This window comes from Paenibacillus sp. FSL H8-0259 (assembly GCF_037963255.1).
Taxonomy (GTDB): domain Bacteria; phylum Bacillota; class Bacilli; order Paenibacillales; family Paenibacillaceae; genus Paenibacillus_AQ; species Paenibacillus_AQ phytohabitans.
In genome coordinates this window covers 6,225,223-6,282,893 of sequence record NZ_CP150147.1, presented here as the reverse complement: position 1 = coordinate 6,282,893, position 57,671 = coordinate 6,225,223, and the positions used below count along the sequence as shown (strand labels likewise).

At 51.8% G+C, this 57,671-nt stretch carries 52 protein-coding genes and 1 other RNA gene (2 of these 53 only partly in view); 47 read left to right on the top strand and 6 right to left on the bottom strand.

The genetic code is table 11. The annotated features are described in order from the left end of the window. The 6 genes from dnaG to rnpB form a co-directional block, all read left to right on the top strand. Positions 1 to 28, top strand: partial view of a DNA primase gene (gene dnaG / locus NSU01_RS27050; protein WP_039304434.1) — the final stretch only. The gene continues 1,793 nt to the left of window position 1, outside the view; 28 of the gene's 1,821 nt are visible here — the last part of the coding sequence; its start codon lies beyond the left edge, outside the window; its stop codon occupies positions 26 to 28. A gap of 40 nt (positions 29 to 68) precedes the next feature. After that, positions 69 to 1,202, top strand: coding sequence for an RNA polymerase sigma factor RpoD (gene rpoD, locus NSU01_RS27045; RefSeq protein WP_039304147.1), 1,134 nt, complete (start codon positions 69 to 71; stop codon positions 1,200 to 1,202). 160 nt (positions 1,203 to 1,362) lie between these two features. Further along, positions 1,363 to 2,187 carry a hypothetical protein gene (locus NSU01_RS27040; protein WP_076244084.1) on the top strand — a complete coding sequence of 275 codons (825 nt, stop codon included), beginning with the start codon at positions 1,363 to 1,365 and terminating at the stop codon, positions 2,185 to 2,187. After that, positions 2,184 to 2,972 carry a class I SAM-dependent methyltransferase gene (locus NSU01_RS27035; RefSeq protein ID WP_076244081.1) on the top strand — a complete coding sequence of 263 codons (789 nt, stop codon included), beginning with the start codon at positions 2,184 to 2,186 and terminating at the stop codon, positions 2,970 to 2,972. Before NSU01_RS27040 ends, NSU01_RS27035 begins: the two co-directional genes overlap by 4 nt. Beyond that, on the top strand, positions 2,948 to 4,063 hold the full coding sequence (locus NSU01_RS27030) for a Nif3-like dinuclear metal center hexameric protein (RefSeq protein WP_042139420.1): 1,116 nt from the start codon (positions 2,948 to 2,950) through the stop codon (positions 4,061 to 4,063). Before NSU01_RS27035 ends, NSU01_RS27030 begins: the two co-directional genes overlap by 25 nt. A gap of 72 nt (positions 4,064 to 4,135) precedes the next feature. Next, an RNA gene (gene rnpB, locus NSU01_RS27025) (RNase P RNA component class A) lies at positions 4,136 to 4,552 on the top strand. A gap of 114 nt (positions 4,553 to 4,666) precedes the next feature. Here rnpB and NSU01_RS27020 read toward each other — a convergent pair. Beyond that, positions 4,667 to 5,881, bottom strand: coding sequence for a PLP-dependent aminotransferase family protein (locus NSU01_RS27020; RefSeq protein ID WP_076244078.1), 1,215 nt, complete (start codon positions 5,879 to 5,881; stop codon positions 4,667 to 4,669). Between the two features lie 95 nt (positions 5,882 to 5,976). Between NSU01_RS27020 and NSU01_RS27015 the strand changes: the two genes are divergently transcribed. Next, on the top strand, positions 5,977 to 7,419 hold the full coding sequence (locus NSU01_RS27015) for a PLP-dependent aminotransferase family protein (RefSeq protein WP_076244075.1): 1,443 nt from the start codon (positions 5,977 to 5,979) through the stop codon (positions 7,417 to 7,419). A 37-nt stretch (positions 7,420 to 7,456) separates the two neighbouring features. Here the strand turns inward: NSU01_RS27015 and NSU01_RS27010 are convergent, their stop codons facing one another. Further along, a complete protein-coding gene (locus NSU01_RS27010; RefSeq protein ID WP_076244072.1) occupies positions 7,457 to 9,334 on the bottom strand; it encodes a S8 family peptidase in 1,878 nt (625 codons plus the stop codon). Positions 9,335 to 9,615: 281 nt separating this feature from the next. On the opposite strand from NSU01_RS27010, the gene NSU01_RS27005 reads away from it, so the two are divergent. From NSU01_RS27005 to thiI, 6 genes are all read left to right on the top strand, one after another. Beyond that, positions 9,616 to 10,113: a YpuI family protein gene (locus NSU01_RS27005; protein WP_042139416.1), complete on the top strand. Its 498-nt coding sequence runs from the start codon at positions 9,616 to 9,618 to the stop codon at positions 10,111 to 10,113. 174 nt (positions 10,114 to 10,287) lie between these two features. Beyond that, positions 10,288 to 10,512 carry a DUF1540 domain-containing protein gene (locus NSU01_RS27000; RefSeq protein ID WP_144026083.1) on the top strand — a complete coding sequence of 75 codons (225 nt, stop codon included), beginning with the start codon at positions 10,288 to 10,290 and terminating at the stop codon, positions 10,510 to 10,512. Positions 10,513 to 10,523: 11 nt separating this feature from the next. Beyond that, the gene (locus tag NSU01_RS26995) at positions 10,524 to 10,925 is read left to right on the top strand and encodes a hypothetical protein (protein WP_076244070.1); all 402 of its coding nucleotides are present in this window, start codon (positions 10,524 to 10,526) and stop codon (positions 10,923 to 10,925) included. 191 nt (positions 10,926 to 11,116) lie between these two features. Next, positions 11,117 to 11,830: a lytic transglycosylase domain-containing protein gene (locus NSU01_RS26990; RefSeq protein ID WP_042139411.1), complete on the top strand. Its 714-nt coding sequence runs from the start codon at positions 11,117 to 11,119 to the stop codon at positions 11,828 to 11,830. A gap of 205 nt (positions 11,831 to 12,035) precedes the next feature. Then, complete coding sequence (locus NSU01_RS26985) at positions 12,036 to 13,187, top strand: cysteine desulfurase family protein (RefSeq protein WP_042139410.1); 1,152 nt, start codon at positions 12,036 to 12,038, stop codon at positions 13,185 to 13,187. A 3-nt stretch (positions 13,188 to 13,190) separates the two neighbouring features. Then, positions 13,191 to 14,486: a tRNA uracil 4-sulfurtransferase ThiI gene (gene thiI / locus NSU01_RS26980; RefSeq protein ID WP_052422051.1), complete on the top strand. Its 1,296-nt coding sequence runs from the start codon at positions 13,191 to 13,193 to the stop codon at positions 14,484 to 14,486. 81 nt (positions 14,487 to 14,567) lie between these two features. Here the strand turns inward: thiI and NSU01_RS26975 are convergent, their stop codons facing one another. Beyond that, positions 14,568 to 15,269 carry a TerC family protein gene (locus tag NSU01_RS26975; protein WP_039304177.1) on the bottom strand — a complete coding sequence of 234 codons (702 nt, stop codon included), beginning with the start codon at positions 15,267 to 15,269 and terminating at the stop codon, positions 14,568 to 14,570. Between the two features lie 189 nt (positions 15,270 to 15,458). Between NSU01_RS26975 and NSU01_RS26970 the strand changes: the two genes are divergently transcribed. The 6 genes from NSU01_RS26970 (at position 15,459) to NSU01_RS26945 (ending at position 21,106) form a co-directional block, all read left to right on the top strand. Further along, positions 15,459 to 16,118 (top strand): TerC family protein, encoded by a 660-nt coding sequence (locus NSU01_RS26970; RefSeq protein ID WP_042139408.1) that lies wholly within the window; start codon positions 15,459 to 15,461, stop codon positions 16,116 to 16,118. A gap of 170 nt (positions 16,119 to 16,288) precedes the next feature. Further along, a complete protein-coding gene (locus tag NSU01_RS26965) occupies positions 16,289 to 16,801 on the top strand; it encodes a hypothetical protein (RefSeq protein WP_076244067.1) in 513 nt (170 codons plus the stop codon). 255 nt (positions 16,802 to 17,056) lie between these two features. Beyond that, complete coding sequence (gene typA / locus NSU01_RS26960) at positions 17,057 to 18,901, top strand: translational GTPase TypA (protein ID WP_039304185.1); 1,845 nt, start codon at positions 17,057 to 17,059, stop codon at positions 18,899 to 18,901. Positions 18,902 to 19,061: 160 nt separating this feature from the next. Beyond that, positions 19,062 to 19,358 (top strand): YlaH-like family protein, encoded by a 297-nt coding sequence (locus tag NSU01_RS26955; RefSeq protein ID WP_042139406.1) that lies wholly within the window; start codon positions 19,062 to 19,064, stop codon positions 19,356 to 19,358. Positions 19,359 to 19,440: 82 nt separating this feature from the next. Next, positions 19,441 to 20,562 (top strand): LCP family protein, encoded by a 1,122-nt coding sequence (locus NSU01_RS26950; protein ID WP_076244064.1) that lies wholly within the window; start codon positions 19,441 to 19,443, stop codon positions 20,560 to 20,562. A gap of 91 nt (positions 20,563 to 20,653) precedes the next feature. Beyond that, positions 20,654 to 21,106 (top strand): pyridoxamine 5'-phosphate oxidase family protein, encoded by a 453-nt coding sequence (locus NSU01_RS26945; protein ID WP_042139404.1) that lies wholly within the window; start codon positions 20,654 to 20,656, stop codon positions 21,104 to 21,106. A gap of 61 nt (positions 21,107 to 21,167) precedes the next feature. On the opposite strand, the gene NSU01_RS26940 is transcribed toward NSU01_RS26945, so the two are convergent. Further along, complete coding sequence (locus NSU01_RS26940; RefSeq protein ID WP_076244062.1) at positions 21,168 to 21,740, bottom strand: YhcN/YlaJ family sporulation lipoprotein; 573 nt, start codon at positions 21,738 to 21,740, stop codon at positions 21,168 to 21,170. 105 nt (positions 21,741 to 21,845) lie between these two features. Between NSU01_RS26940 and NSU01_RS26935 the strand changes: the two genes are divergently transcribed. Further along, positions 21,846 to 23,177 (top strand): PhoH family protein, encoded by a 1,332-nt coding sequence (locus NSU01_RS26935; RefSeq protein ID WP_039304201.1) that lies wholly within the window; start codon positions 21,846 to 21,848, stop codon positions 23,175 to 23,177. 485 nt (positions 23,178 to 23,662) lie between these two features. Then, positions 23,663 to 24,895 (top strand): extracellular solute-binding protein, encoded by a 1,233-nt coding sequence (locus NSU01_RS26930; protein WP_076244057.1) that lies wholly within the window; start codon positions 23,663 to 23,665, stop codon positions 24,893 to 24,895. Here the strand turns inward: NSU01_RS26930 and NSU01_RS26925 are convergent. Both NSU01_RS26925 and NSU01_RS26920 read right to left on the bottom strand, forming a co-directional pair. Beyond that, positions 24,887 to 26,017 (bottom strand): hypothetical protein, encoded by a 1,131-nt coding sequence (locus tag NSU01_RS26925; RefSeq protein ID WP_076244047.1) that lies wholly within the window; start codon positions 26,015 to 26,017, stop codon positions 24,887 to 24,889. The two genes, NSU01_RS26930 and NSU01_RS26925, sit on opposite strands and share 9 nt — an antisense overlap. A gap of 206 nt (positions 26,018 to 26,223) precedes the next feature. Continuing rightward, positions 26,224 to 26,460, bottom strand: a complete 237-nt coding sequence (locus tag NSU01_RS26920) for a DUF2626 domain-containing protein (RefSeq protein WP_039304209.1) — start codon at positions 26,458 to 26,460, stop codon at positions 26,224 to 26,226. Between the two features lie 347 nt (positions 26,461 to 26,807). On the opposite strand from NSU01_RS26920, the gene NSU01_RS26915 reads away from it, so the two are divergent. The 26 genes from NSU01_RS26915 to NSU01_RS26790 all read left to right on the top strand — a co-directional run. Then, on the top strand, positions 26,808 to 27,455 hold the full coding sequence (locus NSU01_RS26915; protein WP_039304213.1) for an RsfA family transcriptional regulator: 648 nt from the start codon (positions 26,808 to 26,810) through the stop codon (positions 27,453 to 27,455). Positions 27,456 to 27,587: 132 nt separating this feature from the next. After that, positions 27,588 to 28,568: a 2-dehydropantoate 2-reductase gene (locus NSU01_RS26910; protein ID WP_076244045.1), complete on the top strand. Its 981-nt coding sequence runs from the start codon at positions 27,588 to 27,590 to the stop codon at positions 28,566 to 28,568. A 33-nt stretch (positions 28,569 to 28,601) separates the two neighbouring features. Continuing rightward, complete coding sequence (locus NSU01_RS26905; protein ID WP_305954203.1) at positions 28,602 to 28,961, top strand: DUF3397 domain-containing protein; 360 nt, start codon at positions 28,602 to 28,604, stop codon at positions 28,959 to 28,961. Between the two features lie 150 nt (positions 28,962 to 29,111). Then, positions 29,112 to 30,836, top strand: a complete 1,725-nt coding sequence (locus NSU01_RS26900) for a peptide ABC transporter substrate-binding protein (protein WP_042139399.1) — start codon at positions 29,112 to 29,114, stop codon at positions 30,834 to 30,836. Positions 30,837 to 31,063: 227 nt separating this feature from the next. Beyond that, positions 31,064 to 31,996 (top strand): ABC transporter permease, encoded by a 933-nt coding sequence (locus tag NSU01_RS26895; RefSeq protein ID WP_039304450.1) that lies wholly within the window; start codon positions 31,064 to 31,066, stop codon positions 31,994 to 31,996. Between the two features lie 3 nt (positions 31,997 to 31,999). Continuing rightward, on the top strand, positions 32,000 to 32,947 hold the full coding sequence (locus NSU01_RS26890) for an ABC transporter permease (RefSeq protein WP_042139397.1): 948 nt from the start codon (positions 32,000 to 32,002) through the stop codon (positions 32,945 to 32,947). Positions 32,948 to 32,961: 14 nt separating this feature from the next. After that, a complete protein-coding gene (locus NSU01_RS26885) occupies positions 32,962 to 33,957 on the top strand; it encodes an ABC transporter ATP-binding protein (protein WP_042141541.1) in 996 nt (331 codons plus the stop codon). Beyond that, on the top strand, positions 33,954 to 34,874 hold the full coding sequence (locus tag NSU01_RS26880) for an ATP-binding cassette domain-containing protein (RefSeq protein ID WP_042139395.1): 921 nt from the start codon (positions 33,954 to 33,956) through the stop codon (positions 34,872 to 34,874). The genes NSU01_RS26885 and NSU01_RS26880 overlap by 4 nt, the downstream gene beginning before the upstream one ends. A gap of 187 nt (positions 34,875 to 35,061) precedes the next feature. Beyond that, complete coding sequence (gene bshC / locus NSU01_RS26875) at positions 35,062 to 36,693, top strand: bacillithiol biosynthesis cysteine-adding enzyme BshC (RefSeq protein ID WP_076244041.1); 1,632 nt, start codon at positions 35,062 to 35,064, stop codon at positions 36,691 to 36,693. Positions 36,694 to 36,717: 24 nt separating this feature from the next. Next, entirely contained in the window at positions 36,718 to 37,989 is a 1,272-nt protein-coding gene (locus tag NSU01_RS26870; RefSeq protein WP_042139393.1) for an adenosylhomocysteinase, read from the top strand. A 203-nt stretch (positions 37,990 to 38,192) separates the two neighbouring features. Further along, positions 38,193 to 38,630: a division/cell wall cluster transcriptional repressor MraZ gene (mraZ, locus tag NSU01_RS26865; protein WP_039304237.1), complete on the top strand. Its 438-nt coding sequence runs from the start codon at positions 38,193 to 38,195 to the stop codon at positions 38,628 to 38,630. A gap of 38 nt (positions 38,631 to 38,668) precedes the next feature. Continuing rightward, positions 38,669 to 39,622, top strand: a complete 954-nt coding sequence (gene rsmH / locus NSU01_RS26860) for a 16S rRNA (cytosine(1402)-N(4))-methyltransferase RsmH (protein WP_076244040.1) — start codon at positions 38,669 to 38,671, stop codon at positions 39,620 to 39,622. A gap of 23 nt (positions 39,623 to 39,645) precedes the next feature. Next, positions 39,646 to 40,041 (top strand): hypothetical protein, encoded by a 396-nt coding sequence (locus NSU01_RS26855; RefSeq protein WP_042139392.1) that lies wholly within the window; start codon positions 39,646 to 39,648, stop codon positions 40,039 to 40,041. Between the two features lie 142 nt (positions 40,042 to 40,183). Next, entirely contained in the window at positions 40,184 to 42,328 is a 2,145-nt protein-coding gene (locus NSU01_RS26850; RefSeq protein ID WP_231575207.1) for a PASTA domain-containing penicillin-binding protein, read from the top strand. A 92-nt stretch (positions 42,329 to 42,420) separates the two neighbouring features. Further along, positions 42,421 to 44,346: a stage V sporulation protein D gene (locus NSU01_RS26845; RefSeq protein WP_042139390.1), complete on the top strand. Its 1,926-nt coding sequence runs from the start codon at positions 42,421 to 42,423 to the stop codon at positions 44,344 to 44,346. 36 nt (positions 44,347 to 44,382) lie between these two features. Next, entirely contained in the window at positions 44,383 to 45,870 is a 1,488-nt protein-coding gene (locus NSU01_RS26840; protein ID WP_076244039.1) for a UDP-N-acetylmuramoyl-L-alanyl-D-glutamate--2,6-diaminopimelate ligase, read from the top strand. After that, positions 45,867 to 47,279: a UDP-N-acetylmuramoyl-tripeptide--D-alanyl-D-alanine ligase gene (gene murF / locus NSU01_RS26835; RefSeq protein ID WP_076244038.1), complete on the top strand. Its 1,413-nt coding sequence runs from the start codon at positions 45,867 to 45,869 to the stop codon at positions 47,277 to 47,279. The genes NSU01_RS26840 and murF overlap by 4 nt, the downstream gene beginning before the upstream one ends. Positions 47,280 to 47,295: 16 nt before the next feature. Continuing rightward, positions 47,296 to 48,261 (top strand): phospho-N-acetylmuramoyl-pentapeptide-transferase, encoded by a 966-nt coding sequence (mraY, locus tag NSU01_RS26830; protein WP_039304257.1) that lies wholly within the window; start codon positions 47,296 to 47,298, stop codon positions 48,259 to 48,261. 3 nt (positions 48,262 to 48,264) lie between these two features. Further along, on the top strand, positions 48,265 to 49,686 hold the full coding sequence (gene murD / locus NSU01_RS26825) for a UDP-N-acetylmuramoyl-L-alanine--D-glutamate ligase (protein ID WP_076244036.1): 1,422 nt from the start codon (positions 48,265 to 48,267) through the stop codon (positions 49,684 to 49,686). 49 nt (positions 49,687 to 49,735) lie between these two features. Then, positions 49,736 to 50,833: a stage V sporulation protein E gene (gene spoVE / locus NSU01_RS26820; RefSeq protein WP_039304260.1), complete on the top strand. Its 1,098-nt coding sequence runs from the start codon at positions 49,736 to 49,738 to the stop codon at positions 50,831 to 50,833. 5 nt (positions 50,834 to 50,838) lie between these two features. After that, entirely contained in the window at positions 50,839 to 51,954 is a 1,116-nt protein-coding gene (gene murG / locus NSU01_RS26815; protein WP_076244035.1) for an undecaprenyldiphospho-muramoylpentapeptide beta-N-acetylglucosaminyltransferase, read from the top strand. Between the two features lie 186 nt (positions 51,955 to 52,140). Beyond that, on the top strand, positions 52,141 to 53,424 hold the full coding sequence (gene murA / locus NSU01_RS26810; RefSeq protein WP_042139384.1) for a UDP-N-acetylglucosamine 1-carboxyvinyltransferase: 1,284 nt from the start codon (positions 52,141 to 52,143) through the stop codon (positions 53,422 to 53,424). Between the two features lie 66 nt (positions 53,425 to 53,490). Beyond that, a complete protein-coding gene (locus tag NSU01_RS26805) occupies positions 53,491 to 54,255 on the top strand; it encodes an FtsQ-type POTRA domain-containing protein (RefSeq protein ID WP_076244034.1) in 765 nt (254 codons plus the stop codon). Positions 54,256 to 54,594: 339 nt separating this feature from the next. Beyond that, positions 54,595 to 55,857 (top strand): cell division protein FtsA, encoded by a 1,263-nt coding sequence (gene ftsA / locus NSU01_RS26800; RefSeq protein ID WP_039304274.1) that lies wholly within the window; start codon positions 54,595 to 54,597, stop codon positions 55,855 to 55,857. A gap of 64 nt (positions 55,858 to 55,921) precedes the next feature. Further along, positions 55,922 to 57,037 (top strand): cell division protein FtsZ, encoded by a 1,116-nt coding sequence (gene ftsZ, locus NSU01_RS26795; RefSeq protein WP_076244033.1) that lies wholly within the window; start codon positions 55,922 to 55,924, stop codon positions 57,035 to 57,037. Positions 57,038 to 57,165: 128 nt separating this feature from the next. After that, positions 57,166 to 57,671: the 5' portion of an Rpn family recombination-promoting nuclease/putative transposase gene (locus NSU01_RS26790; protein WP_076244031.1), read on the top strand. It continues 355 nt past the right edge of the window; only the first 506 of its 861 coding nucleotides appear in the window; it begins with the start codon at positions 57,166 to 57,168; the stop codon falls past the right edge of the window.

The following is a 57,671-nucleotide window of genomic DNA, read 5'->3' as shown; positions in this document are numbered from 1 at the left end:
TGAAATTTTAGCCCTAGAGAGACAATGAGACATTGACAGGATGTACCTAGGGAGGAGGGAGTCGAATTATGGCGAACGATCAGCATACTGAACTGGAAGCGGAATTTACTCTGGATCAGGTTAAGGACCAGCTTATTGACCATGGTAAGAAAAGATCATCATTGAACTACAAAGATATTATGGAGAAATTATCGCCGTTTGATCAAGACCCCGAGCAGATGGAGGAATTCTACGAGCAGCTGAGCGATCTGGGGATCGAAGTTGTGAATGAGAATGATGAAGAGGTCAACAGCCTCCGGCCAAGTGAGGATAATGAGGACAAAGACAGTGATGATTTCAGCTTCGACGATGATCTGTCGCTGCCTCCGGGCATCAAGATCAACGACCCCGTCCGGATGTATCTGAAGGAAATCGGGCGTGTTCCGCTGTTATCGGCTGACGATGAAGTGGAACTGGCAATGAGAATCAAGAATGGTGACGAGGAAGCGAAGCGGAGACTTGCTGAAGCGAACCTGCGGCTCGTAGTCAGTATCGCCAAACGTTATGTCGGACGCGGCATGCTGTTCCTGGACTTGATTCAGGAAGGCAACATGGGTCTGATCAAGGCCGTTGAGAAATTTGACCACAATAAAGGCTTCAAATTCAGTACCTATGCTACCTGGTGGATTCGTCAGGCGATTACCCGCGCGATTGCCGACCAGGCACGTACGATCCGTATTCCTGTGCACATGGTGGAAACCATCAACAAATTGATCCGGGTCTCCCGCCAATTGCTGCAGGAGCTGGGACGTGAGCCTTCGCCGGAAGAGATAGCGGCTGAGATGGAACTGACCGTTGAGAAGGTTCGGGAAATCATGAAGATTGCCCAAGAGCCGGTATCACTGGAAACACCAATCGGTGAGGAAGATGATTCGCATCTGGGAGATTTCATTGAGGATCAGGAGGCGCTTGCGCCTGCGGATGCAGCGGCTTATGAGCTGCTGAAGGAACAGCTGGAGGATGTGCTGGACACGCTCACCGAGCGTGAAGAGAACGTGCTTCGCCTGCGCTTCGGACTGGATGACGGACGGACGAGAACCCTCGAAGAAGTGGGTAAGGTGTTCGGTGTTACCCGCGAGCGTATCCGCCAGATTGAAGCCAAAGCACTGCGCAAGCTGCGTCACCCGAGCCGCAGTAAGCGGTTGAAGGATTTCCTCGAATAGACGTATAAGGCCGGACCTTCTGCTGCACGGTGGCAGGAGGTCCTTTGTGTATATTCTGGGGGTCCCCGCAAAGTACCTGAGTCATCATCGAAGCTAAAGCCCCACTGTGTGGGGGTTATGTAACAGGTCAGAGGCAGGATCTGGAAAGAGGGATGAGCCGTTGAATTTGGAGAAACGTGACACTATTTTAAGAGAAATTCAGTACTGGAGAAGAAGCAAGCTGCTGCCGGAGCAATATTGTGACTTCCTGACCAACCTGTATGATGATCAAGCAGAAATTAAGGATAGCAATCCGGTGTCGCTGCGGAATCTCCAACAGGGAAGCATCAAAATATGGCTGTTTGGTTTTGGAATAATTTCCTTGATTTTCTTGATTAGTCTTTATTTTAGCGTTTTTCCCTGGCCTTTGCAACTTGCCACGGCGCTCTGTGTATTAATTGTATGTTATGGCTATTCTGCTATTTATCAGGACCGCAACAAGATGATCAGTCTGGTGCTGGCAGGAATCGGCAGCGTGTTAACCCTTGGGTTCGGGCTATGGTTAATTGCTCTGCATGATCTGGATCCGGACTTTTGGAGACCTTTGCTGATTGCAGCCTGCGGTCTTCTATGGTGTGTACTTGGCTTCTTTTTGCGTATCGGACTCCTTCATTTTTGCGGTTTTGCCTTTTGGGCCCTGCTGTACGCGGGATTCTTCGGCCAGGCGAGGCCGGATGCTTCCATTCTCATGCTGGAACTGCTCTGGCTTCCGCTCTGTGTGCTGATGATCTGGCTCAGCTGGCTTTTGTATCACCGGGTTAGCGGGGTCTCGGGTGTGTACCTGGGCGTCGGCGTTTCACTCTGGCTGATGCCGGAAATCGATGCGCTGTGGCTCAGATCGGGATTCCCGGAATGGACTTCGCTTGTATTAATACTGAAGATCGCTGTTGGCTTAGCGCTGCTGTTCATCTTCAGAAAAAAATGGATAACGTGGGTGGCCTCATGAATAACGTAAACAACGTAAAATTATCAGACCGGCTTCAGCGATTGCTGGAGCAGGTGCCGGAAGGAAGCAGGCTTGCTGATATTGGTTCAGATCACGCCTTGCTGCCTGTTGCTGCAGTGATGAGCGGGCGTGTGCCGTCGGCAATTGCCGGGGAAGTGAACCTGGGACCGTATGAAGCAGCAGGCAGAGGTGTAGCCGAAGCAGGCCTCAGCAAGCAGATTGCTGTACGGCGTGGAGACGGACTGGAAGTGCTGGAGCCGGGGGAAGCAGACTGCATCACAATTGCCGGCATGGGCGGATCGCTAATCGCTGCTATTCTTGAACGCGGCCGGCAACTGGGGAAGCTGGCAGGGGTGAAGACACTTGCGCTGCAGCCCAATGTGGGCGAGGATATTCTGCGCCGCTGGCTGCTTGGTAACGGCTGGGTGCTGATCTCGGAGCATATTTTGGAGGAAGACGGCAAAACTTATGAGATCCTGACAGCGGTCCCTGAAGGCACTGAAGCTGGCCGGACGAATGAACAGCTGTACCGGGAACAAACGCTCGCCGGCGGCAAGTTGGCCCTTGATCAGGGTCTGCTGCTGCAGATGGGCCCTTGGCTGCTGCAAGCGCCGAATGAAGTGTTCATGGCGAAGTGGCAGGGGGAAATCTCTAAGCTGGAAGGTATCCTGACCTCATTATCGCGTTCGGAGCTGGAGGCGGCAGAAGAGAAGCGCAGTAAGATCAGTGCACAGATCAAGCGGATAGCGGAGGTGCTGGAATGTTTGCCAAAGGACAGACTGTAATAGGATATATGGAGCAGCTTGCACCGAAGCATCTGGCGGAGGAATGGGATAATGTCGGGCTTCAACTGGGCAGTCTGCAGAAAGAGATCACAGGCGTGCTGGTCGCGCTGGATGTTAACGACAGTGTCGTGGACGAAGCGATTGCCCAGGGCTGCAATCTGATCATCGCACATCACGCGATTATTTTCCGGCCGGTCAAAGGCATTCTTACAGATACTCCCATGGGCCGGCTGTATGAGAAGCTGATCAAAAACGACATTGCCGTCTATATCAGCCATACCAATCTGGATGTGGCGGAAGGCGGAATGAACGACTGGATGGCGGAAGCGCTGGGGATTGAGAACGGTGCACCGATCAAGGATATTCATACGGAGCAATTGTCCAAGCTCGTTGTATTTGTGCCGAAGGATCACCATCAGAAGGTGCTGGATGCGATTCTGAATGCCGGTGCGGGCTGGATCGGCAATTACAGCCATTGCAGCTTCAACATTGAGGGCTATGGCACCTTCATTCCGCAGGAAGGGACAGACCCTTATATCGGCAAGCAAGGCAAGCTGGAGCGGGCTGAAGAGATCCGCATTGAGACCATTGTGCCGCATCCGATCCGGAACAAAGTTGTGCAGGCGATGCTGAAGGCTCATCCGTATGAAGAGGTGGCTTATGATCTCTATTCCATGGACCTCAAGGGCCGCAGCCTCGGCCTCGGAAGAGTGGGTAAGCTTAAGGAGCCGACCACGCTGGGAGAGTTCGTGGAGACCGTTAAGAGCGGTCTGGATGTCGGCCATGTGCGGGTTGTCGGCGATCTGAACCGTCCTATCCGCAAGGCAGCTGTGATGGGCGGGTCCGGTGCCAAGTATTACAGCAGTGCCATCTTCAAAGGAGCGGATGTGCTGGTGACCGGTGATATCGATTACCATACGGCTCAGGATGCACACCTGGCAGGCATCGCACTGATCGATCCCGGGCATAACGCGGAGAAGATCATGAAGGAGAAAGTAGCGGAATTTCTTGCCGGTAAGCTGACGGAGCATAAGTGCAGTACTGTGGTGCATGCCTCCAAGCTGAACACCGAGCCTTTTAATTTCCTCTAAGCTTGCTGGGCTGCAATTATTTACACTTGTGTCCGCTGGTCCAAGTCTGTATAATATACAATGTTGTTCCGGAAAGTTTGACAGACAATCGCCGGTGTGCGTGAGAACGCCGCGGGAGGAAAGTCCGGGCTCCATAAGGCAGGATGCTGGATAACGTCCAGTCGGCGCGAGCCGAAGGATAGTGCCACAGAAATGGACCGCCGATGGCTGCTTTCGGGCAGCACAGGCAAGGATGGAACCGAGGTGTAAGAGACCCCGAGGAACGCTGGTGACTTCGTTCCTGGTAAACCCCATCTGGAGCAAGACCTAATGAGACGCAGCGTCTTCCCTAACCGGAAGAAGCAGCCTTCGCCTGAGGCGTGTCTAGGTTGGTCGCTGGAGCTGTGCAGTAATGTATGGCCTAGATAGATGATTGTCGCTTATGGTGGGAGGGTAGTTCCCGTTTGAACCACAACGAGCACAGAACCCGGCTTACGGCAAACTTTCCTAACTGACAACGAATAAGCACTGTGCGGTAACTCAATACACATACAGACATTAAGACGGCGGCCTCCTCAGGGGGCCGCCTTTTGTATACAGTTACAGGTAACATCCGGGGGAAGGCTACATAGGAAGCAAACGCTCCTCATACCGGGACATGGCTGTCTCCAGCCGCTGCACCGCAAGCGGCAGCAGCTCCGGCCGCGTATGGGTGAAGTTGAGGCGCATCGCATTCTTCAGCGGCCGGGCGGAGTAGAATACCTCGCCGGGAACGAAGGCGACGCCCTGCTCTACGGCAAGCGGCAGCAGCTCTGCGGTATTGATGCGGCCGGGCAGGGTCAGCCACAGGAACATGCCGCCGCGCGGCTCAAGGAAGCTGGCCCCTTCCCAGTTCCGCGAGGAGAGCTCAGCCGAGAGCAGCTTCATCCGTGACTGATATTCACGGGAGATCACTCGGATATGGCCCTCAAGGTCAAAACTCTGCAGAAGCTCATGCAGAGCGCGCTGATCAATGGCGCTGGAATGCAGATCGGCAGCCTGCTTGGCTTTGGCAACGACACGAATCAGTTCCAGGGGCCCGGTGATCCAGCCGGTGCGCAGTCCGGGTGCAACGATTTTGGAGAACGTACCAGTGTAGACCACACAGGAATCCCCGTCCATACTTCTGTCAATGGCGGCGAGCGCAGGCGGATATGCTCCCGGTGTCTCGTCGAAGGCAATCTCGCCGTACGGATTGTCCTCCAATATCAGCACACCGTATTTCCTGCATAGCCCTACAACTTGTTCACGGCGTTCTTTGCTCCAGGTCGCACCTGAGGGATTGTTGAACGTAGGGACGGCATACAGGAGCTTAGGCCGGTGCGTACGGAGCTGTTCTTCGAGATGCTCAGGCAGCATGCCATGTTCATCACTGTCCACTACGCGGATGTCTGCACGGTACGAGCCCAGCACCTGCAGGGCAGCCAAGTAAGTCGGGGCTTCCACCAGTACGGCATCACCCGGATCAATAAGTATTCTGCAGAGCAGATCTATAGCCTGCTGGGAACCGGTGGTGAGGAGCATTTCCTGTGCGGACACCGGAATGCCCTGCTGTCCCAATCTTGCAGCGACCGCTTCACGCAGCGGAAGGTATCCTTCGGTTAAGCCGTATTGCAGCGCTGAAACATCACTGGAGAGTACACGGCTATAGGCATCGCGGACAGCCTCTACAGGGAACAGCTCCTCAGCAGGCAGGCCGCCAGCCAGCGAGATAATATCTTTGCCCTGCGTAATTTTGAGAATGTCACGGACAGCTGAGGACCCCAGGTGGTTCGTCATCTCAGCATAATTGATCTTCATGGTTCATGCTCCCCGCTAATCTGAATTTTGTTGTATCATAACGGTATAGCAGTATAACAGTAAAGCGCTAAATATAACAGTCAGGGGGAAACGGGATGCATATTGATTTACTCCGCAGCGGCACTAAATCTCTGCCGCAGCAGATCAGTGAGACAATCGCCCAGCGGATCACTTCCGGACTGCTCCAGCCGGGGAGTAAGCTGCCTTCCGTAAGAGGTCTGGCCTCCTCCTTGAAGGTAAGCCAGGTAACTGTCAGCAAGGCTTATGCTGATCTGGAAACCCGCGGCCATATTGTCTGCAGCCAGGGCAAGGGCTGTTATGTAGCGGAGCGGCAGCGGAATTTGCCCGATACTTCAGCCGGATGGCAGGACAGTTATGACGACTACCTGCCGCGGGCACAGCTGTGGCGCAACTTCAATTATTCGGAAGTGAAGTATCCCTTCCATCTGGCAGCAATACACAGCAGCCTCCTTCCGCTTGAACCGATTGGCGCCACTATGGCGGCTCTGGTACAAGAAGAGCCGGAGCTGATGGCCTCCTACGGGAATTTCCAGGGGGATCAGGAGCTGCGGGAGGTGATGCGCAGGCATCTGCAGAGCCGGGGCATAGCGATTGGGTCCAATGACTTAATGATTACCAGCGGTTCGCAGCAGGGAATCGATCTGGTGGCCCGGACCTTTGTCGGTCCCGGGGACACCGTCTATCTGGAGGCACCCAGCTATACGGGGGCCATTGATGTTTTTGCCGGACGGGGGGCAGAGATGATCTTCGTTCCGATGGATGAGCAAGGGATGCGGGTGGACAGGCTTACTGCAATGTGTGACCGCAGACCGCCGAAGCTCATCTATACGAACCCTACCTTTCAGAATCCCAGCGGCGCTACGATGAGCATAACAAGAAGACAGCGGCTGCTGGAGCTTGCCCGCAGTTACCGCTGTCTCATTGTGGAGGATGATCCGTTCAGTGATTTGTATTTCCATCAGCCGCCCCCGCCGTCGATCAAATCGATGGATGGCGCCGGGCATGTAGTCTACATGAAGAGCTTCAGCAAAGTGCTCGCCCCCGGCTGCCGGATCGCCTGCGTTGCCGCTGAAGGCAATATCCTGTCCAGGCTGATTGCGGCCAAGTCGTCGAGTGACCTGGGCAGTCCGCTGCTGACCCAGCGCGCGGTATTGCCGTTCATCGACCGCAGGTATGAGGCTTACGCGGCGAAGCTGCGGACCGCCCTGCGCCTTCGCAAGGAAGCGGCGGCGATGCTTCTGAAGCAGTATGCCCCGGCCGGAGTCAGCTGGACGCTGCCTGAGGGCGGCCTGAACCTATGGCTGCAGCTGCCCGAATCCCCCGGGATTGACAAGCTGCACGCGCTGGCTGATCAGGAAGGGATATCCTTCCTGCCTGGAGATGTCTGCTATGCCGGAGATACGCCTTCCCGCCATATCCGGCTCTGTTATTCGCAGCTTACGCAAGAAGACATGGAGCGCGGGCTCAGACAGTTCCTGCACCTGCTGGACCGGCATCTGCATTCAATCCGCCAATAAGCCTTCCCGCGTCAAGCCAAGCGGACAAGCGTCTAACTCATTGCATGGATTTCAGCTGTTTACCGACATGCTGGGGGAATAACTGCAGGGGAACCTGACCTCCGCCGGCAGCCTGCAGTGTCTTGTAGATATCTACCTGACCCCAGCCATAGTATTTATCATGTCCGGCATCACCCAGATCCACCGCATTTGAGGTCAGCAGCTCGGTTACTTCCTTATTGGTCAGTTCGGGGTTCAGCGAGCGTACCAGCCCGGCGAGCGCTGCCACATGAGGGCTGGCCATCGAGGTTCCGGATAATGCCGCATACTGATTATCAGGATAGGTGCTGGCGATACTCTCCCCGGGTGCAGCCACATCGATATAATCCCCGTAATTGGAGAAAGACGCTCTTCCTCCGGTGGAATTGGTTGCGGCCACGGCAATTACCTCCTCATAGGCGGCAGGGTAGCCCGGCCGTTCGGTATTGTCATTGCCGGAAGCGGAGACAATGACAACGTCGCGGTCATAGGCATATTTGATGGCATCATGCAGGAACTGGGAGTCGGCATAATTGCCCAGGCTGAGATTAATCACTTTGGCGCCATGGTCGGCAGCCCAGATAATGCCTTCGGCAACGGAATAAGTGGTGCCAGCCCCGGAGTTGTCGAGCGCTTTTACCGGAAGGATCTTGTTATACCAGCTGATGCCGGCCACACCTTCCTCATTATTGGTCAATGCTCCGATAATGCCTGAGACATGCGTGCCATGCCCGACATCATCATCCGGCGCTCCACCGTTAGTTATCGCATTATATCCGGCCAGCAGCTGGCCCTGCAGATCGGGATGGTCCGCCTGAACTCCGGTATCCACCACGGCTACAACGACTTCCTTGCTGCCTTTGGACAGATTCCAGCCCAGCTCTGTTTCAATGGCCGGCAGATTCCACTGATAGGTGGAGAAGAGCAGATCATTAGGCGTTATAACATTGGCTCCTGTATTTTCGCTCACTGTATCATTGGTTAAATACATATAGTGAGGCTCGGAATATTGCGGGTGCCATTTATAAGCGAAGTAGGTTTTGAGCTGGGAATAGTTCATCTTCTCTGAGCGGAAAATATAGGCATACCCCAGCTTACGCGGCTCCTTGCACTGAATATCTGCGGCAATGGTCTGGAGCTGGCCTGCTGTAGGATGCCCGCTCCGGAACCGGACGACGATCTCGTTCTCGTAGTAGTGGCTGGCATTCTCGTTGTCATGGCCTGTCTTGACAGTGAGGTCCTTCAGCGTATCGGCATGAACGGATTCTACGCGGTACTTGCCTTCCTTAGGATAAGGGATCAGACGGAGATTCTTTAGCTGGTGCTGGGCTACCCGGTCAAGGATCTTCTGATTGATCAGGGCAATGACACCGAGCTGGCACTCCTGGTCACGCTGTGCCACGAAATAATATTTCTTGCTGCCGATTACAAAAGACGGGGACTCATAGGCTTGATGCCCCTTGATGGCCGACTTGGCTGTGTTCAGGTATTTGAGCAGCTGCTTGTTCTCCTGGTCCGTTCCTTCCGGAAGAGAGGATTTATAGGTAGTTGTCTTCTGCGTGCGGAAATCAATCAGCATCAGCATGGTGATATGACCGTGTCCCTGCTGTAAGTTCCTGGCATATGCTGAGATATCCTCAGGCGAAGCGCCGTGGGTATCCGAGAGCATAGTTCTAAGATGTTTGCTTACATCCACGCGGTTCAGGCGGTCAGTAGCACTCACATCCTGTACCAGGGCTGTTTTCTTGATGGTTTTCTCCTGAGAGGGATTCGGCACAGAGGCTTGTCTGAGGGTACCGTTTATGGCGCTGTCTTCCGGCCGCAGGGCAAAAGTAAGCAGCACCACCGTCAGCGCAGCAGTGACCAGACCGGCGACGGTTAAATTTTTTCGTGACATGGTTTCCGCTCCTTCCTGGCATTGTAATACCCGTTAGGTTTAGAAGAGAGGGCCGGTTTTATGCATCGGAGAAAAGGATACCGCCGTACAGGGTTTTATGTTAATATCAGAAAATAAGCGCTTTCCGGGGCTTGTATCCGGTCTGCCGGACCGGGATGACTCTCCTCGCCTGCGGTGGGTGGAGACCGGTGAAGTTTTGTGATACTATCAAGATAGAACTACTCGAAATGATTATGTCGTAACGACTACAAAGCAAGGACTAATAAGGGGGAGCAATCGCCATGTCAGCAGCTAATGTGCAGAAATTGTGTGAATCGACGAGAGAAAAACTTAAATCCGTAATCGGAAAAATGGAACTGTTCCTGAACGAGCATGCGCTTCCGCAACTGGTTGCCGAAGAGGATGAAGAAACACTGCATTTCTATCAAGGGTTCTTGTCCGATCTCCGCCATCTGCTGGTGTTCTCGGAGATGTCTTATGAGAAGCTTGGGGTTGCTCTGCGCCGCGCCACTTTTGATGAAGCCTTCGCGCAAAAAGCGCTATATAATGTATATCATTTTGGAGTGAACAACTTCTTCTATCCTAAGAATGAAAGCTACTCCGAAGATGGACGCTATGCCTACACAGGTCAGGATGCGATCCGTTTCCGCAAGAAGCCGGTTCGTCCGGCGCGCGATATTATTATGGAGATTACCAAGGTCTATGAAGAGCTGCGTGATGATCTGGCTTATTATGAGAACGATTATTTAACGGAGAAACGGATGCAGAATCAGGTGTAATACCGGAGCTGCCGGTTTCAGGCAAAGGACCGGGTTTGTCATGAGCAACATGACAGCCCGGTCTTTTTTGCGTGCACATTTGGGTGTACATATGAACGGCTCCCTTTCATCAGCTGGAAACCATTCAGCCGCATAGCAGTAAAGCGGAGAGGACATAATGAAGCCGAGGTGATCATTATGACAAACGCAAAACCGCTTGTGAGATGCAGTGTGAGCAACTGTCATTATTGGGGAGAACAGAACCTGTGCCGTGCCGAAGAAATTGTTATTGAAATTGACAAGCATGCAGGCAGCCATTTCAAGGAAGAATATGCTGAAGAGCTGACGGCAAATAATCATCATGACCATGCCGGAACTTCATCCGCAACCTGTTGTCTGACGTTCAAGCCGAACGCCTAGAGGAGGCCCTTATGGACAATCAGAATGATGAACCCAAAGTGGACCGTTCGGAACGCAGGAAGATTATTTTGCGTCCGCGCAGAGTGGATTATCCCCGCCGGGACAGAAGTCATAACGAGGAATATGCTGCTGAAATCAGTCCGCTTCCCGTGCAGGTCCATAGTACCTCCAACAGGGAAACAGAACGTACAACCGGCAGTGTAAAGGAAAGCGATGAACGGACAATCGGTTATATTGGCCTCGGATTTGGTGTGGTTTCTTTATTTATCTGGTCAATAATTATGGGGCCTATTGCTGCAGTGCTCGGGTATTATGCCTATGCCAGGGGGCAAAAAACTGCTGGCGCCTGGTCCATGGGACTGGGAATTGTCTCTACCTTAAGTTATTTTGTCTTAATTCCTTTTGCCCGTTAGAGTAAGCTGCATGCAGAAATTTGATTTCAAAACAGGCTTTCAGACCTAACTATACGGGTCTGAGGTCTGTTTTTTCTGTTTGGCATATAGTAATTACTGCAAATAAATTGTAAAATAAAGCCGTATTTCAAATTTAAATAGAATGCTTTATTTTATTTATATAGATTTATTATGAAAGAGGGAATGGGAGCATGGCAATCGACCCCGCTGCAGCAAGCGGAACCGGGCAACTGAAATGGGTTGATCTGAGGAGTTCAAGCATGAAGGGCGGAAGCGGCAAGGTTTCATCCGGAGTAACAGGTTCTTCGGCAGCGGAATTCGCGGCTTTACTACAGCAGGCGGCCCTGCAATCCGCAACCGGCGGCAGCAGCGGAAGCACTTTAACCTCACTCACGGATGCTTCTTCACTAAGTAATCTGCTCTGGCAGCAGCTTGGTGGAACAGCTGAAACGTATGACGGCATTTCCGGGGAAATAACGCACACGGTGCCGACAGATTACGAAGAGCTGATCCAGACGGCCAGCGCGAAATATGGCGTTCCTGTTGATTTGATCAAGGCTGTAATTGATACGGAATCCTCGTTTAATCCTAATGTTGTTTCTTCTGCAGGGGCCAAAGGGCTGATGCAATTAATGGATGGAACGGCGAACGGTCTGGGTGTCTCCGATCCCTTTGACCCGGCCCAGAGCATTGACGGAGGCGTACGCTACCTTTCTTACCAGCTCAAACGTTACAATGGCGAGGAGAATATGGCACTGGCCGCTTATAATGCCGGACCAGGCCGCGTTAATAAGCTTGGCGTCAGCAACGATGCCGAACTGATGGCTAATCTCTCAGAGCTTCCGAAGGAAACTCAGGCCTATATTGCCAAAATAGAACGCGCCCGCGCGCAATACGCGTTATAATATAAAGGATCAAACGGAATCTGCATCCAGCCGCTCCGGCGGCAGCAGCCCGTTTGATCCTTTTTGCAACATATAAATAAAGAATGAATTTTGCTATACTTATTCTTTCTTGCTGAAAGGCTACCATCCAATAAAGGACGGCGTAGCTGTATATGCTTGGCAGAATGGGAATGCTGAAACGATAAGCAAAGGAGAACGCCGATATATGCTGTATTGGGATTATGCCGCTGCTGCTCCGCCGTATGAGGAGGTAGTGCAGACTATGGAACAAGTCATGAGGCAGCACTTTGCCAATCCCTCATCTCTGCACCGTGCGGGGGCGGAGGCGGACAAGCTGATCAAGCGTGCGCGGGAAGTGTGTGCGGCAGCGCTTGGCGTGCAGCCGCAGGAGATAGTGTTTACCTCTGGAGCTACTGAGAGCAATAACCTGGCAATCAAAGGGGCGGCGCTGCAATATCAGGGCAGAGGCCGACATATAATAACTACCGAGCTGGAGCATCCTTCAGTCTATGAGAGCTGTCTTCAGCTGCAGCAGCTTGGCTGGGAGATTACCTTTATTGCACCGGACAGCTCCGGAGTCGTCGAACCCTCGCGGGTTGCAGCTGCGGTCCGGCCGGATACCGTACTGGTCAGTGTAATGCATGTGAATAATGAGATTGGCACGGTGCAGCCGCTGCGTGAGATCGGACGGCAGGTCAAGGCGGTGAACCGCCGGACACTGTTTCATGTCGATGGGGTGCAGGGCTATGGCAAGCTGGAGACCCGGCTGAAGGAATGGCAGGCGGATCTGTACAGCTTGTCAGCGCACAAAATCCGCGGCCCGCGCGGAACAGGAATCCTGTATGTACGGGAAGGCGTAACCTTGTTCCCTCTGCTTACCGGAGGTTCACAGGAGATGGGCAACCGCGCCGGAACAGAGAATGTGCCGAATATTGTAGCCACAGCTAAGGCGGTGCGCATGAGCGGCGAACGGCGGCAGGAATTCACCCGCCGGATTACGCCGCTAAAAAAACAGCTGGAGGATTATATATCCGGAATTCCGGAGCTTGTGCTGAACAGCAGCGGAGATGGGGCGCCTCATATTGTCCATTTCTCTTACCCCGGAATGAAGGGGGAGGTTATGGCCAGGAAGCTGGAGGAACTGGGAATGGCTGTTGCCACCCGCTCCGCCTGTTCGTCACGGCTGGCCGAACCGAGCCGGGTGCTGCTGTCCATCGGGAGAGACCGGGCTGCTGCGCTTGGCGGCATCCGTATCAGTCTGGGTGACAGCCATACGAAGCAGGAGGTGCAGCAGCTGGAGCAGGCGCTGCTTGCCGCTGTCCAGTCTTTGAAGATTGCTGAAGGAGGCGTGAAATAACAAATGACAATTATAGAGTCAGACCACGGAGCAAACGCTGCGGGGATTGGAAGCAGCATTGAATATGCGGATATGCTTCTGCTGCGCTTTGGAGAATTTATCTTAAAAGGAAAAAACCGCAGCCGGTTCGAAAAAACAGTGCTCCGTCATGTGAAGGAGATGGTTAAACCCTATCCCGGTGTGGTGCTCAGCAAAGAATTCGGGCGGATATATGTCGAACTGAACGGTGAGCCGGCGGGAGAGTTAACGGATGCACTGAAGAATGTATTCGGCATTGCTTCAATTAGCCCGGTGAAGGTGTCCCGGTCGGAATTTGAAGAGATTCTTGCAGCCAGCAGGACATTCCTGAATATTATTGCCCCGGCAGCAGGAACGACCTTCAAGGTTAGCGCCCGCCGGGTATGGAAGGGATTTCCATATGGCTCCATTGAGATGGGCAAGCTTATTGCCACTCCTCTGCTGCAGGGATATCCCGGGCTGCTTGTGGATGTGAAATCTCCGCAGATGGAGCTGAGAATTGAGATTCGTGAAGGGCATACCTATATTTTCTGCGAGAATATTGCCGGTGTCGGCGGGTTCCCGCTCGGTACGAACGGCAAAGCAATGCTGCTGCTGTCCGGCGGCATTGACAGCCCGGTTGCGGGCTGGTCATCCATGCGCAGAGGACTTGAAGTGGAATGTGTCCATTTCTACAGCTACCCGTATACCAGCGAGCTTGCCCGTCAGAAGGTTGTAGATCTGACGCGGGTACTGTCGCGTTATGCCGGAGTGATCAAGCTCCACCTGGTTCCGTTCACGGAGGTCCAGACCTCCTTTACCGGAATTGGCCAGGATAATCTGATTATTACACTAATGCGCCGGGCCATGCTGCGGATTGCCACCGCTCTCGCTGAACGCGAAGGGGCGCTGGCCCTGATCACCGGTGACAGTCTGGGGCAGGTCGCCAGCCAGACGCTGCCAAGCATGAATGTCATTGGCCGTGCCACTGAGCTGCCGCTGCTGCGTCCGCTGGTGATGATGGATAAGAGTGAGATTGTCGGAATCTCCCAGAGTATCGGCACCTATGACTTGTCCATCCTTCCTTATGAAGATTGCTGTACGCTGTTCGTGCCCAAGTCGCCGACGACGAATCCGAACATGCGGATTGTGGACAAGATTGAAGCCACGCTGCCCGGGTACCAGACACTCCTGGAAGCGGCGGTTGCCGGAACAGAGACGGTATCGATTACACCATACGGTGATGAGAAGCCGAGCGATGTGATCCCTGTACAGGCAGGTTTACAGGAAGAATGGTTCTAGAATAGCTGAAGAAGAGGTGCCCTGCAGCCGGTAATACTGGTTGGCCGGGGCACCTCTTTCTGATATATGGCGATATATGCATTACCGGGTAGAATTGCCGCTATGCGGAATTCTGCCCTGTGCGCGGTGGCGCTGCCAGAGGCCGGCGGCAAGGATGCCTGCAATCACCAGAGCAATAAACAGATAGTGGAGCAGCGGCTGCTGTTCGAAGAAGGGGGCAATCCGCTTCTCACTGGTAATCATACTTGCGGCCGTGAACCCAAGCACGGCTGAGCCGATATAGATAATCCAGGAATATCTGTTGATCAGCTTGATGAACAGCGTGCTGCCCCAGACCACAATCGGCACACTGATCAGCAGCCCGAGCACCACAAGCGTAATATTGTGTTTGGCTGCCCCGGCGATCGCGATAACATTATCCAGCCCCATCGCCGCATCTGCGACAATGATCGTCCGTACGGCCGACCACAGTGTTCCTCCGGCCTGTATGTCCGTGTCCTCCGTATTCCCCCCTGTCAGCAGCCTGTAGGCGATCATAATAAGCAGCAGTCCGCCGAATAGCAGCAGCCAGGGCACTTTGAGCAGCCACACGACAAGGATCGTCGCGATAATCCGCAGTACCACGGCGCCCCCTGTGCCCAGCAGAATTGCCTTCTTCTGCGAACTTCCCTGCAGGTTCCGCGCGGCCAGGCCGATCACTATGGCATTATCACCGGCCAGAATCAGATCGAGGAAGACAATATTCAGCAGGGATAGTATGAAATCCGTAACGGATGGATTCAATAGGGGTCACTCCTCGAATTTGTTTGGAAGATATACGGGCTTTTTTGACATACGGCAGGCAGGCTATAATTTTGTATACGCTGGAACAGCCCCGCTCATGCGTAGTTTCTAAAAAAGCAGGACAGGATGCATAGCTTGTCACCCTGAGGCATACATGTATTTACATGGAGTTCAGGGAGGTTGAAAAGAATGGATTCTTTATTACTGCTGGGTGAAATACTGATGATCAATCTGGTGCTGAGCGGAGACAACGCGATGGTCATTGCGATGGCCAGCAAGAATCTCCCGGAGAAGCACCGCAGGCAAGCGGTATGGTGGGGAGCTGCAGGGGCAGTGGGTCTGCGCTGCATCCTGACTTTTGCCGCAGTGCTGCTGCTCAAAATTCCTTATATTGAAGCCGGAGGCGCGATACTGCTGCTCTGGATCTCCTTTAAGCTGCTGCTGGAGGAGGAGGGGGAACTTAAGATTGAGGGGAGCTCCAGTGTATGGAAGTCGGTACGCACCATTCTGCTCGCCGATTTCATCATGAGTCTGGACAATGTGCTGGCGATTGCAGGCTTGGCCAAAGGAGATCTGGCACTCATCGTAATCGGGATTGCCATCAGCATTCCGATTGTGGTCTGGGGAAGCGGCATCATCGTGGGCTGGCTGCACCGTTTCCCGGTGCTGGTCTTCATCGGAGCCTATATTCTGGCGTATACGGCCGGTAATATGCTGCTGCAGGATGCTAAATTTGGTGCGGTCATTTCCTTCATGCTGCCTACATTCCACTCCATGCTGCCGATGGTGCTGGGGATTCTTGTCGTAGTAACAGGTATGCTTAAGCGGAGGATGGTATCTGCAGGATAAGAAGCGGCAATACTAGAGGCTGTGCCAAAAGCTGGAAAGCTTTGGTGCAGCTTTTTTGTGCAATTCCCCCGAATACACGAAGAATGATGGTGTTTTAATTATTTTTCAGATAAAATATAAAATGACGAGGGTCAGAGAAAAGACGCGAATTTTGAAGGGATGGGTGAAAGATGTCTTCCAAAAACGACATGAAACTGGGTGTGTTCATCGCCGCCGCCGGCATTGTGATTCTGTTCGGGAAGCTGGGGGTGTTCGGATTTCTTGGACATGCCTTGTGGCCGCTCGTAATTCTGGTTCCGGGCCTGTTCCTGCATGTGCTCTTCTTCACCCGCCGTGCTTCTGCATCTGTATTGATACCTGCGGGCATATTAACGGTATACGGTCTGCTATTTGGACTATGCAATACATGGGGCTGGGACCTGATGAGGCATTTGTGGCCTATCCTGCTGCTGGGCATTGCGGTCGGACTTTATGAATATTCGCTTTATTCTTCTGCCAGAAGCAGAGGACTGACAACAACCGCTGTTATCCTTGGGCTGCTAAGCATTGTGTTGTTCATCTTCACCCTGCTCGGGACCGGAGCCTTGTATCTGCTGGGTGCCGTTCTGGTTGCCGCAGGCCTCTGGCTGATGCTGGGCCGGGGCAGACCGGGCGGGCGCAAGAAGTGGAACGGCGGCTGGTAAGACAGCCAGGCAAGCGGCACAGATTGAGGGAATAGACACCGCTGCATTTGACGTAAGGCAAAATTAGAAAAATTAAACGAAGTTGGTAACGTTTTTTTCAGAAAAAGACTTGCTTTTCATGGTGCTTTCACGATACTATTAAGGATATGTTGGAGCGTCGGGTTTCTGCCTGGCGCTTCTTTTGTGAGACTGCCGTGACATGCTATAAATTTAAACATTTTTAATTTGATAAATGAGAGGATTTGGATACAAATCATGCATTCAAGAAAAGATATTCGCAATATTGCGATCATTGCCCACGTTGACCATGGTAAAACAACACTCGTCGATCAGCTTCTCCAGCAATCAGGGATTTTCAGCGCGCACGAGCACTTGCAGGAACGGGCCATGGACTCTAACGACCTGGAGCGGGAACGCGGAATCACTATCCTAGCCAAAAATACAGCAATTACCTATAAAGAGTTCCTGATCAACATCGTAGATACCCCTGGACACGCCGATTTCGGCGGTGAAGTAGAACGTATCATGAAGATGGTTGACGGCGTACTGCTGGTTGTGGATGCTTATGAAGGCTGCATGCCGCAGACTAAATTCGTTCTGCGCAAAGCACTGGAGCAGCACCTTACACCTATCGTTGTCGTGAACAAAATTGACCGTCCGGCTGCACGTCCGAAGGAAGTTATTGATGAAGTTCTGGATCTGTTCATTGAGCTTGAAGCCAGTGACGATCAGCTTGAATTCCCGGTTGTATATGCTTCTGCGCTTAACGGCACATCGAGCATGGACCCTGAGAAGCAGGATGAAACGATGCTTGCCCTTTACGAAACCATTGTTGAACATATCCCGGCTCCAACTGAAAAAGTTGAAGAGCCCCTGCAGTTCCTGGTAACTCTGATGGATTACAATGAATACCTTGGCCGTATCGCCATTGGCCGTGTTAACCGCGGTGTAATCAAGCAGGGCCAGTCCGTAACAGTTATCATGCGTGACGGCAAGAGCAAAACAGCGCGTATCGAGAAGCTGTTCGGTTTCCAGGGCCTGAAGCGTGTTGAGACAGAAGAAGCGGGTGCAGGCGACATCGTAGCAATTGCCGGTATCAAAGACATCAACATCGGTGAGACCATTGCCGATCCGCAGCATCCAGAAGCGCTGCCTGTTCTTAAGATCGACGAGCCTACAATGCAAATGACGTTCCTCGTGAACAACAGTCCGTTTGCCGGTAAAGAAGGCAAGTGGGTAACTTCCCGTAAGCTGCGCGAACGTCTGTTCAAAGAGCTGGAAACAGATGTCAGCTTGCGTGTAGATGAAACGGATTCCCCTGATGCATTTGTCGTATCCGGCCGTGGTGAGCTTCACCTGGGTATCCTGATCGAGAATATGCGCCGTGAAGGTTACGAAATGCAGGTTTCCAAGCCTGAAGTTATCGTCAAGGAAATCGACGGAGCCAAGATGGAGCCGCTTGAACGCCTGATGATTGATGTTCCGGAAGAAAGCATGGGCGCTGTTATGGAAAGTCTGGGAACACGCAAAGCAGAAATGGTCAACATGATCAATCATGGTACTGGCCAGGTTCGTCTGGAGTTCCTGATTCCTGCACGTGGCCTGATTGGTTACAACACCTACTTCCTGACCCTGACCCGCGGTTATGGCGTTATGAACCATGCGTTTGACAGCTATGCTCCACTGATTGGCGGACAGGTTGGCGGACGTCACCAAGGCGTACTCGTATCCAGTGAAACCGGCAATACGACTCTATATGGCATGATGGGCGTAGAAGACCGCGGTATTCTCTTCCTGGAACCAGGAACTGAAATTTATGAAGGCATGATCGTAGGTGAGCACACCCGCGATAATGACATCATTGTAAATATCTGCAAGGAAAAACAGCTGACCAACGTTCGTTCTGCAACGAAGGATGAGACTGTTAAAATGAAGACCCCGCGTATGTTCTCTCTGGAAGGCGCGCTTGAATACCTGAATGATGATGAATATTGCGAAATTACACCTAAATCCGTTCGTCTGCGCAAAAAGATCCTGAACAAGGGTGAGCGCGAACGTGTAGAAAAGCAGCGTAAAGCGGCGCAAGCCAGCCAAGCGTAAGCTGTCACCCATTCAAGCCGCCGGATGAAGAATCCGGCGGCTTTTCTTGTTTATTTTCCCGGACAGAAGACCGTTCAAATTGCAGGGATTAAAAGCAGTATAAAAACGCTGAGGATGATATAATGTAAACGATACTTATATCCGGGAGGAGTGACGAGCTGTGCAGAGCTGGTTCGCTGAGCATCCAATTGTCGCTTACATTGTCATCTTTATTCTACTGACTTATGTGTATAACCGTGTATTTCGCGTCAACCAGAAGCTGCCCATCGGCAAAGAGATCGTACTTTATATTATGATGGCTATAGGCTCGGGGATGCTGCTCATCTTCCAGCATGACAAGCTTCCGATCATCCAGTGCCTGCTGGTGGCGGTAGGGTTAATGCTGCTCGTGCGGGTCCGCTACCTGGTAGAGGCCCGGCAGAAGCGGAAAGCTGCAGCTGCGGCGAAACGGCACTAGGCGCAACTTTTAGTGCTCAGGATCGTCTAAGTTATTATAAAGTTATCTAATTCTACCTGAATGAAAAGGACCTAATTCAATTATGAATACAAGCAAGGGCAGTCTGCCACCCAGATCGAACGGCCAGCAAGGAACCAACAGACAGCAGTCCAGACCCGCTGCCTCGACCAAATCAAAGAAATCAACCAACTCAACCAAATCTAATAAGAAGAAGCCTAAGAAACGCGGGTTTTTCGCCAAGCTGATGAGACTGCTCCTGATCATCCTCCTGGTTGCCGTAATTGCGGCTCTGGGCTACGCAGGGTACTTGTACTGGAAGTTTGATCAGGGAGGGTTCGGAGTGGACCAGCCGGTTCAGGCCGGGCAATCCGCTTCAGAGAAGCCGCTGACGATGCTGCTGCTAGGCACTGACAACCGTCCGAAGCACCCGTCCAATCTGACGGATGTGATTATGGTTGCGGCGTTGAACCCGGAGACCCAATCGGCGACCGTAGTCTCACTGCCGCGCGACACTTACGTAGAGCTTAGCGGCTATAAGAAAACGAAAATCAATGCGTTCTACTCCCGCTTCAAGAGCAAGGAGAAGACCTCCGGGATTCTGGCCGGGGATGAAATGAAGACCATGATGAGCAAATATCTCGATATTCAGGTCGATTATGTCACTGTGCTTGATTTCCAGGGCTTCCGGGATATCGTGGATGAATTCGGCGGTGTAGATGTCAATATCAGCGAGAATATGTGCTACACGGACAGTGTGGACGGAACCGATATTAATCTCAAGAAAGGCCAAGCCCAGCTAAACGGGGATAAGGCGCTTGATTATGTACGTTACCGTAAATCCAATTGCAGTCCGGCAACGAAGCCTTCCGATGATTTTGACCGCAATAAACGCCAGAATGAAGTTCTTAATTCGCTGATCGCGCAGATGCAGTCACTCGGCGGGGTGCTCAAAATCGGCAAGGTGCTGGATGCCGTGGACGATAATCTGGCAAGCGATATTGAGAATGCGCAGATCAAGAGCATGATAGCGACTTACTGGAATATATCTAAGGAGAATGTAGAATTTGTGCCGGTGACAGGAACCTGGCGCAGTCCCTATGTATATATTGACGATAAGGAGCTGGACGCAGCCAAGCAAAGCCTTCAGGACCAGATATCCGGCCTCTCCGGTGCCGCTGCTTCTGCGGCCGCAGACAGTCCATAAGGAAAAGAATCTACAAATTGAATGCAAGTTTCATCCTGTGCTATAATATAATAAATTGAATGCACTCACGCCGCATAGGGGGCCTGTACTTATGTCCGAAGCCGTTGCTCAGCTGGGCGAAACACTGCTAGCTATGCTGCAGTCGGAAACCTTTGTTCTTCTAAACACTGTGGATGCTGAATCAGGTGGTCCTACATCTACTGCGATTTCCTGGATCTATGCAGTGAGCCCTTCTATTGTGCGCTTATCGGTAGATCACCGTTCGAGACTTGTGAACAACATGAAGGTCAACCCGCTGGTAACTATTACTGTGTTTGGTGAGGGAACGGTTCATGCCATCAACGGCCGTGCTTCTGTGAAGCAGGACCCGCTGCCGGATGTTCCTTTTAAGATGTGTTGTTTTGATGTTGAGATTGAAGCGGTCCGCAATGCGCTGTTCTATGGTGCTCATCTGGAATCTGCTCCGAAATATGCGAAGGTATACGATGCGCGTGCGGCTGAGAAGCTGGACGGACAAGTATTTGCCGCCATGCAAAAAGCCTAGTGTGCCATCACTAGGCTTTTTTTGTCTCCAGATCCTGTGCTTTGTACAGGAATGTGCAAGCTTATTGTCCGTTGCCTTGCGGTTTGGTATCCTCCGGCAGCTGCGGGATGATCCGGCCGATAATGTCGGCCATTTCTGAGGCAAAGCCGGATACCGGGTTTCCTTTGGTAATATGCTTTCCCATCTCGGCTAACCTGCTGGTGAGGTCCATGTCGGCAGTAACGAGCGTTCTTACACCCCTCGGGTCTTTGCGGATAGCTTCCGCTACCGTGTATTTCACGCTTCCGACCCGTGAGCGGGTAAGCGATCCGTCGACATCAATGCCGACAACGGCAATGTTGTTCATTACGACACAGTGGGCTCCGTTTACACCGGGAACTCTTTTGGCTAACTGTTCAAAATGATCCTTAAGTGCAACATCGCTTTCGCCCTTAACGTCAGAAGGTTGTCCGTTCTCTGGTGTAGGTTCAAGGGCTGTACCATCTTCGGACAATGTCCGTACTCCGCGATTCCCCTGGCTGCTCAAGGCCTTTGACGATTGTTTATCCTGAGGAGAGGGTGATGTCTCTTTATTAGCGATACCGCAGCTTGTCAGCAGCAGCAGTACCAGCAACAGACACATTGATTTTCTCATATGTGCTTACTCCTTTCAGCCATAATTCAGTGGTTTACCTTATCTTGCCCTTGCTGAAAAGAGTTATGTATGATCAATCAAACCAGGCGCTGTGGAGGGGATAACATGAAAAAGATATTCGTACTAGACACTAACGTGCTACTGCACGACCCCAATTCGATTTTTGCTTTCAAGGCGAATGAAGTTGTCATTCCTGCTGTAGTCCTGGAAGAAATCGACTCCAAGAAGCGTAATGCCGATGAAATCGGCCGCAACGCCCGCACCGTGTCACGCTTGTTAGACGGACTCCGGGAACTGGGCCACCTGCACAGCGGTGTGGTACTGGAACATGGAGGCACGCTGAAGGTAGAGCTTAACCACCGCAGCTTCGTAAAGGTACAGGAAATGTTCGGGGAGGTCTCGAACGATAACCGCATATTGGCTGTTGCCCTCAATTATCTCCATGAGGAGAATGAAAAGGCTGATCCCAGTCCTGTGGTACTCGTAAGTAAAGATGTACTCGTCCGCATCAAAGCGGATGTGCTTGGCATAACACCGGAGGATTATTTATCCGACCGCACCGGAGATTTGAATGAGCTGTACTCCGGCTGCCAGTCGCTGATGGTGCATCCTTCGCTGATCGATGAATATTATAGTCACCGTTTCTTGTCCATCAAACAGCTGTCGTTGTCCTACCCGCTCTACCCTCATGAATTTGTCATTCTGAAGGATGAGATTGGCAGCGGCAAATCGGCCCTGCTCAAGGTGAACAGCGATGCCAGCCGGCTCGAACCGCTGTACCTCGGCAATGATGCGGTGTGGGGCATCAGCGCCCGGAATGCCCAGCAGCGGATGGCGCTTGAGCTGCTGCTGAATGATGATATTCCGCTGGTGACCATTACCGGTAAAGCGGGTACGGGGAAGACGCTGCTGGCGCTTGCCGCCGGACTGTTCAAGGTGGAGGACGAACATAAATACAAGAAGCTGCTGATCGCCCGTCCAGTGGTCCCGATGGGTAAGGATATCGGGTATTTACCCGGTGAGAAGGACGAGAAGCTCCGTCCATGGATGCAGCCGATCTATGATAACCTCGAATTCCTGTTCGATACCAAAAAAGCCGGAGATATTGATAAAATATTGATGGGCCTGGGCAGCATCCAGGTAGAGGCGCTCACTTATATCCGCGGACGTTCCATTCCGTCGCAGTTCATCATCATCGATGAGGCGCAGAACCTGTCCCGGCATGAAGTGAAGACGATTGTCTCCCGCGCCGGTGAAGGCAGTAAGGTGATTCTGATGGGAGATCCGGAGCAAATCGACCATCCTTATCTGGATGCCGCGAGCAACGGGCTCAGCTATATCGTTGAGAAATTTAAGCAGCAGGGCATCAGCGGCCATATTACCCTTGAAAAGGGTGAGCGTTCGCATCTGGCTCAGCTGGCCGCAGATTTGCTGTAGCCTTTAGGCTCTTCGCAGCCTGGCATAATGGGCTTCAGCCCGCAAGCTTAACTGGCAGCACCCGCTCTTCAATCGGCAGCCCGCCGGTTGATTGGCACAGTCACGGCCGGGAGATGACCACTCCCGGCTTTTGTCTGCCCGCCCCCGGAACGGCAGGAGGGGATCTCTGAGATAGCTGGAGCGGAAAGGCGATAGCACCGGAGGGGAATTTTGGAACTGGAGGAGCGGGAGCGTCCGCCTTTGTCTCCGGATTTCAACCGCGCACAGCGGTTCAATCGAAGAAATCTGGAGGCAACAGCGGCCGGAAGTCCAAATATTCACCGCAGGTGCGAATACCGCCTAACCGGCGACCGGTTCATCAGACTCACCCCCTCATGCCGTTCACACCTATATAATAGAAAGAGAACGTTTTCACAAACGCAGACAAGCACGTATATGTCTGCTAAAATGAGGAAGACGAGGATCACGGGAGGAGAGAGAAGCACGTGCTGAGACGCAAAAACTATTGGCTGCTGTTTGCTGTTCTGCTGCTGTCGCTGACAAGCCTGTCGCCCAGCATGGAGCTGGATACAGACGAGGGAAGCTATCCGCCCAGACAGCCGCTGGACCAATCGGAGCGCCCTCCTTCAGGTGAGCTTGGGGACGAGCAGAGCTTGACCATCCGCGTATCGCTCAGCAGTTTGGAATTTGGCGTACTGCAGCGGATCAGCAACAATTACAGCCTGTCGAGCGGGGTCAGCGTTCAACTGACCAATGTGGACACTGAAGAAGATGGAGCCTCTCAGGTACGGGAGGAACTGACGGTTGGGGATAGTCCGGATATTGTAATGCTGGACGGCCACAGTATTTTTGATCTGGCTTCCCGGGGATATTTGCTGCCTGTGGATATATACCAGAGTGTTCCCGGGAGCACCCCTCTTACCATGCTGATCCCGCAAATGCAGTGGAACGGATACGACTGGGGCGTTCCGCTCGATATCGATCCCTATGTAATGGTATATTCTCCGCAGCGGCTTGCGGAATGGGGGCTGTCCGGGGCACCGTCAAGTCTGGAAGAATGGAGCGGACTGCTGAGCCGGCTGAACGGGGAGGAGACGAAGGAACATTATTTGCTGGCAATGGATACTCGGAACCCTTATGGTTATGCAGCTGTACTTCAGAGCATGGGAGGCGGACTGCTGTCTATGAGTGAAGCGCAAGCGGCTTGGACGGAAGCTGCCCGCGGATATTTTTATCTGACCAGCCGGTTTAATCAGGATATCTGGAATATGCTGCAGGATGGCAAGCTTGCGGTGGCCGTAGTGCCGCTCTCCGAATGGAGAAAATATGGAAACTCCACGCTGGCGGTCCAAGCGCCGCTGGAACAGACGGGCCACAACATCTACGAGGCAATCCAAAGTCGCTTTTTTGCGCTCCCGGCACAATCCGGCAGCCCGGAGGCAGCGGTCAAGTGGCTTGCTTATGTGACCTCGAGCTCGGCTCAGCTGGAATGGCTGGAGAATACAGACCATCTGCCTGCACTGGATGAGCTGTACCGCTCTGGATTGCCTGAAATCTCCCGGCTACCGTTCGACTCCGGATTATTCCTCACCGATGATAATGCCCCCGAGTCAGACTCTGAGGGCGAGTGGAGCCGCAAGGCTGAAGCGGCAATGCTGCTCATGACCGGCAAGCTGGATGCTGCAGGATATCAAGCAGCGGCCGCAGCCTCAGAATGAGAGGGACAGCTTGACATGGAGCACGCCGTCCGAGCTGGATACTTCTGTGGCATGCAGGAATGAGACGATTTTTGACGGATAGAAGCCCAGATCGAACTCTTCCTCCAGCGCCTGACGGGTAGTATCCGGCAGCTCCAGTCCATTGAAGACCACATGGTCCACATGGAACATTAATCCGTTGACCGGTTCCTCCTGAATGGTGTAATGACCGGTCAATGTCAGTGACAGTCCGCCGCTTTTCCCCGTGGCTGTAATCTCGTTATTCTTGAAATGAAAAGCGAAATCCTTGAACAGCGTATTCTGCGTGACCAGGAATTCGTTCAAATCCTCTTCCTTCAGCGCAAGATTATAAGTCATCCCCTTACGGACCAGCACACCGTCCCGGTTCTGGACGAACTGCGGCAGATGCTTCATCGCCGAGGATAACGCCTTGAAATAAGTCTTAACCTCATGTATTCCGATATTCTCCCAATATTTACTGAATTCCTCCAGCAGTACCCCCATGCGCTCAGGATCTGTACTGGCCTGAATACCGCCCTCAATTTCTTCATTCAAAGCAAGCACACGCTTCTGCTGCTCCTGGAGCGCTGTTTTGAGCCCGGCGAGCTCATCAGAGCTGCGCTGTGCGGCCGCAATTGTTTTTTTCAAATCCTTGTATTGTGTTTCATACTGTGACAGCGTGTCCCGGTCCTGCCCCATAATAATCTCATAATAATCATAAAGAGCGAGTACTCTGCTGATGCTTTTGGCGGACAGTAAAGCTGCAAGCAATCCGTCGCGTTCCCCCATATAATAAGCCCGCACAACTGCGCCTGCGCGTTCCTGCTGATCTGCAATGGCCGTTTGTTTGGCGGCAGACTGCCGGGTCAGCGTGGCGACTTCACTTTCAAGTGCTTGTTGTTCTGCCGTAATCCGGACAATCTCCCGTTCAATCTCCGCTGAGGACAGAGTCTGTTCGAGCAGCTTGCGGGTTTCTTCATTATCCGGAACGGCAGGTGCTGAAGCACTGAGGCCGGAACCTGGGCCGGCGGACAGATATACCGGTGAAGCCAGCGGCAGAAGTGTGCAGGTGAGAAGGAGTAGAGCTGCAAATAACCGGCGTAAGGAACTGCGGAATAACACCACATCACCACCTTGAACAGAGTTGAGTAATAGGTATGTACTAATAATATGTTTCTGCCTGTTAAAATATCATACCCTGTTTCGGCATCCGGGAACTACATTCGGACAAACAAAATTACAGCGAAAACATATAAATTCCCATACAAAAAAAACGGAGTTGCTCCTTGAGATAAAGGAACACTATCCGTTTCAGTACTGTATATGCGTTACAGCGGCAGACCCATCTGAAAGACTGTCCAATAACTGAAGCCTGTAAAGGTCAGGATCATATAACCCCAGAAGAGCAGAATGTAGGTCTTTTCCGTGAATTTCATGTAGCCGAGGATCACAAAAAAAGCGGTTTGTAAAAAGAATAGCAGGGCCATTTCCGTAAGATCACCGGCGAAAGCCATAAGTCCGATAACGAGTGTGAAAAATCCCAATACGCGAAACATGCGGTCCAAGAGAGAGTCCCCCTTCCAGTATGAATCCGGATACTGCTGCTTATTTATCATTATAACGGCTCTGCAAAACACTGTAAACGAATTCATTGAAAAAAAAGGCAGGAAATCATAATATTTATGATTTTTATAATTGACACAAGCTTTTCTCTTGGAATTTAAGAATTTATAGCATTGTAAGTATGATGTTCAGCCAAAATGGCAATACAATTTAGTATCAAATAGATTCTATGAACTCTAATAGAGGCATAGAAATGGAGTAAGCAGCTTTTATCCTTATTCACTACCCGGCAAGAGCTGCCGGTTCTGAAGATGGTTATTTCATGATGTTGTTAGGAGGGTTAGGCTTTATGACAGCCGTTAGACAGGATGCTTGGAGTGCGGAAGATGATCTGATATTGGCAGAAATAACGCTGCGTCATATCCGTGAGGGCAGCACACAGCTTGCTGCTTTTGAAGAGGTGGGTGAAAAAATCGGCAGAACCTCGGCTGCCTGCGGTTTCCGCTGGAACAGTTGCGTACGCAAAAGTTACGAGGATGCTATCGGGATTGCTAAAGGCCAGCGTCAGAAACGAAGTTATTTGAAGAAACAGCCGGCTTCCAGAGGTGCGCAGGTAGCGGGACTGATTCTTGGAGACATTGAAGAGGACTACGGACGAAGCGAAGGGTTAAGCGAGAACAGCTTATCGATTGATGCGGTAATCCGGTTTCTGAGACAATGGAAAGGCACGTTCCAGGAGGCTGGGCGGCAGCTGAAGATGCTGGAGCGGGATTTGCGAGAGAAGGAAGATGAACTGACGGAGCTGAGAGCAGAGAATGAACGCTTATCCAAGGAGGTCAATCTAGCCCAGAGCGATTACCGTGTAGTCAATGATGACTACAAAGCGCTGATCCAGATTATGGACCGGGCCCGCAGACTCGCATTTCTAAATGAAGAAGAAGAGGAAAAAACCCGCTTCAAAATGGACGCGAATGGAAACCTGGAACGGATCGAATAGAACATGAATCCCGCAAATCCTGCATCCCAGTGCCTCACGGCACCGGCATTGCAGGATTTTTTGTGTTTTGCTTTGAGCGGAGGTGCAGGATATAATTAGGAAAATTACCGGGCGGCAGGAGGATGTGTTTGCATGAAAATTGATATTATAGGGGCGGGGGCGCTCGGGCTCCTGCTTGCCGGCAAGCTCATTAGTGCGGGGAGTGAGGTCAGACTGTGGTGCCGGAGTGAGCAGCAGTGCAGAGAATTAGCAAGCAGCGGTCTAACGGTCAGCTATGAGGACGGCGGGGAGGCGATATCCGTTAAGGGTGACCGCTTCTCGGCCGAACCGGTGAGTAAGTATACGCAGCGGCAGCTGGCTGATCCGGGAGAGGTGACATTGCTAACCGTCAAACAAACGGTGCTGCATCATGAGCTTCCGGAGATTCTGCGGCCGCTTCATGACCGGAATCTTACAATGATATGTTTCCAGAACGGCTGCGGACATATAGAGCTGCTGCAGGAGCTGCTGCCGGAATCCTCCCTCTGGGTGGCGGTAACCACTGAGGCTGCCAAGAGGAAAACATTAACAGAGGTTATTCATGCAGGTAAAGGGGAAATCTGTATAGGGAAAAGCAGTCAATCTCTACGTCAAAATGAATCAAACGCACAGGATTGGGACCATGACAGCGTAATAAGTTTTACTGAGGCCCTTGCAGCAGCAGGATTCAACGCCTCTCTGTCGAAAGAAGTGGATACCATCATTTACCGGAAGCTCTTGATCAATGCTGTAATTAATCCTCTAACCGCAATATGGCGGGTCCCAAACGGCGGGCTGTTGGCTTCACCTGAGCGTGTACAGATCATGAAGGAACTGTACACAGAGGCCGTACAGACCTATGATGCCTGCGGGATTAACTATGAGAAGCATGTCTGGGAGGCCATTCTTGAAGTATGCCGGGCTACATCGGGCAATATTTCATCTATGCTGGCCGATGTGCTTGCTTCAAGGGAAACGGAAATCCGCTGGATTAACGGAAGCATTGTGAATATGGGGCAGCAGCAGGGGGCTCAAGTCCCGCTGCACCGCTGGATCTGCGGACTGGTAGAGGGCATGACTGTGAGGGAGAGGTGAGGCTGTTTGGAATTTTTGCGGAATTCGTTCGGCGTGTTAAGCGTTATTCCGATTGTTCCTTTTTTAATCGTTTATTTCGCGGGCATTGGTCTTAAGCAAGAGAAGAGAAAAACTTTTTTGCTGGCGATGGACGTGACTACATTATTTTTATTGCTGTCAGTTTCAGGATTATTCAATACGATCTTTCATTCGAATTTCGGGTTCTTTCTTATACTACTTATTGTATTAATATCCGCTGGACTGATTGGAGGCGCGCAAAACCGGCTCAAGGGATCGGTCGACGGAAAACGGTTACTACGGGCAGTTTGGCGACTTTCTTTCTTTTTTATGGGTGCCAGTTACGTACTATTTATGATTGTAGGCCTCATACGATACATATCACAAGCGATGTAATGTTCCACTGCTCCGGTGAAGCGTCAACGTCACAAAATTTTAAAGAATTAAAAAAAAGTCGTTTTCAGAAAATATTGCTCTAGATTTTTTTGACCACTGGTTGTATAATCATAAACCATATACCACATTCTATTTAGGGGGAACTGCTAGATGAAGAAGAGTAAAAGTCTATTGCTCATGTTCGCATTAGTTTTGGTTATCGGCACAGTGCTTGCTGGCTGCGGCGGAAACAATAACAATGCTAACAGCGGCACCAATGCTGCAGCAACAAATGCAGCTGGTAATGAAGGTAGCACGAACACAGGAACAACTGGTGACGAGAAACTGGCTGCTGACCAGACACTTAGAGTCAACCTGACTGCAGAACCACCTACTTTTGACCCTGCTCAAGCTCAGGACAGCCAAGCTAATACCGTCCTGAAAACTATGTATGAAGGTTTGACCCGCATGAATGACGAAACTGGCCAAGCTGAGCCGGGAATTGCCGAATCTTGGGAGATTTCCCCTGACGGTCTGGTATATACATTCAAACTGCGTGATGCACAATGGAGCAACGGCGACCCTGTAGAAGCTGCTGACTTCGTTCGCGCCTGGAAAATCGTGCTGGATCCTAACACAGATCCAACTGCACCTTATGCTTACCAATTGTACTACCTGAAGAACGCTGAAGAATATTATGGAAAGAAAGTTACAGATTTCAACGAAGTGGGCGTAAAAGCTGTTGATGCGAAAACTCTTGAAGTTACGCTGAAAGCACCAACTCCATACTTCCTTGGCCTTCTGTCCTTCTATACTTATTACCCTGTACACAAATCCGTTGAGGGTAATACTAAATGGGCAACAAACAAAGATACTATGATCACTAACGGTGCGTTCACATTGACTGAGTGGACTACCGGCCAATCCCTGCAAGTAAGCAAGAACGATAAATATTGGGATGCTGCTAACATCAAGCTTGCTAAAATCGACTTCTCCCTGGTTAACAGCGGTGCAACTGAACTGCTGAGCTACAAGAACGGTGAACTTGACCGCGCTGGTGCACCACACGGCGAAATCCCGCAAGAACAGATTCCTATCGTACAAAAAGAGCTTCCTAACGAATTCCAGAGAAAAGGTATCGCAAGTACCTACTACTATGAATTCAACATCACTGAAAAACCTTTCGACAACGTTAAAATCCGTAAAGCCCTGGCAATGACTGTTAACCGCCAATCGCTGATCGACAACGTAACACTGGGCGGACAAATTCCGGCATACGGCTATGTACCTCCAGGTATCGCTGGCGCTGACGGCGAGTTCCGTACTGCAATTAAAGACGACTACTTCACAGAAGATACTGAAGCAGCTAAGAAATTGCTGGCTGAAGGTCTGGCAGAAGAAGGTCTGACTGAACTGCCACCGGTTGAATTGTCTTACAACACAAGTGAAGGCCACAAGAAAATCGCTTTGGCTGTAGCTGACATGTGGAAACAAGCTCTGGGTATCACTGTAAACACTGTTAACCAGGAATGGGCAGTATTCATCGACAACCGTCAAAACCTGAACTACCAGATCGCACGTGCTGGCTGGACTGCGGATTACAATGATCCAATGACCTTCCTGGATATGTGGGTAACAGGCGGCGGTAACAACGATACTGGTTACGCTAACCCTGAATATGACAAGCTGATCGCTGACGCTAAAGCAAGCTCCGACTTGGCAGCACGTCAAGAAATGTTTGCTAAAGCTGAAAAAATGATCATTGAAGATGATATGATCCTGATTCCGTTCTACTACTACACAAATAACTCCCTGACTAAAGAGTACCTCAAAGGTGTAACTCTTGACTTCAGCGGTGCAATTGACTTCACTCGTGCTTACCTGCTTGAGCACTAAGAATTGTAGAACCTTCGGTTAGCTTAACTGAATAGTGGTTGTCTGAAGGTAGCAATATACTTCGGGATATATATGTGGAATTCCATATATATCCCTTTTTTTTGCATTTCAGGCTTTTTGTTAAAGATTTCACGAACTTACAAAATAAGAAATTAGACAAATGGCCATTTTTTTCATAAAATCTAATTATGTGTCTCAAAAAAATGTCGAAGGAGGTGTTGATGGGGATGGTTCGTTATGTTGCCAATAAGTTCTTCTATATGCTTGTCTCGCTGTTTGTGCTAATTTCAGCGACCTTTTTTCTGATGAAAGCCATTCCGGGGGACCCGTTTACTTCTGAAAAGAAAGTTCCACCGGAAATAAAAGCGCGTTTATACGAGCAATATGGACTGGACAAGCCGCTCTATCATCAGTATTTCAAGTATTTGGGTGAAATTGTCCAGGGTGATCTGGGTGTATCCATGAAGCGTCTGAATCAGGATGTAACTCACTTGATCGGACAAACGTTCTCGGCGTCTCTAAAGCTGGGGGTTATCGCAATTATTGTGTCGGTTATTGTCGGAGTCTTTCTCGGCATGATGGCGGCACTCTATCATCGCAAGTTTATTGACAGTGCGGCTATGGTGCTGGCGGTGCTGGGAATTGCGGTTCCGAGCTTTGTAGTCGCCTCGCTGCTTCAGTATGTGTTTGCCTACAAGTTCCACATGTTCCCGGTTTCCGGATTTAAGGGTCCGCTGTATTATGTCTTACCTGTAACCGCACTCTCGGCACAGCCGATAGCCTTTATAGCGAGGCTAACGCGCTCAAGTATGCTGGAAGTGCTGCATGCAGATTACATCAAGACGGCTAAGGCCAAAGGCCTAAGCTGGGCAGCAATCCTAAGCCGTCACGTACTGCGGAACGGAATTCTGCCGGTTGTAACTTATATGGGACCTATGACGGCTAACATCGTAACAGGTTCTGTAGTTATCGAGCAGATCTTCGGTGTCGGCGGTATCGGTAAGCAATTCGTCGAAGCGATTGGTGTGCGTGACTATACCGTTATTATGGGGATTACGATCTTCTACGGCGTATTGCTCATGCTAGCACGCTTTATCACGGATATTGCTTATGTGTTTGTAGATCCGCGTATCAAACTAAGTGGTGGAAAGGAGGGCTAAAGATTGGCTTCTGACAAAAAATTGGTATCGCAGGATGCGAACCTGAAACCGGAAGATTTCCGTAAAATCGGAATTGATGAGCGGCAAGCTGAAGTCATTCAGCGCGAAAGTTTGTCTGCCTGGCGGGATTCCTGGGAACGTCTGCGCCAGAACAAAATGGCAATGACAGCACTGGGTATTCTTGGACTGATTATCCTTGCGGCGCTTATCGCTCCGTTGTTCTCAAAGTACAATTACTACTCAAATGATTTGCTCAGTACCAACAAGCCTCCTTCATCCGAGCATTGGTTTGGTACAGATGATCTGGGACGCGATATCTTTGTCCGTACCTGGTACGGTGCACGTATCTCACTGATTGTCGGCCTGGCTGCCGCTGCCATTGACCTTTTGATCGGGGTTATCTACGGCGGAATCATGGGTTACTTCGGTGGACGTGTAGACAATATCATGAACAAGGTATCTGAAATTCTTTACTCCATTCCTTACCTGCTGGTTGTTATCCTGCTCCTGGTTGTGCTTGAACCAAGCCTTGGAACGATCATCCTTGCGCTGACGATAACGGGCTGGATTACCATGTCCTGGATTGTCCGCGGCGAGATTATGCAGCTGAAGAACCGTGAGTTTGTTCTGGCTTCGCGTTCGATGGGTGCAGGGTCCAAAAGACTGTTGTTCAAACACCTTTTGCCGAATGCGGTAGGTCCGATTATCGTAACCATTACACTGTCTGTACCAAATGCCATCTTTGCTGAAGCGTTCCTGAGTTTCCTCGGACTTGGTGTACAGGCTCCTGTAGCTTCCCTCGGATCGATGATCAATGATTCACTGACTGGCTGGCTTTATTATCCGTGGCGTTTCCTGTTCCCGGCTATCCTGATCAGCTTGACCATGCTTTCCTTTAATATTTTTGGTGACGGTCTCCGTGATGCACTGGATCCTAAGCTGAAGAAATAAGGAGGTGAACAATGATGGAACCCATTCTGCAAGTCAAGGATTTGCAAGTTTCCTTTTTTGTAAAAGGCGGAGAAGTTCAGGCTGTACGCGGTATGAACTTTGAAGTAGGCAAAGGCGAGACCGTAGCCATTGTCGGTGAATCCGGCAGCGGCAAAAGTGTCACTGCACAGTCAATTATGCGGCTGCTGCCTGCCCCGCTCTCCAAAGTGAAGCAAGGCGAGATTGTTTTTCAAGGAAAGAATCTGCTGGACCTTAGCATGAAACAAATGGAATCGATTCGCGGCAAAGATATTGGCATGATATTTCAAGACCCGATGACTTCTTTGAACCCAACTATCAAAGTGGGCAAACAGATAACCGAAGTTTTGATCAAACATCAGAATATGTCAGCGGCCGAAGCGAAACAGCAAGGTATTGAAATGCTGCAATTAGTAGGCATTAAAAATGCGGAGGCTCGCTTTAACCAATATCCCCACGAATTCTCCGGCGGGATGCGCCAACGCGTAATGATTGCCATTGCTCTGGCCTGCCGCCCGGCTCTCCTGATTGCGGATGAGCCGACAACGGCGCTTGACGTAACCATTCAGGCGCAAATCATGGAAGTTATGAAAGAGATGCAGCAAAGACTAGGGACCTCCATCATCCTGATTACACATGATCTCGGCGTGGTTGCCGGCATGTGTGACCGGGTCATCGTAATGTATGCTGGTGAAGTGGTCGAAACAGGGACACGCTGGGAGATTTTCAAGAATCCCCAGCATCCTTACACCAAAGGTCTTTTGCGGTCGATGCCGCGTCTTGACCAAAAGAAGGGTGAGCCGCTGATTCCGATCATCGGTACTCCCCCGGATCTAATTAAGCCGCCGGTCGGTTGCCCGTTCACAGCGCGTTGCAGCGAAGCAATGCATGTCTGCGAACAGATCGATCCCGGCGCCACAGAGTTCAGCGAAACGCATATGGCGCGCTGCTGGAATCTGCATTCGATGGCCAAGGAGGTGCAGTTCGTTTGAGTAAGAATCTGATTGAAGTAGAAGGTCTTAAGAAGTATTTCAATGTAGGCAAGGGAAGAGTTCTTAAGGCTGTTGATAATATTAATTTCTCGATTCGCGAAGGCGAAACCCTGGGTATGGTAGGGGAGTCCGGTTGCGGTAAGACTACTGCAGGCCGTACGGTTCTCCGCTTGTACGAGCCGACTGCAGGAAGCGTGAAATACAATGGTACAGATATCTACAAATTGTCCGGCAGCAAGATGAAGGCTATGCGCCGTGATATGCAAATGATCTTCCAGGATCCGTATGCATCGCTTAACCCGCGGTTCACGGTTTCGGATATCATTGGTGAAGCACTGGACATTCACAATCTTGCGGGAAGCCGTCTTGAACGCAAGAAACGGATTGAAGAGCTGCTGGACATGGTTGGTCTTAACCATGATCATGCAACCCGTTATCCGCATGAATTCTCAGGCGGCCAACGCCAGCGTATCGGTATTGCCCGTTCCCTTGCGGTTAATCCTAAGTTCATCGTCTGCGATGAGCCGATCTCCGCACTGGACGTGTCAATTCAGGCACAGGTAGTCAACCTGCTCAAAGAACTTCAGGACCGTCTCGGACTTACTTATCTCTTCATCGCGCATGACCTGTCCATGGTTAAGCATATCAGTGACCGTGTAGCGGTTATGTACCTGGGCAAAATGGTTGAACTCGCGGAAAGCGAAGAATTGTACGCTAACCCGATCCATCCGTACACCAAGTCGCTGCTCTCAGCGATTCCGGTTCCGGATCCGGAAGTGGAAGCGAACAAAAAACGCATTCATCTGCATGATGAGCTGGGCAGCCCAATTTATAGTGCAAATGAAAAAACCAATGATAGCGATTATGAATTGGTCGAAGTGTCCAAGGGACATTTCGTCGCTAAACAATTCGCTTAAAATTAACAGCATTATAACCGTAGGCGGGAGCGTTCAGCTCTCGCCTATTCTTTCAATTCATGCAAGTGTAGCTGCATGGCGGCGCTTCTTTCTTTGACGCCGCACCCAACTTTGGATACAATCATAAAGGGTTTACCGATTTATGATTACATACAGCAGGTTATAGTAGAACAGGAGGCAATTGCATATGAATGTTGTACCGGAACCACTTCCTGGCGGATCTGCGCTCGCCAGTGACTATATACATCAATATGAAACTGTAGGACATTTGTACGGCGGGGATTTCCGCAACCGGGAGAGCCGGGTTAAGCGCGCAGAATGGCTTGATGGAACCGCAGGGCTCCGTGCAGACCGTACCGCGGTTGTTTCATACTTACGCAGCTATAACGAAGAGCATAATGCCCATGAAGCGGTAATGCGCTCCCTTGACTTATTGGAGCAGCCGGATACGCTGGTGGTCACAGGCGGCCAGCAGAGCGGTTTGTTCACAGGTCCGCTCTTTGTAGTATATAAGGCTATTACTGCAATTCAGGCTGCGCGGGAAGCAGCAGCCCAGCTTGGGCGCCCCGTTGTTCCGCTGTTCTGGATCGCCGGTGAAGATCATGACTGGGATGAAGTCAATCATACCTATGTACTGAACCGGACGGGCGAAATTACGCGGATTAAGCTGGATAAAGGCGAAGGTCCGCGTTCTTCTGTCAGTGAAATCAAGGTGGAAGCAGAGAGCTGGCTTCAGGCAATAGGGCAGCTGGACGGACTGCTGCAGGATAGCGAATTCAAGCCGCAGGTTATGGAGTTTGTCACAGCAGCTTCGCTGGGTGCGGACAATATGACTGCCGCTTTTGCCAAGCTGATGGGTTCTCTGTTTGGGCAATACGGGCTGATTCTGCTGGATTCTGCCGATTCCGCGCTGCGCAGACTTGAAATGCCAATGTTTGCTGCAATGATCGAGCGCAATGACGAGCTCGAGGCTGCCTACACCGCAGCGGCTGATCGTATTGCTGCGGGCGGATACGTGCTGCAGGCGGATGTGACACCCGGGAATGCCAACCTCTTTTATATACATGAGGGCGCACGGCTTCTGCTGCATAAGGAGGGGGACAGATTCGCAGACCGGAAATCCGTGGTATCTTTTTCCCGTACAGAGCTGCTGGAGCTGCTGGAGAGCCATCCTGAGCGGTTCAGCAACAACGTGCTGACGCGTCCCTTGATGCAGGACTATGTACTGCCTGTGCTGGCTACGGTGCTGGGACAAGGAGAAATGGCTTACTGGGCGATTCCGCATCAGGCCTTTAAGGTGATGGGCGGACAAATGCCGCTGATTATTCCGCGCATGTCTTTTACAGTCATAGAGGGAACGCTTCACAAGCATATGGATAAATACGGACTGTCCTTCACGGATGTACGTCTTGGTCTGGATGATAAACGCAAAGAGTGGTTAACGGCGCAGGATGAGCTGAAGATTGAAGAACGGTTTGAACAGACTAAGGCCGCATTCTCCGCGATGTACGAGCCGCTGATTGAGCAGCTTGGCGGAATTCAGGCAGGTCTGCTGAAGCTGGGGAACAGTAACAAGGACAAGATTATGGATCAGATCTCCTTCCTGAAGGGCAAAGCACTGGATGCGATGGAGAAGCAGAATGAGGCGGCGCTGCGGCAGTGGGAACGGATTGAGCTGTCCGTTATACCTCTGGGTAAACTGCAGGAGAGAGTATATAATATGATGTATTATCTGAACCGTTACGGTCCGGGCTGGCTGGAGGAACTAATGGCCGTACCCGCCGATTACAGCGGAACACACCGCATCATTTATATGTAGGAATATATTATAGGAGGTTATAACATGAGTTCTTTGTCCAAGGAAAATAGTATCGTAACCGATATGTCGCTCGCGCCCGAGGGGCATCTCAAAATCGACTGGGTTCGCCAGCATATGCCGGTACTGAACCGTATCCGTGAGCAGTTCGAAGCGGAGCAGCCGTTCAAGGGCCTTAAGGTATCGATCACGCTTCACCTGGAAGCCAAGACCGCTTACCTGGCCAAGGTGGTACAGGCTGGCGGTGCCGAAGTTACGATTACCGGATCGAACCCGCTGTCCACACAGGATGATGTGTGTGCCGCATTAGTTGAGGACGGCATCACCGTGTTCGCCAAATATAATCCGTCACCCGAAGAATTCAAGGCGCTGAACATCAAGGCGCTGGAGAGCAAGCCGGATCTGATTATCGATGACGGCGGAGATTTCGCCACACTGCTGCATTCCGAGCGTCCTGACCTGATGGAGAATGTCCGCGGCGGCGCTGAAGAAACAACTACAGGAATTATCCGGCTGAAGGCGCTGCAGAAGCAAGGCATGCTGAAGTTCCCGATGGTGGCTGTAAATGACGCCTATTGTAAATATTTGTTCGATAACCGCTATGGCACAGGCCAATCGGCATGGGACGGCATTGTTCGCACAACCAACCTGATTGTGGCCGGCAAGACAGTGGTTGTAGTGGGCTACGGCTGGTGCGGTAAAGGTGTAGCGATGCGGGCCAAGGGTCTCGGAGCGAACGTGATTGTTACTGAAGTGGATGCGATTAAGGCCGTAGAAGCCCACATGGACGGATTCCATGTGATGCCAATGCTGGAAGCAGCGAAGCGCGGCGACTTCTTCGTAACCGTTACCGGCAACCGGTATGTTATCCGCGGCGAGCATTATGATGTCATGAAGGATGGTGCGATCCTCTGCAATGCCGGACACTTCGATGTTGAAGTGAACAAGCCGGAGCTGGCTGAACGCTCCACCTCCCAGCGGACGGTGCGGAAGAATATTGAAGAGTATCTGCTGAAGGATGGACGCAAGCTGTACCTGCTGGCTGAAGGACGTCTGGTGAACCTGGGCGCAGCCGATGGCCATCCGGCAGAAATTATGGATACCACCTTTGCGCTGCAGGCCTTATCCCTCAAATATGTGAATGATAATTATAAAGATATCGGCGTCAAGGTGGAGAATGTTCCGTATGAGCTTGATGAGCAGGTTGCGCGTTATAAGCTGGAGAGTCTGGGAATCGCCATTGACAGCCTGACGCAGGCACAGGTGGACTACCTGGACAGCTGGAATCTGAACGACTAAAGAATGGATCTGCAAGAGCCCGGAGCCAATCAACTGGCCCGGGTTTTTATTTTTTGCGGAATATTGCAGAGCCACTTGACAAACAAGAAAAAATTACCTTGCTTCGGAAAAAGGTTTTTGATTTTTAATGGCGAATCTATTATGCTTAAGTGGTGAAAAGTGGGGCAAAGTGGGGAATCGGTACTTAGGGGTGGGGAAAGATCATGTTTATGGGGGAATACCAGCATAGCATTGACGACAAAGGCCGGATCATTATCCCGGCTAAGTTCCGTGAATTGCTCGGAACCTCCTTCGTGGCGACCCGCGGCCTCGACTCCTGCCTGTTTGTTTATCCCATGGAAGAATGGGGAATCATGGAGCAAAAGCTTAAAAGCCTATCACTGATGAAATCGGACGCCCGTGCCTTCAGCCGCTTTTTTTTCTCGGGAGCGACTGAATGTGTATGGGACAAGCAAGGCAGGGTGAATCTGCCGGGGAATCTGCGGCAATATGCCAAGCTGGACAAGGACTGTGTTATTCTGGGCGTTTCGAACCGGGTGGAGATCTGGAACAAGGAGCTATGGGAGCAGTACTTCGAACAGTCAGAGGAATCGTTTAACGAGATTGCCGAGAAATTGGTTGATTTCAATTTTGATCTATAAAACATACAATTCGAATTACTGCCTTGGAGGGATGCAGCTTGTTTCACCACATCACGGTGCTTAAGGAAGAAGCGACAGAAGGGCTGCACATCAAGAAGGATGGTATATACGTTGACTGTACGCTCGGAGGAGCCGGGCACAGTTCGCTTATTGCATCCAAGCTTAGCGGCGAAGGACGGCTGATCTGTCTGGACCAGGATGACTGGGCGCTGAACAATGCCAAAGAGAGATTGGCCGAGTACGGAGACAAAGTGGTTACGGTTAAGACCAACTTCCGTGACCTCGAGCAAGTACTGAAGGGACTGCCCTTTGTTCCGCAAAAGGACGGAGTTCCCCAAGTGGACGGGATTCTGTTCGATCTGGGGGTATCTTCTCCACAGTTTGACGAAGGGGAGCGGGGGTTCAGCTACAATCACGATGCTCCGCTGGATATGCGGATGGACCAGTCGGCACAGCTGACTGCGGCCGATATCGTCAATACCTGGAGTGAACAGGAAATTGCCCGTGTGCTTTTCCAGTATGGAGAAGAGAAGTTCTCACGGCGGATTGCCCGCAAAATTGTGGAGCGCCGGGAAGAGCGTCCGGTGGAGGGCACCGGAGAATTGGCTGAGCTGATTAAAGAGGGCATTCCAGCAGCTGCGCGGAGGACAGGAGGACATCCTGCCAAACGGAGCTTCCAGGGCCTGCGGATTGCTGTCAATGATGAGCTGGGTGCTTTTGAGGATGGACTGCATGCTGCTGTACGCTGCCTTGCACCTGAGGGAAGAGTATCCGTAATTACCTTCCATTCGCTGGAGGACCGGATCTGCAAACAGATTTTCAGCAGCTATTTAAGCAGATGTACCTGTCCGCCTGACCTGCCCTACTGTGTATGCGGCGCCAAAGGAACCCTGAAACTGATTAACCGCAAGCCCATCGTACCCGGAGAAGAGGAACTGGAGCTTAATTCACGTGCCCGTTCAGCCAAACTGCGCATTGCAGAGAAATTGTAAATGACGATAAAGGAGAGTCAGAGATGGCCTATACCCGCGGCAATTTAGCAGTTCAACCCAAGAGAAAAGAAGAGGTAAACCCGCTTTACCGTGAGAAGACAAAAGTCGTCACCAGGCGGAGAGTGCTTCCGCTGCAGGAGAAGCTTTTGTATATGATGACGCTGGGAGCCTTTATCCTGGTATCTGCCGCCCTGATCTGGCGTTACGTCCATATTTATGATTTGAACTTGCAGGCACAGAAGCTGGACAGCGAGATCGCGAAGAGCAAGAAGCAAATTGCTACCTATCAGATGGAGAAGCAGACGCTTGAACAGACGGTGGTCAAGCGGGCGGAAGAGATGGGATATAAGACTCCTCCTGTAGATTCAACAATCTATGTACCGCTTAGTAAACAGGTCACTGACAAAGCCGGCAATTAATCAGCGATTGACTTCAATCGCAATAATAGAATCTGTGAGGTTTGCTATGGTAAAAAGAATAAAACTTCGCACGCTGTTTATAGGAGGGTGTATTACCCTCTTTTTTCTTGTTTTAGTCGGCAGAGTTTTCTGGATTCAGGTAATGCAGAGTGAGAAGTGGCAGAAGGAAGCAGCTACGCAGTGGGCACATACTTCAACCATCAAGGCGGTCCGCGGTGTGATTGAAGACCGTAACGGCAGTGTTCTGGCCAGTGACGTTCCTGCCTATACTGTTGTGGTTGACCCCGAGGTCATTGCCGAGAAGGGGATCGGCCAGGAGGTCATCCAGGGACTGCATGAACTGCTTGGCAAGCCTGAAGATGAGCTGAAGAAGCTGGTAGAGGCCAAAGACGATAAGGGCAATTACTACAAGAACCGGGAGATCCGCAACGAAGGCTGGAAGATTAATCAGGATCTGGCCGATAAGGTTACGGCTTTTGTGGATAAGCTCAAGAAAGAGCATGATACCCTGGAAACGGGTGTAGGGCTTGTTAGAGAGCAGAAGCGTTATTATCCGAAGGACTCACTGGCTGCGCATATTCTGGGCTACACCGACAGGGACGGCAATGCGGTCATGGGTCTGGAAAAGTACTTCGACAAACAGCTCGCCGGTACGGATGGCAAGCTGAATTATCAGAGTGACGGCAAGGGAATCAAGCTGCCCGATTCACAGGATAGCTACCAGCCTGTAGTAAACGGAAGCAATTTCAAGCTGACCATCGACAGCACCATTCAGCACTATATCGAAGAGGCGATGAAGAAGGCTTATGCCGAGTACAAACCGAAGTCGATAAGCGTCATTGCTGCCGATCCGAATACGATGGAGATTCTTGGACTGGCCAATATGCCGACCTTCAATCCGAATGAATATTATGACCTTAATCAGGATGCGGCTGGCTTCTATAACCACGCGATCATGTCGAGATTTGAGCCGGGCTCCACGTTCAAAATTGTACCGCTGGCCGGTGCCGTTCAGGAGAAGCTGTTTAATCCGGAAGAGACAGTCCATTCGGGCTCTATCCGGATCAAAGGGTACAGCAAACCGATCTATGATATGAACAGAGCCGGTTACGGAGATATCACCTTGCTTCAAGGGGTCAAACGTTCCAGTAACGTAGCCTTTGTCAAGATTGGTTATGAACTGCTGGGCCAGGAAAAGCTGCTGAAATATATCAAGGATTTCGGCTTTACGGAAAAGACGGGCATTGACCTCCCGGGTGAAACCACCGGTATTGTCAACCCGAATCCGAACAGGCCGATAGAGAATGCTACCTTGGCCTATGGCCATGGCAAGCTGCTGGTTACACCGATTCAGCAGCTCACGGCGATGGCGGCGATTGCGAACGGCGGCAAGCTGATGGTGCCGCATGTAGTGAAGGAAGTTACCGATCCTAATACAGGCAAGACGACGGTGACTCAGCCGGAGGTTGTGCGGCAGGTCATTTCCGAGGACAGCGCCCGTGAAACCGGCAGCTATCTCGAGCAGGTCGTGGCAGACCAGGTAATCGGAACCGGACGGCATGCCTATATCGAAGGATACCGGGTGGCCGGCAAGACCGGAACGGCGATTAAGCCTGACGGCAAGGGCGGGTATGACCGGGATAAGGTGCTTGCTTCCTTCCTCGGCTACGCTCCGGCCAATAATCCGAAGATCGCGGTATTCGTCGTAATTGATGAGCCTGCGGATGCTGCCGGCGGAGGAGCCGCAGCCGGACCTATTTTCAAAGAGATAGTCTCGCAGTCCCTGCAATATATGGGCGTACCCAAAACGGTTGATTCGGATAAAGCAGTGGGAAGTAAAACGTCAGTCAAGCTGGCGGCTGACTCCTCAGAGCTGCGCAGTACGCCTGATCTCGTGAACAAAACCGTTAAGGAATCCAGACAGCTGCTCCTTAATCAAGGCTTTGACTTCGAGATTGTCGGCACAGGGGCAAAGGTAATCAGCCAATATCCGGATAAGAGCACAAAGCTTGCCGCCGGACAGCGGATTTATCTGCTTACCCAGCAGGATGAAGCAATGACCATTCCCGATTTGAAGGGAGAATCTTTGCGTGATGCCCTGGAAATTCTCAATCTGCTCAAAGTAGGGATAACGGTTGAGGGCGAAGGTTATGTCACAGAGCAGACGCAGACCAAGAATAACAACAAAACGCATATTTCTCTGAAGCTCAGTCCCCTGAATGAATACGGGGAGAATATCCCTGTAGCCGTCAACGTTGACCCCGATGCAGAGGATCCTGCGGAGTAGCGCCTATATAGGCTTGTTCTAACCCCTGTTTGTCCCGAATAGTCATGAAGATAAGAGATCATGTCTATACGAGCGAAAGCGGGGAGAACGGAATGAAGGTTTCGAAAGTCGTAACTCGGCGGAGAATGCTGTGGACGCTGCTGGGACTGGCCGTGTTGTTCGGTTCGCTGGCCGTGCGTCTTGCCTATGTACAGTTATCACAAGGGGAGAAGCTGAGCGCCAAGGCTGAGGAATCCTGGCGGCGGAATATTCCCTTCACCGCCAAACGCGGCGAGATTCTGGACAGGGAGGGCGTTGCCCTGGCATATAATATCAGCTCGCCAACGATCTATGCCATTCCTGTGCAGGTGAAGGAAAAGCAACAGACCGCGAAGCAGCTGGCTCCGCTGCTCGGTATGACCGAGGAGAAGCTGGTCACTCTGCTGACCCAAAAGAAAGCCTCGGTGAAACTGCAGCCCGGCGGCCGCAAAATTACGATGGAGCTTGCCGCGAGCATCCGTGATTTGCAGCTGCCGGGCATCGTTGTGGCTGAGGATAACAAACGGTATTATCCCTATGGCGATTTAGCCGCACATATTCTCGGCTTCACGGGAATTGACAATCAGGGGATCACCGGGATAGAGAGCATCTACGATAAGCTGCTTCAAGGCAGCGCAGGCAATATATCGTATCTGTCCGATGCCGGAGGACGGCTGATGCCAGGCTCCTCGGAGAAGTATACCGAGCCTCAGGACGGGCTGAGCCTGCAGCTGACAATTGATAAGCAGATTCAGTCGATCATGGAACGCGAGCTCGATCAGGCCATGGTGAAGTATCAGGCGCAAGGTGCCTGGTCGATTGCGATGGACCCCCGCAATGGTGAGATTCTGGCCATGGCGAGCCGGCCGGGTTATGAGCCGGGCTCCTATAAGGAATACGATGCCGAAGTATATAACCGGAATCTTCCGATCTGGATGACGTATGAACCGGGCTCCACCTTCAAGATCATTACCCTGGCTGCTGCGCTGCAGGAGGGGAAGGTTGATCTGCAGCATGAGCATTTTTTCGATCCGGGATATATTGAAGTGGGCGGTGCCAAGCTGCGCTGCTGGAAAAAAGGCGGCCACGGAAGCCAGACGTTCCTTGAAGTGGTGGAGAATTCCTGCAACCCCGGGTTTGTTGCCCTGGGCCAGCGTCTCGGCAAGGATACCCTGTTTAAGTATATCCGTGATTTCGGGTTTGGCACGAAGACAGGGATCGACCTCAACGGTGAAGCGAACGGGATTCTGTTCAAGCCGGCGCAGGTAGGGCCGGTCGAGCTTGCTACCACGGCCTTTGGCCAAGGGGTATCCGTAACACCGATCCAGCAGATTGCTGCGGTGTCTGCAGCGATTAACGGCGGCAGGCTGTATACTCCGCATGTTGCCAAAGCCTGGATTAATCCGGATACCGGTAATGTCGTATCCGAGGTTGAGCCGGAGGAAGTGCGGCAGGTGATCTCGGAGGAGACTTCGAAGAAGGTGCGGGCCGCCCTTGAGAGCGTAGTTGCCAAAGGCACAGGCCGGCCGGCGTTTATTGACGGCTACCGTGTGGGCGGCAAGACAGGGACGGCACAGAAGGTTATTAACGGCCGGTATTCTCCTACGGAGCATATCGTCTCTTTTATCGGATTTGCACCAGCGGATGATCCGCAGATCGTAGTGTACACCGCAGTTGATAATCCCAAGGGAATTCAGTTTGGGGGTGTGGTAGCGGCTCCGATCGTCCAGAATATTCTTGAGGATTCGCTTCATTATCTGAAGGTTCCGCAGCGTAAGGATCAGCTGCCGAAGACCTATAAATATGGGGAGACTCCGATTGTGACAGTTCCCGATCTGACAGGAGCTACCGTTCAGGATATTTATGAGGATTTGAACATGAATTTCATGCTGGCCCGCTCCGGATCAGGCAATACAGTGATTAATCAGGCGCCCAAAGCGGGGGCAAGAGTGGAGCAGGGTTCAACCATCCGGATTTATATGGGAACTTCCAGTGAATAATAGGATAGTCTGACAAATGTAGAGTGAGGGATTACTATGAAAATTAATGAATTGTCATCCTGTCTTGCCGCTTCGCGTCTATACGGGGAAAGTGAGACCGAGATTAGTGATTTGCAGGTGGATTCCCGCAAGGTTAAGCCGGGCGATTTGTTCATTTGCCTGCCCGGTCATACAGTGGACGGACATGATTATGCACCGCAGGCAGCCGCAAGCGGTGCGGCTGCACTAGTCTGTGAGCGGAGGCTGGAAATCGATCTGCCGCAGATCGTGGTAGATGACTGCCGGTTTGCGATGTCCGTGCTGTCGAATGCGTTCTTCGGCTCACCCAGCAGCCGGATGAAGATGATTGGGATTACCGGAACCAACGGCAAAACCACCACTACGTATCTCATTGAGAAAATTATGCAGGACCATGGCGTGAAGACGGGGCTGATCGGGACGATTCAGATGCGTTATGACGGACAAAGTTATCCAATGTCCGGTACTACGCAGGAATCGCTTGAGCTTCAGCGCACTTTGAATGATATGGCGTCCAAAGGCGTGCAGTGCTGTGTGATGGAGGTATCCTCCCATGCACTTCAGCAGGGACGGGTGAAGGGAACGGACTACCGCACAGCGATATTCACTAACCTGACTCAGGATCATCTGGATTATCACCATACGATGGAGGAGTACCGCGCGGCTAAGGCGCTGTTCTTCTCGCGGCTTGGCAATGTGATCTCACCGTGGAAGGAAGAACGTAAATATGCAGTTCTCAACGCGGATGATGCAGCAAGCAGCTATTTTGCTGACCAGACCGCTGCGGAAGTGATTACATATGGTATCGACACCCCTGCCAATGTCCGGGCCTCTCAAATTTCGATCACGTCCAAAGGAACTTTTTTCCATGTGGATACGTTTAAGGGGAAGACAGATATTTCGCTCCGGATGGTCGGCAAGTTCAATGTCTATAATGCACTTGCGGCCATTACTGCTGCTCTGCTGGAGGATGTGCCGCTGGAAGATATCAAAGCCAGTCTGGAGTCAGTAGCCGGTGTGGACGGACGTGTCGAGTCTGTGGATGCCGGACAGGATTTCGCAGTCATCGTAGACTACGCGCATACGCCGGATGGTCTGGAGAATGTGCTGAAGGCTGTCTGTGAATTCGCTGCCGGCAAGGTAATTACCGTCTTTGGCTGCGGCGGAGACCGGGATACGACCAAACGGCCGCTGATGGGCAAAATAGCTGCCAAATACAGTGATCGTGTCATGGTTACTTCCGACAATCCCCGGACAGAGGATCCGCTGCTGATTCTGCGCGATATTGAAGCGGGACTTCTTGAGGACGGCGTGTCACAGGAACGGTACGAGATGATTCCCGACCGGCGGGAAGCGATCAGAAAAGCTATTGAAATGGCAAGCCCCGGCGATGTAGTATTGATTGCGGGGAAAGGTCATGAGACCTATCAGCTAATCGGCGGAGTCGTTCATGATTTTGATGACCGCATCGTAGCCAAAGAAGTGATAAGGGGCCGAAGCTATTGATTACAAGAACGCTGTATACTATTGCGGAAATGTGCGGGGGAGAGCTGTTCTCTGCTGAAGATAAGGATATTGAACTTGCGGGAGTCGTAACCGATTCCCGCAAAATTACGCCTGCCTGCCTGTTCGTTCCTCTGGCCGGAGATAACTTTGACGGCCATCATTACGCTGCTGCTTCTCTGGCAGCAGGAGCGGCCGCTACGCTCTGGCAGCGGGATAAGGGGCCTGCGCCTGAAGACGGTCCTGCCATTCTGGTGGAGGATACACTGGCCGCTTTGCAGAGACTGTCCTCGGCTTATCTGGGCGAGCTCGCGCCGCGTGTAGTCGCCGTGACAGGCAGCAACGGCAAGACAACGACCAAAGATATGATTACCGCTCTTCTTGAAGTGCAGTACAAGGTACACAAAACACAGGGCAATTTCAATAATCACATCGGTCTGCCGCTTACGATTCTCTCCATGGACAGCGATGTTGAGATTGCTGTGCTGGAGATGGGCATGAGCTCGCGCGGTGAGATTGCCCTGCTGTCCAGGATAGCTGCCCCTGATGTGGCTGTGATTACCAACGTGGGCGAATCCCATCTGCTGCAGCTCGGGTCCCGCAAGGAAATTGCCCGGGCCAAGCTGGAGATTGTGGACGGACTTAAGCCGGGCGGCCTGCTCATTTATAACGGGGATGAACCGCTGCTCGCAGAAGTTATGGCAGAGCCAGGGTTTAATCCGCCGGAAGGGATGCTCAGCTTCCGTTTCGGGCAGTCCGGAGACAATGATGACTATCCTACAGGTCTCATGACTCACGGCGCTGGAATGACCTTCACTTCACATCTTCATGCCGAGCGTGCCTTCACGCTGCCTCTGCCGGGGCGTCACAATGTCATTAACGCACTCGCTGCACTAGCGGTTGCGCGCCATTTCCGTGTGACTGACGAGAATATAGAGACCGGAATAGCCGGGCTTAAGCTGACCGGCATGCGGATTGAAGTGATGCAGGCGGCGAACGGGCTGACGCTGCTGAACGATGCTTACAATGCCAGCCCTACGTCCATGAGAGCAGCGATAGATGTGCTGCAGTCCATGAAGTGCAGCGGGAGCAGAATCGCGGTGCTGGGGGACATGCTGGAACTTGGGCCTGATGAAGTTCTGTTCCACCAGCAGATCGGTACCTATCTCGATCCTGCACTGACGGATGCGGTATACACTTACGGACCGCTCGCTGCTCATATTGCTGCGGCTGCGGCGGAGAGATTCGGGGCCGGACATGTATTTGCTTTTGAAGACAAAGAAGCATTGATCACTGCCTTGAACACCAAATGTGGTTCCAGGGATGTAGTACTCTTCAAAGCGTCCCGGGGGATGCGTCTGGAGGAAGTGCTTCACCGCCTGAAAGAATATTCTGAAGCTGACTTAAACTAATGGAGGGGGTGTACCCATGGATTATCAATTACTTCTGCTGACTATTGCTGTGTCCTTTATCCTTGCGGTCATTGCCGCTCCGCTGATTATCCCGCTGCTGCGCCGGATGAAGTTCGGACAACAGGTTCGCGACGACGGGCCTCAGACCCATCTGAAGAAGGCGGGAACGCCTACGATGGGCGGAATTATCATCATGGTGGCATTCACGTTATCTTTTCTGAAATTTTCGGTGATTAATTCGGATTTCTACGTACTTCTGGTAGCTACGCTGGGTTACGGTCTGATCGGTTTCCTGGATGACTATATTAAGATTGCCTTCAAACGTTCCCTCGGGCTGACGGCACGCCAGAAGCTTGCCGGCCAGCTGCTGGTCGGTATCGTTCTCTGCGCCCTGCTCATTTCCGGCGGACATCATACAAACATCAGCATTCCGGGAACATCGGTGAGCTTTGACTGGGGCGGCTGGTTCTACTATCCGTTTATTGTCCTGATGATGATGGCGGTAACCAATGCGGTTAACTTCACGGATGGTGTGGACGGACTGCTGTCCGGTGTCAGTGCGATCGCGCTTGCTGCTTTTGCTGTAGTCGCCATGCAGGCAACCTCAATTGCTGCCGGTGTCTGCGCTGCGGCGATGATTGGTGCAGTACTTGGCTTTCTGGTATTCAATGCCCATCCGGCCAAAGTGTTCATGGGTGATTTCGGCTCCTTCGGGATTGGCGGTGCCATTGGTGCGATTGCCATTGTAACGAAGACCGAGCTGCTCTTCGTGGTGATCGGCGGTGTCTTTGTAGTCGAAATGCTGTCCGTAATTATTCAGGTCGCTTCGTTCAAAACACGCGGCAAACGGGTATTCCGAATGAGCCCGATCCATCATCACTTTGAGCTGGGCGGCTGGTCGGAGTGGCGTGTGGTTGTCTCCTTCTGGGCGGTGAGCCTGGTGCTAGCGGCTGTTGGACTATATCTCATCAAGGGGTTGTAACATATGAAGCATCCGGATTTGTACCGTGGTGAAGAAGTGGTCGTCCTAGGGCTCGCCAAAAGCGGCGTCCAGGTGGCCAAGGTGCTGCATGAGCGCGGCGCGGTTGTGACGGTCAATGATAAAAAGGAAAGAGATCAAAGTCCCGAAGCTTCCGAACTGGAATCTTTGGGAATTTCTGTTATATGCGGCGGGCATCCGGAAGGGCTGATTCATGAGGGTGTTGCGCTTGTTGTAAAGAATCCGGGGATTCCCTATTCCGTGGCTCCGGTGCAGCAGGCTCTTGAGCTTGGCATCGAAGTCGTAACGGAGGTAGAAGTGGCTTACCATCTCTGCGCCGCACCTATGATCGGTATTACGGGCTCCAACGGGAAGACGACTACAACGACCTGGGTTGGCCGTATGCTGGAGGCAGCGGGGATGAGGCCTATAGTTGCCGGGAACATCGGTACGCCGCTCTGTCAGGCCGCTCAGGAGGCTGACGTGGACAACTGGATGGTTGTCGAGCTCAGCAGCTTCCAGCTCAAAGGGACGGAAGCCTTCCGGCCCAAGGTCGCTGCCCTGTTGAATGTTGCCGAGACCCATCTGGATTATCATGGGGGGATGGAGGATTATGTGGCCTCCAAATCCAAGCTGTTCGCGAATCAGGGGCCGGGCGACACCGCTGTACTGAACTGGGATGATCCGGTCTGCCGCGAGCTGGTTCCATATATCAAAGCAGGCATCCTGCCCTTCTCCATGACTGAAGAACTGGTTCAGGGCATTTTTGTCCGTCCATCCTTTGTGCCGGAGACAGAAGATGATCTGAAGCGGGTAATCATTTACCGGGATTACACGGAGAGCGAGACCGAAATAGCCGATGTGGATTCAATCGGCCTTCCGGGCCGTTTCAATGTGGAGAATGCACTGGCCGCCTGCGGCATTGCTATTGCCGCAGGCGCGGACCCGGCAGTGCTTGGCGGAGTGCTGGCTTCCTTCCGCGGTGTGGAGCACCGGCTGGAATATGTGACAGACAAGGCGGGGGCCGCCTACTATAACAATTCCAAGGCTACCAATTCCAAAGCCACAGCCATGGCGCTGGGGTCCTTCAAGAAGCCGGTCATCCTCGTTGCCGGAGGTCTGGACCGAGGTTCTGATTATATGGAGCTGCTGCCTGTCCTCGGCGGGAACGTCAAGGCACTGGTGGCCCTTGGGGAGACGAAGGACAAGCTGGCCGCGGTTGCGCAGCTGGCAGGAGTAAAGACCATCATCTCCGTCGATAATGGGGAGAGCGCCGCCGCCGTGCTGCAAGAGGCCGTGCGGGAGGCTTCCGCTCTTGCGGAAGCAGGAGATGTAGTTCTCCTCTCTCCTGCCTGTGCCAGCTGGGATATGTTTACATCCTATGAGGAGCGCGGGCGTATTTTTAAAGAGGCGGTGCATAACCTTTAAGTAGGGGGGTGGATAAGCCCCTACTACGGATGCAAGAGGTGTGCTCCTGATGAACAAATCCCGTCATGCGCCCGATATCTGGCTGCTGCTTCCGATATTGGCTTTGCTGGCCATCGGTATGGTAATGGTATACAGCGCCGGGTCCGTTTTGGGCTTCCGCAATTATGGCGACTCGTTTTATTTTGTCAAAAGACAGATGCTGTTCGCAGGCCTGGGTCTTATCGCCATGTTCATCACCGCGAATACGGATTATGTGGTGCTGAAGAAGTTCGCCAGGCCGGCCCTGATTTTCTGCTTCGTACTGCTGGTGCTGGTGCTGGTTCCCGGCATCGGGGTCGTGCGCGGCGGTGCGCGCAGCTGGCTGGGGATCAGCTCCTTCGGGATTCAGCCCTCGGAGTTCATGAAGATGGGGATGATCCTCTTTCTTGCCAAGTGGCTCGGAACAGAGGATTATGATATTTCCAGCTTCACCCGCGGACTGCTTCCGCCGCTTGCGCTGATCGGTTCCGCTTTTGCGCTGATCATGCTCCAGCCGGATCTCGGTACAGGCACTGTCATGTTCGGGGCTGCCTTGATGATGGTCTTCACGGCAGGGGCCCGGATGAAGCATCTGCTCTCCCTGGGCGCGCTGGGTGTTGCCGGGTTCGTGGGGCTTATTGCCGCCGCACCTTACCGCCTGCAGCGGATTACGGCCTTTCTGGACCCCTGGTCCGATCCGCTCGGGGCCGGATATCAGATCATACAGTCGCTGTACGCGATTGGACCCGGCGGACTGGGGGGCTTGGGTCTCGGCATGAGCCGGCAGAAGTACAGCTATGTGCCGGAGCCGCAGACCGATTTTATTTTCTCCATATTGGCTGAGGAGCTGGGGTTTATCGGGGGGCTGGCAGTGCTGCTGCTCTTCCTGATTCTGATTTGGCGCGGAATGAAGGTAGCAATGAGTCTGCCGGACCGTTTCGGCAGCTATCTGGCCGTGGGCATCGTCTGTATGGTCGCTATTCAGGTGATCATCAACATCGGTGTGGTTATCGGCCTCATGCCGGTTACCGGCATTACGCTTCCGCTGATCAGCTATGGAGGCTCATCGCTGACCCTGATGCTTACAGCACTTGGCATTCTACTTAATTTATCCCGTTATGCGAGGTGAAAGACATGCGTATTGTATTAAGCGGCGGCGGTACGGGCGGACATATCTATCCGGCCGTAGCCGTGGCCAGACAGCTGGAATCCGAAGAAGAGAAATCCGTCTTCCTGTATATCGGGGGCAAACGCGGTCTGGAGAGCAAGCTTGTTCCCCAAGAGAATCTGCCCTTTAAAGCGATTGATATTACCGGCTTCCGCCGTAAGCTCTCGATGGACAATGTGAAGACGGTAATGCGTTTCCTGAAGGGGGTGAAGGCCTCCAAAGCCATGCTGCGGGAGTTCAAGCCGGATGTCGTTATCGGCACGGGCGGATATGTCTGCGGGCCGGTAGTGTACGCTGCATCCCGGCTCGGCATCCCGACGCTTATCCATGAACAGAACGCGATCCCGGGCCTGACCAACCGCTTCCTCAGCCGGTATGCCGATACGGTCGCCGTAAGCTTTGAAGGCACGGAGCCGGCTTTTCCAGGGGCTAAGAACGTAATCTACACAGGCAACCCCCGGGCAACTACGGTAATGACTGCCAACCCGCAGCGGGGATTCGCTTCACTTGGGATTCCTGAAGGCAGTACGGTTGTGCTGGTAGTCGGAGGAAGCGGAGGCGCCAGGGCAATTAACCGGGCGATGATTGAAATGGCTCCGTTTGTGGGTAAGGGTAATGGTGTTCACTATGTGTATGTTACCGGAGAGGCTTATTTCGAGGAAACCCGTAAAGCTGTGCGCGAGAAGCTCGGAAGCTTGCCGAACTCCCTGCATATTCTTCCGTATATTCATAATATGCCCGAGGTACTGGCCTGTACTTCACTCATCGTGAACCGGGCGGGGGCATCGTTTCTTGCAGAGATTACTGCGCTTGGCATTCCCTCTGTGCTTATCCCTTCTCCCAATGTGACGAATAATCACCAGGAAGCGAATGCCAGACAGCTTGAACGTGAAGGGGCAGCCGTTGTGCTGCTGGAGAAGGATCTAAGCGGCGAGGCACTATTCGCAGCGGTGCATAAGATTATCGGAGCGGACGCTGCACGCCGCAGTATGTCCGATGCCTCAAGGCGGCTGGGTAAAAGAGACTCCGCCTCGCTGGTTGTCGCCGAGCTCCGCAGACTGGCCGCAGGCCGGAAACGCTAGAATCCCGGGCTTACATTGTCACACACGAGAGGTCACGAACATAGGATGATCCTATAATCGTGACAATCACCCAGAGCACTTCCAGTTCATGAAATGTGGAGCGGGGTAGCTTCCCGGCCTATTTCTGTTGATCTGTGTACAGGAAGTGCCCAACGGTGGGTGAGCGGTAATCTCGGAGGTGATACATTGGACAAATTGGTGATTGAGGGTGGAAATCCCCTGTCAGGCACCATACGTATCCATGGAGCGAAAAATGCGGCCCTGCCGATTCTGGCGGCAAGCCTGCTGGCCGAAGGAGTTCACTCACTGCATAATGTGCCGAAGCTGCTGGACATCGAAACTATGCTGGATATTCTGGAAAGGCTGGGCTGCAGGGCCGTGCATGAAGATGAAACGGTTACGGTCGATACAACCTGCGTCGCAACCTCCCATGTTCCGGAGGATTTAATGCGGCAGATGAGATCCTCCATTTTTCTAATGGGACCGCTTCTGTCCAGGTTTGGTGAAGTAACGATTTATCAGCCGGGCGGCTGTGCCATCGGGGAACGCAAAATTGATCTTCACCTGCAGGGTCTGAAGCTGCTCGGGGCGGAGATTGAGGAGACCAGCGGGATGATCTGCTGCCGGGCTGCCAAACTGACAGGCTGTGATATTCATCTGGATTATCCAAGCGTCGGAGCCACGGAGAATATCATGATGGCTGCCGCTATGGCGGAGGGGACCACAACGGTGTCCGGAGCGGCCAGAGAGCCGGAAATCCAGGATCTGCAGAATTTCCTGAATGCGATGGGTGCGCAAATCATCGGTGCGGGAACAGATACGATCACCATTCAGGGCGTCTCCAAGCTGTATCCTTGCAATTATGAGGTCATTCCCGACCGGATAGTTGCCGGGACCGTAATGATCGCAGCTGCAGCTACAAGGGGGAATGTGACACTGACCCACACCAACGCAGGACATTTGACATCCCTGATCCATGTTCTGAGGCGTGCCGGTGTTCAAATTACAGTTTGCAATGATATAATTAATATCAGCTGTATGGGGCGTCCGCGTGCAGTAGAAAGAATTGTAACCTCCCCTTATCCTTCGTTCCCTACAGATCTGCAATCCCAGGTGATGGTCCTTTTGTCCCTGGCTGACGGATTCAGTGTGATTAAAGAAACTGTATTTGAAGGACGCTTTAAGCATGTGGAAGAGATGGCCCGGATGGGAGCCGACATTTCCATTGACCTGAACCGGGCGTTTATACGCGGAGTGCAGAGATTATACGGAGCTACGGTAGAAGCCACCGACCTGCGTGCCGGAGCTGCCCTGGTTATCGCCGGACTTGCCGCTCAAGGAACTACCGTTGTTGAGCAGGCGCATCATATTGACCGCGGATATGACGGCATCGAGATACTGTTTCAGAAGCTGGGTGCACGCATTAGCCGCAAGGTACCTGTACCGGACCCGCTGGATTTGGCCAATTAAAGCTCCCTGTCTCCTTCGGCCCGAGTGCGCGGGAAGGAGACAGGGCCTTATTACGGAGATATGAGAATGCCTAAAACCCGAATGCCTCTTCTTAAAGAGGACAAGCCCAGTAAGAGAATGAGCCGTAAAATCACCATTATCCTGCTGCTGCTGTTTATTGCGCTGCTGGCCGTGATATTTTTCCGTTCGTCCGTCAGTAAGATTACGGCAATCAATTTCCAGGGGGATAAATATACATCCCGGGAGGAATTGCTTGCCACAAGCGGTCTTACGATCGGCGGACAGTTCTTTGCGGTCTCCGGAGATTCCGTGGAAAGTGCACTTACAGGACTGAAGACGGTTCAGGAAGCGGCTGTGGACAAGAAATTCCCCGGTGTGATTAACATCAGTATTAAGGAATTTCCCGCGGTGGCGTACGAGCTGGATGAGGCTGGATCGCTTGAGGCGATTCTGTCCAGCGGAGCCGCAGTATCTGTCAAAGATACAGGGATTGCCGTTGAGAAGCCGATATTAACCAACTGGAAGGGTGATGATCCTTACAAGACGAAGCTGTGCCAGGCGCTGGCTGATATTCCGAATGAACTGACCAGTGATATATCCGAGATCGTCCCCTCCCCGACTTTGTCTTTTCCGGACCGTATTAAGCTGTATACACGTTCACGGTTTGAGGTCATTACGGCAATTTCACTGCTTAAGGATAAGGTAGAATACCTGAATCAAGTGATTGAAAACGAGCAGCCGGGATTGATCAAGATGCTTGAGGCCGATTCTTACGTCCCATTTCATACAGAAGCGGAGGATTCCGGGGAGGATGCAGACACACAAGAGTAAATAGTCCCTACTAATAGAGCGGAAAAAATGCTACAATCGGTTTTACGGGCAATAAGCAATATCCCTCTTTTTTCTGCGGATTTTTTGAAATGCATTCATGGATATAGCTGTCATTTCTTAAAAGGTAGAACTTATATGCTTTAGAAAAAATTAAAAGCAGTTGTTTGTTGCCAAAAGGCTGTTATATTATTCCATTCAAAAAATTTGTAGAAAAAAGAGGGAAAGGATTAGGGATGTTGAATATGTACAGAGAAGTTTCCCGGGACCGGGATCAAAGCGTATTTTATATTTATTTGGCTTCACAATTTATTATGATTATAACAGGAGGTGCCATAGGGCTTGAGCAACAATGACATCATTGTTAGTTTGGACATCGGTACATCCAAAGTTCGGGCAATTATTGGGGAAGTTACCAATGGAACCTTTAATATTATTGGCGTTGGATCTGCTGATTCGGAAGGAATACGCAAGGGTGCGATTGTAGACATCGATCAGACTGTGCAATCGATCAAGAGTGCCGTGGAACATGCGGAGCAAATGGTCGGTATTCAAATATCCGAGGTATATGTCGGTATATCCGGTAATCATATCGGCCTGCAATCCAGTCACGGCGTAGTTGCCGTGCAGAATGAAGACCGTGAGATCGGCGAAGATGATATCGACCGCGTGATCAAGGCTGCTGAGGTCATAGCACTGCCTCCTGAGCGCGAAGTCATTGATGTTGTCGCCAAGCAATATATCGTCGACGGGCTTGAAGGAATTCAAGATCCGCGCGGAATGATCGGAGTCCGCCTTGAGGTTGAAGCGACGATCATTACCGGGGCTAAGACACCAATACATAATCTGCTGCGCTGCGTGGAGAAATCAGGTCTGAAGGTCAAAGATCTTGTGCTTATGTCTCTCGGGGCAGGCGGATTAGCGCTTTCCAAAGATGAGAAATCAATGGGAGCAGTACTGGTGGATATCGGTGCCGGCCAGGCGACGATAGCCGTATATGAAGAAGGTTCCTTGTGCGCAACCTCTACGATTCCGATCGGAGGAGAATTTATAACCAATGACATTGCATACGGTCTGCGAACGCTAACGGATCAGGCCGAGAAGGTCAAGCTGAAATATGGCTGTGCCTGGATTGATGACGCTGCCTCGGACGTCGTGTTCAAGGTTCTGCGGATCGGCAGCAATGTTGAGAAGGAATTCAACCAGGAGGATCTGGCGGCGATTATTGAGCCCAGAGTTCAAGAAATCTTCCATCTGATCCGCCAGGAAGTGAAGCGGCTTGGTTACAATGAGCTTCCGGGAGGTTATATACTAACGGGTGGCACCGTTTCGATGCCGGGTGTCCTGAAGGTAGCCCAGACTGAACTGGCAGCCTCCGTACGTATTGCCGTACCTGATTATATTGGAGTACGTGACCCCGGGTTCACCGGCGGTGTGGGTATACTTCATACCGTTGTGCGCAGATTCCGCGGACGAAGCAGCGGCGGAAGCGCCAATAAGAAGACGGTTAACCGCAGCAAGCAAAGTGCTGCACCTAGTCAGGATTCTTCCAAGAAGCCGGGGCTGGTGGAACGTCTAAAGAATATGTTCAGCGAGTTCATATAAGTGTAAGTCCAGATATACTTGGACTGGCCATCCAAGCACTACTCGAGGGGGAGATGGAAACAATATGTTGGAATTTGATTTTGAAATGGAGAGCTTAGCCCAAATAAAGGTCATCGGCGTAGGCGGCGGCGGAAGCAATGCTGTAAACCGGATGATTGAAAATGGCGTTCAGGGTGTTGAATTCATCACGGTTAATACAGATGCCCAAGCGCTGCATATGGCCAAATCGGAGCATAAACTGCAAATCGGGGATAAATTGACCCGCGGACTTGGCGCTGGAGCCAATCCTGAAGTGGGGAAGAAAGCGGCTGAAGAGTCCCGCGATCTGATCTCCAATACGCTTAAGGGTGCGGATATGGTCTTCGTAACCGCAGGCATGGGCGGCGGCACCGGAACAGGCGCAGCGCCTGTAATTGCTGAGATTGCCAGAGAGTGCGGAGCATTGACGGTAGGCGTCGTGACCCGTCCGTTTACTTTTGAAGGAAGAAAACGTGCAAATCAGGCAGAGCTCGGAATTGAAGCGCTCAAGGAAAAGGTTGATACGCTGATCGTGATTCCGAATGACCGCCTGCTGGAAATTGTGGATAAGAAAACCCCGATGCTGGAGGCATTCCGTGAAGCGGATAATGTACTCCGTCAGGCGGTGCAAGGGATCTCCGACCTTATTCAGGTACCCGGTCTGATCAACCTTGACTTTGCCGATGTGAAGACGATTATGACCGAACGCGGTTCAGCGCTTATGGGTATCGGTATTGCCACCGGTGAGAACCGTGCGTCAGAGGCGGCCCGCAAAGCCATTATGAGCCCGCTGCTCGAGACCTCCATTGAAGGTGCACGCGGCGTAATTATGAACATCACAGGGGGCGCTAACCTCTCCCTGTATGAAGTGAATGAAGCTGCTGAGATCGTTACCTCTGCTTCGGACCCCGAAGTGAATATGATCTTCGGTGCTATTATCGAAGAGAGCATGAAGGACGAGATTAAGGTCACTGTCATTGCTACCGGCTTTGAACACAAGCCATTTCCTGTAGCGCCTGCACGCCGTCCGGTAGCCAGCAGTGAGCCGGCAGCGGAGAAGGACAAGAACGCGAATCTTCGTCCGTTCGGCAATCAGACAACCTCTGATCAGCTGGATATCCCTACATTCCTGCGCAACCGCACACGCGGCAACAACGATTAAGAACTAAGAACCATAAACTGCATAGTTTTTTTACGGAAGCACCGTATTCGACCCGCATTTAGCCGGGACGAATACGGTGTTTTTTTGTTTTTCAGGCTGTTATAATAACGATAACGGGAGACGATGGAATGGAACTGCTGGACCCCCGGGTAGATTTCGTATTTAAACGGATATTTGCAAGCGAGAGTAACAAGGATGTGCTGCTGGCTTTTTTGAACCGGATATTCATGGATGCGGGAGATCCGCCGCTGGAGGAAGTAGTGCTGCTCAATCCGTATACGGATAAGGATGATCCGCTGGATAAGCAATCGATATTTGACATTTGGGCGAAGTCTGTGGAGGGCAAGCTGATCAATATTGAAATGCAGCTGTTCAACAAATACGATATTGAGAAAAGGACCTTATATTACTGGAGCAAACGTTATGCGGGCCAGCTTCAGGTAAGCGGCAAATATACAGACCTCAAGAAATGCGTAACAATCAACATTTTGAATTATAAGGTGCTGCCTAACGAATATCCCCATAGTGTATTTCATTTACGGGAGGATGCAACCGGAACACCGCTCACGGATGATATTGAAATTCATTTTCTGGAATTACCCAAGCTGAATCAGCCAGCTGTTCCCGGCCAAGG

Coding starts and splice junctions, on each gene's coding strand:
- rpoD (WP_039304147.1), top strand. CDS start 69: ATGGCGAACGATCAGCATACTGAACTGGAAGCGGAATTTACTCTGGAT.
- NSU01_RS27035 (WP_076244081.1), top strand. CDS start 2,184: ATGAATAACGTAAACAACGTAAAATTATCAGACCGGCTTCAGCGATTG.
- NSU01_RS27030 (WP_042139420.1), top strand. CDS start 2,948: ATGTTTGCCAAAGGACAGACTGTAATAGGATATATGGAGCAGCTTGCA.
- NSU01_RS27020 (WP_076244078.1), bottom strand. CDS start 5,881: ATGAAGATCAATTATGCTGAGATGACGAACCACCTGGGGTCCTCAGCT.
- NSU01_RS27015 (WP_076244075.1), top strand. CDS start 5,977: ATGCATATTGATTTACTCCGCAGCGGCACTAAATCTCTGCCGCAGCAG.
- NSU01_RS27010 (WP_076244072.1), bottom strand. CDS start 9,334: ATGTCACGAAAAAATTTAACCGTCGCCGGTCTGGTCACTGCTGCGCTG.
- NSU01_RS27005 (WP_042139416.1), top strand. CDS start 9,616: ATGTCAGCAGCTAATGTGCAGAAATTGTGTGAATCGACGAGAGAAAAA.
- NSU01_RS26995 (WP_076244070.1), top strand. CDS start 10,524: ATGGACAATCAGAATGATGAACCCAAAGTGGACCGTTCGGAACGCAGG.
- NSU01_RS26990 (WP_042139411.1), top strand. CDS start 11,117: ATGGCAATCGACCCCGCTGCAGCAAGCGGAACCGGGCAACTGAAATGG.
- NSU01_RS26985 (WP_042139410.1), top strand. CDS start 12,036: ATGCTGTATTGGGATTATGCCGCTGCTGCTCCGCCGTATGAGGAGGTA.
- thiI (WP_052422051.1), top strand. CDS start 13,191: ATGACAATTATAGAGTCAGACCACGGAGCAAACGCTGCGGGGATTGGA.
- NSU01_RS26970 (WP_042139408.1), top strand. CDS start 15,459: ATGGATTCTTTATTACTGCTGGGTGAAATACTGATGATCAATCTGGTG.
- NSU01_RS26965 (WP_076244067.1), top strand. CDS start 16,289: ATGTCTTCCAAAAACGACATGAAACTGGGTGTGTTCATCGCCGCCGCC.
- typA (WP_039304185.1), top strand. CDS start 17,057: ATGCATTCAAGAAAAGATATTCGCAATATTGCGATCATTGCCCACGTT.
- NSU01_RS26950 (WP_076244064.1), top strand. CDS start 19,441: ATGAATACAAGCAAGGGCAGTCTGCCACCCAGATCGAACGGCCAGCAA.
- NSU01_RS26945 (WP_042139404.1), top strand. CDS start 20,654: ATGTCCGAAGCCGTTGCTCAGCTGGGCGAAACACTGCTAGCTATGCTG.
- NSU01_RS26940 (WP_076244062.1), bottom strand. CDS start 21,740: ATGAGAAAATCAATGTGTCTGTTGCTGGTACTGCTGCTGCTGACAAGC.
- NSU01_RS26935 (WP_039304201.1), top strand. CDS start 21,846: ATGAAAAAGATATTCGTACTAGACACTAACGTGCTACTGCACGACCCC.
- NSU01_RS26915 (WP_039304213.1), top strand. CDS start 26,808: ATGACAGCCGTTAGACAGGATGCTTGGAGTGCGGAAGATGATCTGATA.
- NSU01_RS26910 (WP_076244045.1), top strand. CDS start 27,588: ATGAAAATTGATATTATAGGGGCGGGGGCGCTCGGGCTCCTGCTTGCC.
- NSU01_RS26900 (WP_042139399.1), top strand. CDS start 29,112: ATGAAGAAGAGTAAAAGTCTATTGCTCATGTTCGCATTAGTTTTGGTT.
- NSU01_RS26895 (WP_039304450.1), top strand. CDS start 31,064: ATGGTTCGTTATGTTGCCAATAAGTTCTTCTATATGCTTGTCTCGCTG.
- NSU01_RS26885 (WP_042141541.1), top strand. CDS start 32,962: ATGGAACCCATTCTGCAAGTCAAGGATTTGCAAGTTTCCTTTTTTGTA.
- bshC (WP_076244041.1), top strand. CDS start 35,062: ATGAATGTTGTACCGGAACCACTTCCTGGCGGATCTGCGCTCGCCAGT.
- NSU01_RS26870 (WP_042139393.1), top strand. CDS start 36,718: ATGAGTTCTTTGTCCAAGGAAAATAGTATCGTAACCGATATGTCGCTC.
- mraZ (WP_039304237.1), top strand. CDS start 38,193: ATGTTTATGGGGGAATACCAGCATAGCATTGACGACAAAGGCCGGATC.
- NSU01_RS26855 (WP_042139392.1), top strand. CDS start 39,646: ATGGCCTATACCCGCGGCAATTTAGCAGTTCAACCCAAGAGAAAAGAA.
- NSU01_RS26850 (WP_231575207.1), top strand. CDS start 40,184: ATGCAGAGTGAGAAGTGGCAGAAGGAAGCAGCTACGCAGTGGGCACAT.
- NSU01_RS26845 (WP_042139390.1), top strand. CDS start 42,421: ATGAAGGTTTCGAAAGTCGTAACTCGGCGGAGAATGCTGTGGACGCTG.
- NSU01_RS26840 (WP_076244039.1), top strand. CDS start 44,383: ATGAAAATTAATGAATTGTCATCCTGTCTTGCCGCTTCGCGTCTATAC.
- mraY (WP_039304257.1), top strand. CDS start 47,296: ATGGATTATCAATTACTTCTGCTGACTATTGCTGTGTCCTTTATCCTT.
- murD (WP_076244036.1), top strand. CDS start 48,265: ATGAAGCATCCGGATTTGTACCGTGGTGAAGAAGTGGTCGTCCTAGGG.
- spoVE (WP_039304260.1), top strand. CDS start 49,736: ATGAACAAATCCCGTCATGCGCCCGATATCTGGCTGCTGCTTCCGATA.
- murG (WP_076244035.1), top strand. CDS start 50,839: ATGCGTATTGTATTAAGCGGCGGCGGTACGGGCGGACATATCTATCCG.
- NSU01_RS26805 (WP_076244034.1), top strand. CDS start 53,491: ATGCCTAAAACCCGAATGCCTCTTCTTAAAGAGGACAAGCCCAGTAAG.
- ftsZ (WP_076244033.1), top strand. CDS start 55,922: ATGTTGGAATTTGATTTTGAAATGGAGAGCTTAGCCCAAATAAAGGTC.